Here is a 54,625-nt window from a genome sequence, read left to right on the forward strand (position 1 = left end):
CGACTGGCCCTCGGCGTCCGGTCTGACGGCGGCCGCGCAGGAGGCCGAGCTGATCGCGTACCTCGACGAGGCCGTCGACCGGCGGTTGAACGCCGTGATCCTCCAGGTCCGCCCGACCGCCGACGCACTGTGGCCCTCGCCCTACGAACCGTGGGCCGAGTACCTCACCGGGGTCCAGGGCAAGGACCCCGGCTGGGATCCGCTGGGCACCGCCGTCCGCGAGGCGCACCGGCGCGGCCTCGAACTGCACGCCTGGTTCAACCCGTACCGGGTCGCCAACCACACCGACCCGTCCCGGCTGGTCGCCACCCACCCCGCCAGGCTGCACCCCGACTGGGTCCTGCCGTACGGCGGGAAGCTCTACTACAACCCCGGAATCCCCGAGGTCCGCCGCTTCGTCCAGGACGCGATGCTGGACGCGGTCCGTCGCTACGACATCGACGCCGTGCACTGGGACGACTACTTCTACCCGTACCCGGTGGCCGGGCAGGTCTTCGACGACGACGCCACGTACGCGAAATACGGTGCGGGCTTCCCGGACAAGGCCGCCTGGCGGCGCGACAACACCGACAAGCTGGTACGCGAGACCGCCGAGCGGATCAAGCAGATCAAGAAGAACGTCCAGTTCGGGATCAGCCCGTTCGGTGTGTGGCGCAACGCCGCGACCGACCCGCTCGGCTCCGACACGAAGGCGGGTGTGCAGACCTATGACGATCTGCACGCCGACACCCGCGGCTGGGTCGAGAAGGGCTGGATCGACTACATCTGCCCGCAGATCTACTGGAACATCGGCTTCGCCGCCGCCGACTACGCCAAACTGCTGCCCTGGTGGGACGAGGTCGTACGGGGCACGGGCGTCGATCTGTTCGTGGGCGAGGCGCTCTACAAGGCCGGTGACCCCGCCCAGCCCGCCGCCTGGCAGGACCCGGCCGAACTCTCCCGCCACCTCGACTTCGCCGCCGCCTACGACCAGGTGCGCGGCCACGTCTACTTCTCCGGCAAGGACGTGGTCACGGACCGGATCGGAACCATGGCCCGGGTGGTGGGCGACCACTATCGCAACAGGGTGCGCCCACCCCGCTGACAGAAGAAGCGGAGTGGACGCACCGGGTGTTGTGGGCGGGCTGCCGGGAACCGACCGGCCCGCCCGGGGCCCGGGGTGAAGAGCAGTGCCGTCCGCCGGAGGCCGCTACAGAGTCTCCGGTGCCTGCTTACGGCCTTTGTGCTGTACGACGCTGTCGGGACCGGGCGAAATCAGGTGTTCGTGTCCGTCCTCGGAGCGGACGCGGTACGGGGGAGTGCCCCCGGCCCCGAGCACTTCGAGGATCTCTGCGACCTGGTCGTGCTGTCCCACGGTCCTGCCGTGCGTCAGCAGCCGGTCGCCCGCGTGTGCCTCCATCTGGAGTGACCTCCTCACGGGTGGCGGTCCTTGTCGACAAGTCTATGACCGAAGTGTGACTTCGCCCGGTGGGAGGTACGTGGTTCTCACCCCGGACGCCGGGCGTTCCCCGTCCGCTGGGTGGCCGCGATGCAGACGAGCACCGCGACTGCCGCCACCGGCGCCGCCGTCGAGACCTCCTCGCCGAGCAGGAAGAACGACCACACCAGAGTCAGCAACGGCTGCGCGAGCTGAAGCTGGCTGGCCCGCGGTACCCCGATCTCCGCCATCCCGCGGTACCAGACGTACAGGCCGAAGAAGGTGGACCCGGCCGCCACCCAGACCAGTCCGATCACTCCGTGCGCGGTCAGCCGCACCGGCTCCAGCGGCAACGCGATGGCCGCCCCCGCCACCGCGAGCGGCAGGGAGAGGATCAGCGCCCAGCCGACCACCTGCCAGCCCGGCATGATCCCGGCGAGCCTGCCGCCCTCGGTGTACCCCGCCGCGCACACCAGCAGCGCACCGAACAGATACAGATCACCGCCGGACAGCTCACCACCGCTCTGCTGCACGGTGAACGCGATCACCACGGCCGCCCCGGCGAGCGCCGCGATCCAGAAGGCGCGGGGCGGCCGCGCCCCGGTCCGCAGCGAGGAGAACACTGCGGTGGTCAGCGGCAGCAGCCCCACCACGACGGCCGCGTGCGAAGTCGTCGACGTCTGCAGCGCCAGCGTGGTCAGCAGCGGGAAGCCGACCACCACACCCGCGGCGACGACGACGAGCCCGGCCCGGTGCCGACGGTCCGGCACCGGGACACGCCCCGCCAGCAGCACACTGCCCGCGATCGCCGCGGCGACCAGCGTGCGCAGGGCCACCAGCGACCAGGGGCCGAAGCTCTCCAGGCCCCAGGCCGTGGACGGGAAGGTCAGCGAGAAGGCGACGACACCGAGCCCGGCGAGAACCACGCCACCGCGGTTCGCCGTACCGGCCGCCGATGAACCAACCGCTATCGCGCTGGTGCGAGTAGCGCTATCCTTTACTTTCATGCAAGAGCGTAGCAGCGTCGCTGAACTCGTCGAATCCCTTCGCGGCGAATTGAACCGCTACTCACCAGGTGGAAAGCTGTCGTCGAGTCGGGCCCTCGTGGAGCGGTTCCGGGTCAGCCCCGTCACCGTCTCCCGGGCGATTGCCCAGCTCGCCGCCGAGGGCCTCGTCGTCACCAGGCCCGGATCCGGCGCCTTCCGGGCTCAGCCCCGTGCCGATGTGCCCCCGCCGGGCGACACCTCCTGGCAGGAGGTCTCGCTCAGCGGCGACGGCGGCCCCGAAGCGGTGCCGCGTACCGTCGACGCCTCCGGTGTCCTGGTCACGCTGACCGCACCGCCGCCCGGCGTCATCGAGCTCAACGGCGGCTACCTCCACTCCTCGCTCCAGCCGGAGCGGGCGCTCGCCGCCGCCCTCGCCCGGGCCGGCCGCCGCCCCGGCGCCTGGGGCCGCCCGCCCACCGACGGCCTGACCGAACTGCGGGCCTGGTTCGCCCGGGAGATCGGGCCCGCACTCACCGCCGCCGACGTGCTGATCACCGCGGGCGGCCAGAGCGCCCTGGCCACCGCACTGCGCGCCCTCGCCCCGCCCGGCGCCCCGGTCCTGGTCGAATCGCCCACCTACCCGGGCATGCTGGCCGCCGCCCGCGCCACCGGACTGCGGCCCGTGCCGGTACCCGTCGACGCCGACGGCGTACGGCCGGAACTGCTCGCCGCCGCCTTCCGGGCCACCGGCGCCCGCGTATTCGTCTGCCAGCCGCTCTTCCAGAACCCCACCGGCGCGGTCCTCGCCCCCGAACGGCGCGGCGAGGTTGTCCGGATCGCCCGTGCGGCGGGAGCCTTCGTCGTCGAGGACGACTTCGCCCGCCGCCTGGTCCATGACGACGCCGGGCCCCTGCCCGCACCCCTGGCCGCCGACGACCCCGACGGTGTGGTCGTCCATGTCTGCTCCCTGACCAAGGTCACCTCGCCCAGCCTGCGGGTGGGCGCGCTCGCCGCCCGCGGTCCGGTGCTGGGCCGGCTGCGGGCCATCCAGATCGTCGACAACTTCTTCGTCCCCCGACCGCTCCAGGAGACCGCGCTGGAACTGGTCGGCTCCCCGGCATGGGGCCGCCATCTGCGCTCCGTATCGGCCGAGCTGAGAAACCGGCGCACCGCCATGACGGCGGCCCTGCGGCAGGAGCTGCCCGCCCTCACGCTCCCGCACATCCCCGCGGGCGGCGGCAGCCTGTGGCTGCGCCTGCCCGACGCGGAAGCCGGCACGGACGAGTCCGCGGTGGTCTCGGCGGCCCTGCGCGCGGGCGTGGCCATCGCACCGGGCCGCCCCTACTTCTGCGCCGAACCCCCGTCCCCGCAGGTCCGGTTGAGCTTCGCCGCGGTCGCCGGGGCGGCCGAGATCGCCGAGGGAGTCCGCCGCCTGCGCACCGCCTGCAACGAAGTCCTGACCGGCTTCGGGGGATATCCTCCGGCCGTGAACGATGACATGCCCCAGTAGCGTTACGAGATATCGTCCGACCCGTCCCGCCTGGACGCGGCCCGTATCCATCACTGGCTCTCCACCGACGCCTACTGGTGCTCTCGGCCGCACCCGCGAGCACCAGGACCGGGCCATCGCCGGATCGCTCAACTTCGGCGCCCACGACGTCATCTCGGGTGAGCAGGTCGGCTTCGCCCGGGTGGTGACCGACCTCGCCACCTTCGCCTGGCTCTGCGATGTGTATGCCGACCGCTCGGCCCGCGGCCACGGCGTCGCCACGCGGATCGCCACCGCCGCGCGCGACCATCCGGCCCCCACCGGCATCCGCAGGTTCATGCTCGCCACCGAGGACGCACACGGGGTCTACGAGAAGGTCGGCTTCAAGCCACTGGGGGACGCGCACAAGTGGATGTGCAACCGGCCCGGCTGAGCCGGAAGCGCTTGCGAAGGCCCTCTTGACCCGCGTGGCGCTGGGATCCACGATCACCGCCATGACTGTTCGAGTCTCGCTCGTCGCCGCCGCGCGCAGCTCCGCCCTGCTCGCCGAGCGCTTCGACGACGACCGGCCGCTCGACCACGCCGGGTGGCACGAGGTGCAGCTCGCCGCGCACGCCCTGGTGCCCCTGGGCGCCGCCGAGTTGCGCTACTGCTCACCGACCCCACGCAGCCGTGCCACCGGCGAGGCGCTCGGCTATGCCCCGCTCGTCCAGCCCGCCCTGCGCGACTGCGACATGGGCCGCTGGCGCGGCTGCACCCTCGCCGATGTCACGGCACGCGAGCCCGCGGCCGTCGACGCCTGGCTCGCGGACCCGCGCTCCGCCCCGCACGGCGGTGAACCGCTGCTTGCCTTCATCTCACGCGTAGGGGGCTGGCTGGACACCCGCCCCGCATGCGACGGCGCCATCGTCGCCGTCGCCGAACCCGCAGTCGTCCGGGCCGCCCTCGTCTATGCGCTCAAGGCCCCGCCGTCGACGTACTGGAATGTCGACGTCCGACCGCTGTCCACGATCACGCTCAGCGGTATGCCGGGCCGCTGGAGCCTCAGACTCGAAGCGGGAGCCCGCTGACCGGCGGCCTTTCGTAGGCGCATGAAGTCTTCCCGCCAGTCCGACCAGTCGGTACGTTGCATACCCACCGAGTCCCACCGGCAGGTCCCAGGCGAGGGAGGCCACCGTGCCGCAGATCCATGGCCACTGCGACGACCGATTCTCCGCGGTACGCACCGCGTTCGAAGCGAACTTCCGGGAGCGCGACGAACTGGGCGCGGCCGTGACCGTACTGATCGGCGGGGAGCCGGTGGTCGACCTCTGGGGCGGCTGGGCCGACGCCGCCCGCACCCGCCCCTGGGAGCGGGAGACCCTGGTCAACGTCTGGTCCACGACCAAGGGCCCGACCGCCCTCTGCGCCCATGTCCTCGCCGACCGGGGGCTGCTCGACCTCGACGCCCCGGTCGCCGCGTACTGGCCGGAATTCGCTGCGGCGGGCAAGGAAGCCGTGCTCGTACGGCATCTGCTCTCGCACCGCGCGGGGCTGGCCGGACTGCGCGAGCCGCACACCCTGGCCGAGCTCTACGACTGGGACCTGACCACCGCCCGGCTCGCGGCGACCGAGCCCTGGTGGGAGCCCGGCACACGGTCCGGCTACCACGCCCTCACGTACGGCTTCCTGGTCGGCGAGGTGGTCCGGCGGATCACCGGTCTGCTGCCGGGGGAGTTCCTCCAGCAGGAGGTGACCGGCCCGCTCGGCATCGACTTCACCATCGGACTTCCCGAGAAGGAGACGGGCCGCGTCGCCGAACTCGTCGTCCCGATGGCCGACGCACGTCAACAGGCGGCGCTCTTCGCGCAGATGGAGCCCTTGGCCGTCGCCACGCTGCTCAACCCGCCCACGGGTGCTGCCGCCGCCAACACCCCGCAGTGGCGGGCGGCGGAGATTCCCGCAGCCAACGGCCACGGCACCGCCCGCGCCGTTGCCGCGCTGTACGGGATCTTCGCCGGGCGCGGCAGGTCGGGCGACCGGCGGATCCTCTCCGAGGAGGCCGTCGAGCGCGCCCGTGAGGGACAGGGCTCCTGCCGTGACCTGGTGCTCGGCACGGGCATCGGCCATGACACGGAGATCGCGCTCGGGCTGTGGCTGAGCGGCCCCGAGGGCTCGTACGGTCCCAACCCGCGGGCCCTCGGCCATGACGGCGCGGGCGGCTCCTGCGGTCTCGCCGACCCGGAGGCCGGTCTCGCCCTGGGGTACGTGATGAACCGGATGGGCCCCCGGATCTCCGACGACCCGCGCAAGTCGGCCCTGATCGAGGCGGTGTACGGGGCACTGTGACCGGCCGGCGTGCGAAGGCCGGCACCGGATTACCGGCACCGGCCGTCGGCCGGCTCGCCCCCGGACGGGCCGCTTCGGTCAGGCCTTCTTGTCCAGGGAGGCGGCGATGAGCGTGAGGGCCTCGGCGATGCCCGTCTCGGCGGTCGCCTTGTCGATGCCGAGCCCCGTCAGCACACCCGCGCCGTCCTCCTGCTCCAGCAGGGCGAGCAGGATGTGCTCGGTGCCGATGTAGTTGTGGCCCATCCGCAGGGCCTCCCGGAACGTCAGCTCCAGCGCCTTGCGTGCCCCGGCGTCGTACGGGATGAGGTCGGGCACCTCGTCGGCCGCGGCCGGCAGCGCCTCGGTCGCGGCCTGCCGGACGGCCTCCGCCATGACGCCCTGGGCCGTGATGAACGCGAAGCCAAGCCCCTCCGGCTCGCTGAGCAGCCCCAGCACCAGGTGCTCGGTGCGCACCTCGTCGTTGCCTGCCGCGCGGGCCTCGTTCTGCGCGGCCATCACGACGTTCCTGGCCCGCTCGGTGAAGCGGCCGAACCCCTGGCTGGGGTCGAGGTCCGAGGCCCCGCCGGGGTCCTTGGCGACGAACCGCTTCTGGGCCGCCTGCCTGGTCACCCCCATGCTCTTCCCGATCTCCGTCCAGGAAGCGCCCGAGCGCCGGGCCTGGTCCACGAAGTGCCCGATCAGATGGTCGGCCACATCGCCGAGGTGGTCCGCGGCGATGACCGCGTCGGAGAGCTGTTCGAGGGCGTCGGTGTGGACCTTCTTGATGGCCTCGATCAGGTCGTCGAGGCGTACGGGATTGGTTGGGCGTACAGGATTCACCATGCGTCAACCGTAGGTTGACACGCATGGAGTGTCAACCGTCAGTTGACAGCGAGAGCTGCGAAAGCCGTGCCGCCGCATCGGCGGTGCGCTGTCACCGGAGCCCCGTACAGAAGACGCATCCCTCCCAGTGGACCGGCGCGCACAGGACGCGATGCCGTACGCACGAGGCCGTGGCAGCCTCCTCCGGGCCGGGAAACGGGAAGCCACCGCTTCGCCGCTCGGCGTCGGCCGGATCGAATGCCTCGACCATCTCCCGGTACTGCCGCAGGCAACCCTCGGCAAAGGGCGGCTCGTAGCCCAGCTCATCCCACCGGTGCCTGCGCAGGGCGAGATCCAGCACCCGCAGGACGAAGTCCTTCGCCGCGGCCCGCTCGCGCGGGGAGCGGCCCCAGTCGACGTCCTCCAGATCGAAGCCCACCGCCCCGCGCCCCATGACGCTCTGGTCCTGCAAGGTCAGCAGGGTGGCGAAGCGGTGCTCCCAGGCGCTGTCGGCGAGATCGGACACGGCCAGCATGAGCACGTCGACGAAGACGTCCGTGCCCCCGTTGGACATGGACAGACTGCGGCCCCCGCCGTGAAACACGTTCCCCATCCCGACACCGTACCGAGCGGATTCGCGCCGCCGCCCCGTCGGCCGCGGCCGTCCCTCCGACCGCCCGGTACGACGGAGCGCGCCGTCCGACGGAGTCCGTCGGACGGCGCGCTCGTTCAGCGGTTGCCTACGCGGGTCAGAGAACGCCGCTGTCCGCGATGGTGACCTTCGCCGAGGGCCGGCCGCTCTGCGAGCCGAGGGCCTCGATCTTCTTGACCAGGTCCATGCTCTCCTGGTTGTCGACCTCGCCGAACACCACGTGCTTGCCGTCCAGCCACGACGTCACGATGGTCGTGATGAAGAACTGGGAGCCGTTGGAGTTGGGACCGCTGTTGGCCATGGACAGCAGGCCCGGCTTGGTGTGCGCGAGCTTGAAGTTCTCGTCCGCGAACTTCGCCCCGTAGATGCTCTTGCCGCCCGTGCCGTCGCCCCGGGTGAAGTCGCCGCCCTGCAGCATGAAGTCGGGGATGATCCGGTGGAAGGACGATCCCTTGTAGCCGAAGCCCTTCTCGCCGGTCGCCAGCGCGCGGAAGTTCTCCGCGGTCTCGGGAACGACGTCGTCGAACAGATTGAACGTGATCCGCCCAGCGGGCTCGTCATTGATGGTGATGTCGAAGTAAACCTTGCTCGTCATGGAACCATCCTGACATCGATGCGCTCGGCGCCGACGGGCGGGCACGGTGCCGGGCCCGTCGGCAGGGTCACGGGAGTGGGCGTCAGTGGGCGCCGCGGCGTCCGCTCCCGCTGTCCCGCACGTCGAGGACTGGTTAGCCTGAAAGGTGGGTGCGGCGGCTCAGGGAGGTTCGATGTGACTGCAGAGGCCAACGCGAGCGCCGGGGTGTTCAGTGCTTTCGACCTGTCCCCGGACGTCGGCGCGACCCGTTATCTGCCCATCGCCCATCACGGCCTGATCGGCGATCTGCGCAGCGCGGCGCTGGTGGACACCAACGGCACCATTGACTGGTACTGCTGCCCGCGCTTCGACGCGCCCAGTATCTTCGCCTCGATCCTCGACGCGGACCGGGGCGGATCCTTCGAACTCGCCGCGGATGCCCCGACACGCACCAAGCAGTTCTACTTCCCCGACACCAATGTGCTGATCACCCGCTTCTTCGCGGACGACGGCGTCGGCGAGGTGCAGGACTTCATGCCGGTGCTCGACGATTCGCGCGAGGCCGACCGGCACCGGCTGATCCGCCGCGTGGTCTGCGTTCGCGGATCGCTGCCGTTCCGCGCCCGTGTGGCCCCCCGTTTCGAGTACGGGGCGCAGCCGCACACCGTGCACGTACAGCATGGCCAGGCGGTCTTCGAATCGCCGTCGCTCACTCTCGCACTGACGTCGAGTGTGCCGATCGAGGTCGCCGGCCAGGACATATGGTCGTTGTTCAAGCTGCACGAGGGCGAGTCCGCAGTCTTCGCCCTCGACCGGGTCGGCGGCGGCGTGGCACCCCGCTTCTGCCCGCTGTCCGAGGCGGAGCAGCAGTTCAACGCCACCGTCGGGTACTGGCGGCGGTGGCTGTCCCGGTCGCGGTACCGCGGTCGCTGGCGGGAGATGGTGCACCGCTCCGCCCTCACCCTGAAGCTGCTCACCTACGCCCCGACCGGCGCCATCATCGCCGCGCCGACCACCAGCCTGCCCGAACGCATCGGAGGCGAGCGCAACTGGGACTACCGCTACGTGTGGATCCGTGACGCGGCGTTCTGTGTGTACGCGCTGCTCAGACTCGGTTTCACCGAGGAGGCCGAGGCCTTCATGAGCTTCCTTTCCGAGCATGTCCGTCTCGAAGCCACCGAGGCGACCGGCTCCACCGGCCCGCTGCAGATCATGTACGGCATAGACGGGCGCCGTGAGCTGCCCGAACGCAAGCTGACCCATCTCGAGGGCTACCGGGGCTCGGCTCCCGTACGCGTCGGCAACGGCGCCGTCAACCAGTTGCAGCTGGACATCTACGGGGCGCTCATCGACGCCCTCTATCTCTACGACAAGTGGGGACAGCCCATCTCCAGTGCGCACTGGGACAGCATCAGTGAACTGGTCGACTGGGTGTGCGACCACTGGGACCAGCCCGACCAGGGGATCTGGGAGACCCGCAGCGGGCGCAAGAACTTCCTCTACTCGCGATTGATGTGCTGGGTGGCCATCGAGCGCGCCATGCGGCTGGCCCAGCATCGCGGCCTGCCCGTCGACATCGTGCGGTGGGGGCGGGCCCGGGACGCGATCTATCGCCGGATCATGCGTCATGGCTGGTCCGACGAGCGGCACGCCTTCGTCCAGTACGAGGACGGCCATGTCCTCGACGCGTCCATGCTGATGATGCCCCTGGCGAAGTTCATCTCCCCCACCGACCCGAAGTGGCTCGCCACGCTGGACGCGCTGGGCGAGGACCTGGTGTCCGACTCGCTGGTCTACCGCTACGACCCGCAGGCCAGCCCGGACGGATTGCGGGGCGATGAGGGCACGTTCTCGATCTGCTCGTTCTGGTACGTCGAGGCGCTGACCCGCGCCGGCCGCCTGGACGAGGCCCGACTCGCGTTCGAGAAGATGCTCACATACGCCAACCACCTCGGTCTGTACGCCGAGGAGATCGGCCACACCGGGGAGCAGAGCGGGAACTTCCCTCAGGCCTTCACCCACCTGGGGCTGATCAGCGCGGCCTTCAATCTCGACCGCGCGCTCGGTTAGGGCGTGAGTTCAGGCCCCCGTGCAGAACCCGGTGGTCGCTGCCGTCGTCGCCTCCACGACGTCCGCGTCCGCGCCCGAGGCGGCATACGCGGCGCCCCACTCCTTGCCCGACCGCGTCATGAACTCCATCACCTCCGGCGAGGTCTGCCAGGCGGTGGCATCCTCCTTGCCGATCTCGCCATATATAAGACAACTCTTAAACAAAGAGGTCTTTGCATAAAAGTGCATTGCTGCGTATAGTCATGCCATCGACAAGGAGGATTTCGATGGTGGTACGTGCAGCAGTGGCAGGGGCGAGCGGATACGCCGGTGGGGAGCTGCTCCGTCTCCTGCTGGTCCACCCCGAGGTCGAGATCGGGGCCCTCACCGCCAACTCCAACGCGGGGCAGAAGCTCGGTGCGCTGCAGCCGCATCTGCGGCCGCTCGCCGACCGGGTGCTTCAGCCGACCACGCCCGAGGTCCTCGCCGGGCACGATGTCGTCTTCCTCGCCCTTCCGCACGGGCAGTCCGCCGCCGTCGCCGAGCAGCTCGGTGACGAGGTGCTCGTCGTCGACATGGGCGCCGACTTCCGGCTCAGGGGCGCGGCGGACTGGGAGAAGTTCTACGGGTCGCCGCACGCCGGGACCTGGCCCTACGGTCTGCCCGAACTGCCGGGCGGGCGCTCGGCGTTGGCGGGGTCCAAGCGCATCGCCGTGCCCGGCTGCTACCCGACCGCCGTCTCTCTCGCGCTCTTCCCGGCGTACGCGGCCCACCTGGCCGAGCCCGAGGCCGTGATCGTCGCCGCGTCCGGTACCTCCGGAGCGGGCAAGGCGGCCAAGCCGCATCTGCTCGGCTCCGAGGTGATGGGCAACATGTCCCCGTACGGCGTCGGCGGGGTCCACCGGCACACCCCCGAGATGATCCAGAACCTCAGCGCCGCGGCCGGCGAGCCCGTCACGGTCTCCTTCACGCCGACCCTGGCACCGATGCCCCGCGGCATCCTCGCCACATGCAGCGCGAAGGCGAAGCCGGGCGTGAGCGCCGAGTCCGTCCGTGCCGCGTACGAGAAGGCGTTCGCCGACGAGCCGTTCGTCGACCTGCTCCCCGAGGGACAGTGGCCCGCCACAGCGTCCGTCTACGGTTCCAACGCCGTACAGATCCAGGTCGCCTACGACGAGGCGGCAGGCCGGATCATCGTCATCAGCGCCATCGACAACCTCGCCAAGGGCACCGCCGGCGGCGCCCTGCAGAGCATGAACATCGCCCTCGGACTTCCCGAGGACACAGGTCTTTCCACGATCGGAGTCGCACCGTGAGCGTCACGGCAGCACAGGGGTTCTCGGCGGCGGGCATCGCCGCGGGAATCAAGGAGAGCGGTAACCCGGACCTGGCCCTCGTGGTCAACCACGGTCCGCGTCGCGCCGCCGCGGGCGTCTTCACCTCCAACCGCGTCAAGGCCGCACCCGTCCTCTGGTCGGAGCAGGTGCTCAAGGGTGGCGAGGTCAGTGCCGTCGTTCTCAACTCCGGTGGTGCCAACGCCTGTACGGGCCCACAGGGCTTCCAGGACACCCACGCCACCGCCGAGAAGGCCGCCGAGGTCCTCACCGGTCACAGCGCGGGCGAGATCGCGGTCGCCTCGACCGGGCTGATCGGCACGCTGCTTCCGATGGACAAGCTGCTGCCCGGCATCGAGAAGGCAGCCGCCGCCCTCAGCGAGCACGGCGGCGAGAAGGCCGCCATCGCGATCAAGACCACCGACACCGTCCACAAGACCGCCGTCGCGGGCGGCGAGGGCTGGACCGTCGGCGGTATGGCCAAGGGTGCGGGCATGCTCGCCCCGGGCCTCGCCACCATGCTGGTCGTCCTCACCACCGACGCCGATGTGGACGCCCCGGCACTGGACACCGCGCTGCGCGCCGCCACCCGCACCACCTTCGACCGGGTCGACTCCGACGGCTGCATGTCGACCAACGACACCGTGCTGCTGCTGGCCTCCGGTGCGAGTGGCATCACCCCGGAGCAGGGCGAGTTCGCGGAAGCGGTACGCACCGTCTGCGCCGACCTGGCCCGGCAGCTCATCGGGGACGCCGAGGGCGCCTCCAAGGACATCCGGATCGAGGTCATCAACGCCGCGACCGAGGACGACGCCGTCGAGGTGGGCCGCTCCATCGCGCGTAACAACCTGCTCAAGTGCGCCATCCACGGCGAGGACCCCAACTGGGGCCGGGTCCTCTCCGCGATCGGCACGACGAAGGCGGCCTTCGAGCCCGACCAGCTGAATGTCGCCATCAACGGCGTCTGGGTCTGCAAGAACGGCGGCGTCGGCGAGGACCGCGACCTCGTCGACATGCGCTACCGGGAAGTCGAGATCACCGCCGACCTGGCCACCGGGACCGAGTCCGCCGTCATCTGGGCCAACGACCTCACCGCGGACTACGTCCACGAGAACAGCGCGTACAGCTCATGAGTGCGGCGCGGAAACACACCGCACTCCCGAAGGCGGAGATCCTCATCGAGGCGCTGCCCTGGCTGACCCGGCACAACGGCAAGACCGTCGTCATCAAGTTCGGCGGCAACGCCATGATCGACGAGGAGCTGAAGGCGGCCTTCGCCCAGGACGTCGTCTTCCTGCGCCAGGCCGGCCTCAAGCCCGTCGTCGTGCACGGCGGCGGCCCGCAGATCAGTGCCCAGCTCGACAAGCAGGGCCTGGTCAGCGAGTTCAAGGCCGGGCTGCGCGTCACCACGCCCGAGGCGATGGACGTCGTACGGATGGTGCTCGCCGGACAGGTCCAGCGCGAGCTCGTCGGCCTGCTCAACCAGCACGGCCCGCTCGCCGTCGGCATGACCGGCGAGGACGCCCACACGATCACCGCCACCCAGCACAGGCCGACCATCGACGGCGAACTCGTCGACATCGGCCGGGTCGGCGAGATCACCGCCATCGACACCGGGGCGATCCAGGCGCTGCTGGACGACGGCCGGATCCCGGTCGTCTCCTCCATCGCACGCTCCGCCGACGACAACCACGTCTACAACGTCAACGCCGACACCGCGGCCGCCGCACTCGCCGCCGCGCTGAACGCCGAGACGCTGATGGTCCTCACCGATGTCGAGGGCCTCTACGAGGACTGGCCCAACAGCGACGACGTGATCAGCCGCCTCACCGCCACCGAGCTGGAGAAGCTGCTGCCCGAGCTGTCCAGCGGCATGGTGCCGAAGATGCAGGGCTGCCTGCACGCCGTACGCAACGGCGTCGAGACCGCCCGCGTCATCGACGGCCGGGTCCAGCACTCGATCCTGCTGGAGATCTTCACCGACGAAGGAATCGGCACGATGGTCGTGCCCGACGCACAGGGGGAGTCATGACCAACCAGGAGCTCTCGCAGCGCTGGAGCCACGCGCTGATGGACAACTACGGCACCCCCCAGCTGTCCCTCGTCCGCGGCGAAGGCGCCCATGTGTGGGACGCCGACGGCACCGAGTACCTCGACTTCGTCGGCGGTATCGCCGTGAACGCACTGGGCCACGCCCACCCCGCCGTCGTCGACGCCGTCTCCACCCAGATCGCCTCCCTCGGCCATGTCTCCAACCTCTTCATCGCACTGCCGCCCGTCGCCCTCGCCGAACGGCTGCTGCAGCTCTTCGGCCGCGACGGCCGCGTCTACTTCGCCAACTCGGGCGCCGAGGCCAACGAGGCGGCCTTCAAGATCGGCCGGCTGACCGGGCGGACGCACATGGTCGCCACCGACGGCAGCTTCCACGGCCGGACCATGGGCGCACTCGCGCTGACCGGCCAGCCCAGGAAGCGCGAGCCCTTCGAGCCGCTGCCCGGCGATGTCACCCATGTCCCGTACGGGGACGCCGAGGCGCTGCGGGCCGCCGTGACCACCGACACCGCACTGGTGATCATCGAGCCCATCCAGGGCGAGAACGGCGTGGTCGTGCCGCCCAAGGGCTACCTGGAGGCCGTCCGGGAGATCACCCGGGCCACCGGCACCCTGCTCGTCCTCGACGAGGTGCAGACCGGTATCGGCCGCTGCGGCCAGTGGTTCGAGCACCAGGCCCACCAGGGCGTCGAGCCCGACATCGTCACCCTCGCCAAGGGCCTCGGCGGCGGACTGCCGATCGGCGCGGCCGTCGCGTTCGGACCGGCGGCCGACCTGCTGAAGCCGGGCCAGCACGGCACGACGTTCGGCGGCAACCCGATCGCGTGCGCCGCCGGTCTCGCCGTCCTGGACACCCTGGCGGCCCATGGCGCCCTGGACCAGGTGAAGCGGCTCGGCGAGAAGATCCGGGACGGTGTGGAAGGTCTTGGGCACCCTCTGGTCTCCCATGTCCGCGGCTCCGGGCTGCTGCTGGGTATCGTGCTCACCGAGCCCCTCGCACCTCAGGTGCAACAGGCGGCTCAGGGAGCCGGAATCCTGGTGAACGCACCCGCCCCCGATGTCCTGCGGCTCATGCCGCCGCTGATCATCGGTGACACGGAGGTGGACGCGTTCCTCCAGGCGCTGCCCGGCGCTCTCGACGCGGCAAACGGGGACGGACGATCCGGAGAATGAGGCGACGACGATGACCGAGGCGCAGGAAACCGAGCACGGCGGGCCGTCCGTGCCGCAGACCCGCACCGCACGCCACCGCCGGATCGTGGACATCCTGAACCGGCAGCCGGTGCGCTCGCAGAGCCAGTTGGCCAAGCTCCTCGCCGACGACGGGCTGAGCGTCACCCAGGCGACGCTCTCCCGCGATCTGGACGAGCTGGGTGCGGTGAAGATCCGCAACACCGGCGGCGAGCTGATCTACGCGGTGCCGAGCGAGGGCGGTTTCCGTACCCCGCAGGCACCGCTGGGCGGGTCCGCGAAGGAGGAGCGGATGCGGCGTCTCTCCGCCGAACTGCTCATCTCGGCGGAGGCCTCGGCCAACCTCGTGGTGCTGCGTACGCCTCCGGGCGCGGCCCAGTTCCTCGCCTCGGCCATCGACCAGGCCGAACTGCAGGACGTCCTCGGCACCATCGCGGGTGACGACACACTGATGCTGATCAGCCGTGACCCGGCGGGCGGCCAGGCGCTCGCCGACCACCTGCTGCGACTGGCCCAGAACGAGCGCTGAACGGCCGGTGTTCCCCGGATCCGTCAGTAGCGCGTGATCGCGATCGGGCCCGAGCGGGTGCCGATGGCGATGTGCGGATGGCGGGCCGGGTCCACCCAGTCGAGAATCCGGTCCATCGCGGCCGCCGGTACGGAGACACAGCCGGCGGTCGCACCAAGCCCGTTGACGTGAAGGAAGATCCCGGCGCCGCGACCCCGTACCGGCCGTTCGTAGTTGAAGCCGACGACGAGCGCGCGGGCGTACTGCGTCGGATACGCCGCCAGGCGCTCCGACTCACCCGCCCGGCAGTCCGCGGGCCGCGGCTCCACCCAGCGGTTGTAGGCCCGCGCCCCGGTGTCCTCGCACCACCACGACCGGCTGTTGACCCGGCGGTACGGGTACACCGTGCCGGCCGGTGCCGCCTTGATCCCGAAGGCGTACGGCAGGTCGTACAGACCGGTGGGTGTGGTGTTGGTGCCCTGCTTGCGCGACGCCCCTTCGGCCAGGCCCTTCGCACCGAACCGGGCCGGCGTGGACCCGCCCTTCACCCAGATGCCCCGGCGCAGATTCCACCAGGTGACGGTGCCCGTGGTGGAGCCCTTGGCCGGGGCCTCGGCCGTGATCAACTGGGTACCGCCGCCGGTGTCGGCCATCCGCGCCGGGAGAGCCGGCGCCGCGGCGGGCCGGGCCGCGACCGAGCCCGCCAGGGCGAGCAGTACCGAACCGATCACCAGAGATCTGCGCATGCCCCGGAGGTTAGACCGTCCGGCGGGGTGTCACCCCCGGACCTGCTCCGTACGGCTCGATCTCATTCCGCGCGCGGCATGGCCGGCAGCGGGAGCGGCAGCCCCGGCAGCCCGTCGATACTCGTCGCGATGTGTTCCTTCTTCTCGAAGTAGACACTGAGCGACGCGTCGTCCTCGCGGGCGAAGCGCTGGGCGTGCAGGGGCCGGTCCTCGTCGTACGACATGAAGGGCACGGCGAACCCGCAGGTGTCCCGGATCAGCTCGGCCTTCACCACGATGATGGCGCGCAGCCCGTGCAGGCCGGGGTCCACATCGGGGAAGTGGGAGAGCAGCGCACGGAACCGCGGATCGTCACGGAAGACCGGCTCACCGCGCCCGTGCACCCGCACGATGTCCGGCGGCCCCTGGAGGCGCACCACATCAGTGTGATGCGGCCGTTCTCGCGGAGATGGGCGACGGTCTCGGCATTGCTGCCTGCGAAGTCCAGATAGGCCACGGTCAGTTCGTCGATGACGGCGAAGGAGCCGCTGACGCCCTTGGGAGAGAGGTTGACCGTGCCCTCTCCGTCCAGGGGCGCGGTCGCCGTGAAGAAGATGTGCTGCTCTTCGATGAAGGTCCTGATCCGCCCGTCGATACGTTCGTACGTTTTTCCCATGGCGGCCATTATCGTCGCCAACTCCGTTGACGGCGGGGTGATTTCAGCTGGTGGGACGCCTGTGCGGGCCCTGTGGCACGCCGCCCTCACCTGCACCTTTGACAAATAATACGGAGGACTGCATAATTATGCCTACCAGTGATTGCACCGTAAGGAGAAACCCGTGACCGAGCGCGTCGTACTCGCCTACTCGGGCGGTCTGGACACCTCCGTCGCCATCGGCTGGATCGCCGAGGAGACGGGCGCCGAGGTCATCGCCGTTGCCGTGGATGTCGGCCAGGGCGGCGAGGACCTGGACGTCATCCGTAAGCGCGCGCTCGCCTGCGGTGCCGTCGAGGCCGAGGTCGCGGACGCCAAGGACGAGTTCGCCGAGGAGTACTGCCTCCCGGCGATCAAGGCCAACGCCCTCTACATGGACCGCTACCCGCTGGTCTCGGCCCTCTCCCGGCCGACCATCGTCAAGCACCTAGTCGCCGCCGCCAACAAGCACAACGCCGGCATCGTCGCCCACGGCTGCACCGGCAAGGGCAACGACCAGGTCCGCTTCGAGGCCGGTATCTCCGCGCTCGGCCCCGACCTGAAGTGCATCGCCCCGGTCCGTGACTACGCGATGACCCGGGACAAGGCGATCGCCTTCTGCGAGGAGAAGAACCTCCCGATCGCGACCACCAAGAAGTCCCCGTACTCCATCGACCAGAACGTCTTCGGGCGCGCGGTCGAGACGGGCTTCCTGGAGGACATCTGGAACGCGCCGATCGAGGACATCTACGAGTACACCGAGAACCCCGCCACCCCGCGCGAGGCCGACGAGGTCGTCATCTCCTTCAAGGAGGGCGTGCCCGTGGCGATCGACGGCAGGCCCGTCACCGTCCTCCAGGCGATCCAGCAGCTCAACCAGCGGGCCGGCGCCCAGGGCATCGGCCGGATCGACATGGTCGAGGACCGTCTCGTCGGCATCAAGTCCCGCGAGGTGTACGAGGCCCCGGGCGCGATCGCGCTGATCACCGCCCACCAGGAGCTGGAGAACGTCACCGTCGAGCGCGAGCTGGCCCGCTACAAGCGGCAGGTCGAGCAGCGCTGGGGCGAGCTGGTCTACGACGGCCTGTGGTTCTCGCCGCTCAAGCGCGCCCTGGACGGCTTCATCAACGAGGCCAACCAGCACGTCACTGGTGACATCCGGATGACGATGCACGCGGGCCGCGCCGTCGTCACCGGCCGGAAGTCCGAGCAGTCGCTCTACGACTTCAACCTCGCCACCTACGACTCGGGCGACACGTTCGACCAGTCCAAGGCGCAGGGCTTCATCGAGATCTTCGGCCTCTCGTCGAAGATCGCCGCCAAGCGTGACCTGTCCTGACATTTACAGCCCCTCCGGCGTTTGAGGAGCGGGGGTCTGAGGGCAGAGCCCCCGATTCGGGAAGGGGCGGGGTGGGGAAAGAAACCCCGCCCCGCCCAACCGCACACCTAGGAGCAACCGTGAGCAGCAACACCGGCGATGTCCGCCTCTGGGGCGGCCGGTTCGCCGACGGCCCCGCCGAGGCCCTGGCAAATCTCTCCGCCTCGGTCCATTTCGACTGGCGTCTGGCCCCGTACGACATCGCGGGCTCCCGCGCCCACGCGCGCGCGCTGCACAAGGCGGGACTGCTCACCGAGGACGAGCTGACCCGCATGCTCGCGGGCCTGGACCAGCTCGAACAGGACGTGGCGTCGGGCGACCTCGTCGGCACCATCGCCGACGAGGACGTGCACTCCGCGCTGGAGCGCGGCCTGCTGGCGCGCCTCGGCCCGGACCTCGGCGGCAAGCTGCGGGCCGGCCGGTCCCGCAACGACCAGATCGCCACGCTCTTCCGGATGTACCTGCGCGACCACGCCCGCACCATCGGCGGTCTGATCGCCGAGCTGCAGGGCGCCCTGGTCGGCCTCGCCGAGGCGCACCCGGACGTCGCGATGCCCGGTCGTACGCATCTGCAGCACGCCCAGCCGGTGCTCTTCGCCCACCACGTCCTGGCCCATGTGCAGTCTCTCTCCCGGGACGCCGAGCGGCTGCGCCAGTGGGACGAGCGGACCGCCGTCTCCCCGTACGGCTCCGGCGCACTGGCCGGGTCGTCCCTCGGGCTCGACCCGGAGGCGGTCGCCGCCGATCTGGGCTTCGAGCACGGGTCCGTCGGCAACTCGATCGACGGCACGGCCTCCCGCGACTTCGCCGCCGAGTTCGCGTTCATCACCGCGATGATCGGCGTCAACCTCTCCCGGATCGCCGAGGAGGTCATCATCTGGAACACGAAGGAGTTCTCCTTCGTCACCCTGCACGACGCCTTCTCCACCGGCTCCTCGATCATGCCGCAGAAGAAGAACCCGGACATCGCCGAGCTGGCCCGAGGCAAGTCCGGGCGTCTGATCGGCAATCTGACGGGCCTGATGGCCACGCTGAAGGCCCTCCCGCTCGCGTACAACCGCGACCTCCAGGAGGACAAGGAGCCGGTCTTCGACTCCTGCGACCAGCTCGAAGTCCTCCTGCCCGCCTTCACCGGAATGATGGCCACGCTCACCGTCAACCGCGAGCGCATGGAGGAGCTGGCCCCGGCCGGGTTCTCGCTGGCCACCGACATCGCCGAGTGGCTGGTCAAGCAGGGCGTGCCGTTCCGCGTCGCGCACGAGGTCGCGGGCGAGTGCGTCAAGGAGTGCGAGCAGCAGGGCATCGAACTCGACGAGCTGACCGACGAGCAGTTCGCGAAGATCTCCGAGCACCTCACCCCCGAGGTCCGCACGGTCCTCAATGTGGCCGGTGCGCTCGCGTCCCGCAGTGGCCGTGGCGGTACGGCCCCGTCGGCCGTGGCCGTCCAGCTCGCCGAGGTCAAGGCCGACCTCGCCGTCCAGCAGGCGTGGGCCACCGCGAAGAACTGACGGCGGCAAGGGCGACTTCGAGGCGGGGAGCGGTCGTACGCTCCCCGCCTTCCGGTTTCCCCGAGCTGAGTTACGTTGACGGGGAGCGCACCCGATCGACGAGGAGGCCACGATGCCTTTCGCCCGGCTGGCCACAGCGACGACTCCGACCGCCCACATCGGGCTCGGCCTGGCAGCGGTCGGCAGGCCCGGCTACATCAATCTCCACCGCGACCGCGATCTGCCCGGTGACCGCAGCGTCGAGGCGCTGCGCGAGCGCACCCACGAGCTGCTGGACGCCGCCTACGCACAGGGCGTCCGCTACTTCGACGCTGCCCGCTCCTACGGCCGTTCCGAGGAGTTCCTGGCCGAGTGGCTGACGGCACGCCCGGACGTGCGCGATGTCGTCATCGGCAGCAAGTGGGGTTACACCTACACCGCCGACTGGAGCGTCGAAGCCGAGGCGCACGAGGTCAAGGACCACAGCCTCGCCACGTTCGAACGCCAGCGCGCCGAGACCGACGCGCTGCTCGGCGACCGGCTCGACCTCTACCAGATCCACTCGGTCACGGCCGACAGCCCTGCCCTCACCGACAAGGAGCTGCATGCACGGCTCGCCGCACTCGCCTCGGAGGGAGTCAGCGTCGGCATCTCCACCAGCGGACCCGCCCAGGCCGACGCCATCCGGGCCGCCCTGGCCGTCACGGTCGACGGCGAGCCGCTCTTCCGTACGGTCCAGGCCACCTACAACGCCCTGGAGACCTCGGCCGGAGCGGCGCTCGCCGAGGCCCATGAGGCCGGGCTCACCGTGATCGTCAAGGAAGCCATGGCCAACGGCCGGCTCGCCGGATCGGAAGCCCCCGCCGTGGTCCAGGAGATCGCCGCCGAGGCCGGTCTGGGCAGCGACGCGGTCGCCCTGGCGCTGGCACTGCACCAGCCGTGGGCCGGTGTGGTGCTCTCCGGCGCGGCGACCGTCGCCCAGCTCGCCGGAAACCTGCACGCGGCCGTCGTCGACCTCGACGAGGAGCGGCGCGCCCGGCTCGACGCGCTCGTGGAGGAGCCGGAGGCATACTGGCGGCACCGCGCCGGGCTGCCGTGGAGCTGACCGGTCCGTCGGATACACCTGTCACATCGCTCACGTTCGATCCGTCATCGCGTTGACGGAACGCTACGGAGGAATGTGACTGTGGACGGAAACGAGTTCCTGGCAGAACGCTTCGAGGAGAACCGGACTCAGCTGAAGGCTGTGGCCTACCGGATGCTCGGCTCGACGAGCGAGGCGGAGGACGCCGTCCAGGAAGCCTGGATCCGGCTCAGCCGTTCCGACGGCCGGGCGATCGAGAACCTGGGCGGCTGGCTGACCACGGTCGTCGGGCGGGTGTGCCTGGACATGCTCCGCTCACGCCGCTCCCGCCGCGAGGAGCCCCTCGACACAGGGGCACCCGAGGCACAGGCCCCCGAACCGGTGCTCGGCGCCCAGCCGGATGCCGACCCCGAGCAGCAGGTGCTGATGGCCGACTCGGTCGGTCTCGCGATGCTCGTCGTCCTCGAAACGCTCGACCCCGCCGAGCGGCTCGCGTTCGTACTGCACGACATGTTCGCCGTGCCCTTCGACGAGATCGCCCGCATCGTGGACCGCACCCCGGCCGCGGCCCGGCAGCTCGCCAGCCGGGCCCGTCGCCGGGTGCAGGGAGTGGACCCGGATCCGGACCCCGATCTCACCCGTAAGCGCGAGGTCGTCGACGCCTTCCTGGCCGCCGCCCGCGGCGGTGACTTCGAGGCGCTGGTCGCCGTGCTCGACCCGGACGTGGTGGTGCGGTCCGACATCGGCGCCGGTGGTGAGGGTGCGCCGTCCCTGGTGCGGGGTGCCGCGGCCGTGGCCCGTCAGGCGATGATGTTCGCGCCGTTCGCCCAGTCGTCGCAGCCGGCACTGGTCGACGGGGACCTGGCCGTCATCTCGACGCGCGAGGGCCGGCGGTTCTCGGTCATGATCTTCACGATCGCGCGGGGGAGGGTCGTCGAGATGTACGTGATCAACGACCCGGGCCGCCTCCCCGGCCTCGATCTGACCGTCCTCAGCGACTGACCCGGGGCGGGCGGCAGCGATTGACCCGGGGCGGTCGCCCGCACGGCGGGCTCAGTGTCCGCCGCTCCCGCGGCCGTCCGCCCACGCTGCCAGCTCCTCGAAATCGGCCGGCAGCAGTCCGATCCGCGGGTCGATCCACAGCAGCAGCGTCTCGGCCGCCCCCTGCTCAAGGAGCCACTCCCGGTCCTGTTCGGCGATCTCGTCGTCGACCCAGGCGAACGGCCGGCCGGCCGCGTACTCCACGATGTACTGCGTCTTCCAGTACGTGCCGTCCGGCGCGCTGCCGTGCATGGACGGCCAGTCGATGTACGGCAGCGGGGGCAGCCCGAGATGCGGCCCGATCCATTCGTTGGCCTCGTCCTTCCAGGTCGTCGCCCAGACCAGTTCGTAACGGCCTGCGAGGGCCAGCAGCGCCTGCCCGTGTTCCGGGTTGAGCAGGACGGGCAGCGGCGGCCCGTAGTCCCACCCCGTCGGCCGCATCAGATGCATCGCATAGCCGTCCGGGACCCGGCGGCGCATCAGTGCCGCGTACGGATTGAGCGGACCGTCGATGTCGATCAGCAGCAGCGGCTTCATGCCGACATCGTCCTCTCTCTTCCACGGGGGGCGGCGGCCTATTGATGAGACATTCTTGTCTCATGTGGTTTATTGTCGTCTCATGACTCTCGACCGTGAGCAGGTGCTGCGCAGTGCCGCCGCCCTGCTGACCCGTAAATCGACCGCCACCATGGACGAGGTCGCCAAAGCCGCAGGCATCGGACGCGCCACCCTGCACCGGCACTTCGCCGGACGGGACGCTCTGGTCAAGGCGCTGGAGAACCTGGGGATCCAGGAGTTCGAAGCGGCCCTGGACGCCGCCGCACTCGACGAGGGGAGCTGTGAGGAGGCGCTGCGCCGATTCGTCGCGGCCGTCGAGCCGAGCGCCGGACTGCTCTCCTTCCTCGTCACCGAGAACCAGCTCTTCGAGGGCGATGAGGTGAACGAAGGCTGGGACCGGCTCGACGTCCAGGTCTCCGCCTTCTTCCGGCGCGGCCAGGAACGCGGCGAGTTCCGGATCGACCTCACCCCCGCCTGGCTGACCGAGGCCCTCTACGGGCTCGTTTCGACCGGTGCCTGGGCCGTCCAGGTGGGCCGGGTCGCCGGGCAGGACTTCCAGTACATGATCGTCGAGTTGCTGCTCGGCGGCGCACGCCGGAGCGTGGAGCAATGAGCAGTCTCGAACAGCACGCGGAAACCTCTCAAGAGCTGCGCCGTCCGGGGCGGTGGGTCGCCCTGGCCGTCCTCGTCCTCGCCGTGCTGCTCGTGGCCGTGGACGCCACAGTCCTCGGCCTCGCCACCCCCTTCCTCACAGAGGACCTCAAGCCGTCCGGCACCCAGCTGCTCTGGATCGGCGACGTCTACTCCTTCGTCATCGCCGGGCTCCTCGTCTCCATGGGCAGCCTCGGTGACCGCATCGGCCGCAAGAAGCTGCTCCTGACCGGTGCCGTCGCCTTCGGCGCGGTCTCCGTGCTCAACGCGTACGCGAGCACGCCCGAGATGATGATCCTGGCGCGGGCGCTGCTCGGTGTCGCCGGTGCCACTCTCATGCCGTCCACGCTCGCCCTGATCCGCAACCTCTTCCATGATCCGCGCGAGCGCAGCCTCGCGATCGGTATCTGGGGAGCCATGGCCTCCGCGGGCGCGGCTGTCGGCCCCGTCGTCGGCGGGTTTCTCCTGGAGCACTTCTGGTGGGGCTCGGTCTTCCTGATCAACCTGCCGGTCATGGCCGTCCTCGTGGTCGTCGGCATCAAAATGATCCCCGAGTCGAAGAATCCGGCACCGGGCCCCTGGGACCTGGTCAGCGTGGCGCTCTCCTTCATCGGCATGATCGGAGTCGTATACGCCGTCAAGGAGCTGGCCGCGCACGGCGTGAGCTGGGGGGTGGCCCTCGCGGGCATCGGCGGCCTGGCCGCGCTCTGCTGGTTCGTACGCAGACAACTCACGCTCCCCGCACCCCTGCTGGACATGCGGCTCTTCCACCACCGGGGCTTCTCGGGTGCGGTCCTCGCCGACCTGTTGACCATCCTCGGCCTGTCCGGGCTCGTCTTCTTCCTCTCCCAGTTCCTGCAACTGGTTCAGGAACGCGGGCCGCTGGAGGCCGGGCTCGCCGAACTGCCCGCCGCCGTAGGCGCGGTCACCGCGGGTCTGATCGCCGGCATGGCAGCCCGGCGCCACTCGGTACGGTCGGTGGTGTCCGGCGGTCTCGGAGCGATCGGCCTGGCGCTCGCCGCGGTCACCCTGATCCACAAGGAGACCGCCTATCCGCTGATCGGCGCGGTGCTGCTGGTCGTCGGCGTCGGTGCGGGCTTCGCCTTCACCGTCACCTCCGATGTGATCCTCTCCAGCGTCCCGAAGGAACAGGCGGGCTCCGCGGGCGCGGTATCCGAGACGGCGTACGAACTCGGCGCGGCCCTCGGCATCGCCCTGCTCGGCTCCATCGTCACCGGCGTCTACCAGGACTTCGCCACCCCGAAGGGAGTCCCGTCCGCCACCGCCGCCGCGGCCCATGAATCACTGGGCGGCGCAGTCGAAGCGGCCCACGGCCTTCCGGCGCAGCAGGCGAGCGCGCTGGTCTCCGCCGCACAGGAGTCCTTCGTCGACGGGCTGCGGCTCGCCGCGGGTATCGGCGCTGCGGTCCTGCTGGCGACGGCCGTCGCGGCCTGGTTCCTGTTGCGCGGCCAGAAGCTGGAGGACGGCATCGTTCATCAGTAGCCGCCCGTGCCTTGGGCCGTACGAGTGGTGACGACATACGGAAGGGCCCGTACCACCAACCGGGGTACGGGCCCTTCCGTATGTCCTGCGCCGCGCGTCAGCTCACGCGGCCTTGGCCTTCGTCGCATACATGTCGACGTACTCCTGACCGGACAGCCGCATCACCTCGGCCATCACGGAGTCGGTCACCGCCCGCAGCACATAGCGGTCGCGGTCCATGCCCTCGTAGCGGGAGAACTCCATCGGCGCACCGAAACGGACCGTCACCTTGCCGGGGCGGGGCAGACCGGCACCACCGGGCTGCAGCTTGTCCGTACCGATCATCGCGAACGGCACCACCGGCGCGCCCGTCATCAGCGTCAGCCGGGCGATGCCCGTACGGCCCCGGTAGAGGCGGCCGTCGGGGGAGCGGGTGCCCTCCGGGTAGATGGCGAACGCCTTGCCCTCCTCCAGCACCCGACGGCCCGTCATCAGCGCCGCGACACCGCCGCGGCCGCCGTCCCGGTCCACCGGGATCATGCCGCAGCCCGTGAAGAACCAGGCCATCGCCCGGCCCTTGAGCCCCTTGCCGGTCACGTACTCGTCCTTGCCGATGTAGGAAACCTGCCGGTCGCAGCAGATCGGCATGATCATCGAGTCGATGAACGTCAGATGGTTGCCCGCGAGGATCACCGGACCGTCCCCGGGAATGTTCTCCACACCCTCCACCTGAGGGCGGAACATCAGACGCAAGATCGGTCCGAGCACTGCCTTGATGAGTGCGTGTCGGGACAACGGTTCCTCCGGTGTAGTGGCCGGCCGGCCGAGGCGCGGGATCGTGACGTTCCATGCAGGTGAGGACGATACTCGCGGGTACTCGCTCATCGCACATCGGGTTCATCGAGCGGATACGCAGTGTTGACGTGAGTTTCCGCCATGTTCGTCCAGGCGCTGCTCCTGCGACGGTACGACTCCCTACGCTCGGGCCTCGCCCGACAGGTGCCAGACATCACACGCGAGGAGCATTCATGACAGAGCGCGCGCAGGCAGGTCCCGGCCGCAGAACCCTGCTGGGAGCGGGGGCCGCCGTACTGGGCACGGCCGCCATCGGACTGGCCGGCGGCCCGGCCGACGCCTCCGGGAACGCCTCCGAACGGTCCGGCGGACACGGCGGCGGACACGGCTTCCGCCTCGACCTGCCGGTGCCCACCGTCATCGGACACCGCGGCACCAGCGGCTACCGGCCCGAGCACACCCTCGGCTCCTACCAGCTGGCCCTCGACATGGGCGCGCACATCATCGAGCAGGACCTGGTGCCGACCAAGGACGGCCATCTCGTCTGCCGTCACGAGAACGACATCACCGCCACCACCGATGTCTCCGCCCACCCCGAGTTCGCGAGCCGCAAGACCACGAAGAAGGTCGACGGGGTCTCCCTCACCGGCTGGTTCACCGAGGACTTCACCCTCGCCGAACTGAAGACGTTGCGGGCCAAGGAGCGCATCCCCGGCAACCGCCAGAAGAACACGCTCTACGACGGCCGCTGGGAGATCCCCACCTTCGAGGAGGTGCTGCGCTGGGCCGACCGCGAGGGACGCAGGCGCGGAAAGCCGGTCTGGCTGTACGTCGAGACCAAGCACCCCACCTACTTCCGCGGCCTCGGCCTCGGACTCGAAGAGCCCCTCGCCAAGCTGCTGCGCCGCTACAACCGCCACCGCAAGCAGTCGCCGCTCATCCTCCAGTCCTTCGAGCCCGGCAGCATCCAGCGGCTGGCCGAACTCGTCGCCACCCCGCGCGTCGTCCTGCTCTCCGGCGCGGGCGAGCGGCCCTGGGATTTCGTGACGTCCGGCGATCCGCGTACCGTCGCCGACCTGGTGAAGCCCGAGGGCCTGAAGTGGATGGTGTCCTTCGCCCAGGGCATCGGACCCACCCTGGACCTCATCATTCCCAAGGACGCCTCGGGCCGGCTCACCACGCCGACCACCCTGGTGAAGGACGCGCACGCCCAGGGCCTGGTCCTGCACCCGTACACCATGCGCAACGAGAACACCTTCCTGCCCGCCGACTTCCGGCGCGGCACGGACCCCAACGCCTACGGTGACGCATTCGGCGCGTTCCAGGCGTACTTCGCGACGGGTATCGACGGGATCTTCTCCGACAACCCGGACACCGCTCTCCTTGCTGCGGCGGATTTCGCCGCGAAGTGACACCGGCGTCAGCACCCGGCCGGGCATGCCCTGGTCGGGTGGTGCTCGCCGGGCGAGGCAACCGGCCGTCGGCGCAGGTGCGTCGGCCGGGGCATGACGCTTCTCGATCCTGCCCCCGCGGGCGCCGCCGTCGCCCCCGCGGCCTTCGTCCATGCCCTGTACCCGCTGGTGAGCGCCGAGGCCACGGCCGAGGCGGCCGCCTCGGCAACGGGCGCGGCGATCGAACCCGCCGATCTCGAACAGGCCGTCTGGCTGCGGCTGCTGGAGCGGCTCGCGCAGGACGGGCCGCCGGTGGACACGGCGCGCTGGGTGCGGGACGCCGTACGGGCGGAGGCCCGCCGGGCCCGCCGTACCGCCCGGCATGAACGCCCCTACCGTGACGAGACCTCCGCGGATCCGGCCGGCTGCCCGGAGCGGATCGCTGTCGGCGCCGACGAACGCCGGGCGTTGCACGCCGCGGTGGACCGGCTGCCCGGCCGGTGCGCCCGGCTGCTGGCGGCGATGCTCGCGCCCGGTGATCCCACCTACCGGGAAATCGCAGGGAAGTTGGGTATGTCACAGGGGAGTTTGGGTCCGATCCGTTCCCGATGCCTTGGATGTCTGCGCAGAATGCTCGCGGCGGAGGTTGTCGCTCCTGAACTGCGGGGAAAGGAGCGTTAGACAACCGATGGATCAGGTGGGCGGAGGCATGCGCACATGGGCATGAGCGTGATCATCTCGGCGGCGACGGCACAGGACGCCGAACAGATCTTGAAACTTCAGTACCTCTGTTTCCAGAGCGAGGCGGAGCTGTGCGGGAACTACCGGATCGACCCGCTCGTCCAGACCCTCGATTCGGTGCGCGCGGAGATCGCCACGAATCTGGTGTTCGTGGCACGGCTGGGTGACGAAGTCGTCGGTTCGGTCCGTGGATCCACCGATCAGGACGGCACCGGGCAGATCGGGAGGCTCTGCGTCCACCCGCGGCTCCAGGGGCACGGGCTCGGCGCCCGGCTGCTGCGGGCCGCCGAGTCGGGACTCGTCGACGAGCGGTCGGCCACCCGCTTCCGGCTGCACACCGGGCATCGCAGCGAGAGCAATCTGCGGCTCTACCAGCGGGCGGGTTACGCCCCCGTGGGCAACGAGACCGGTCAGGACGGCGTCCGGATGATCCTGCTGGAAAAGGACGCGACCGCACCCGCTTACGTGGCCAGCGCGTAGATCAGGCCCGTCCGGCGAATGAGGACACGGCGCGGCCGCAGGCCGCGCAATCAACGGTCGGTCGTCCGTGACCGGCCCCACCGGAGACCCGCAGGACGGGAGTTACGCGCTCTTCGCGCGGCGCAGCCACATCATCCCGGTGATCGGCAGGATCACCGGGATGAACAGATAGCCCATGCCGAAGTCGGACCAGACGGTGGCGTCCGCGAACGCCGAGGGCTCCACCATCGTCCAGGTCCCCACGACCAGCACACCCAGGAGCTCGGCGGCGCAGCACGCCAGCGCCGTCCTGCGCGCCTTCTCGCCGCCGCGCACCAGCGAGTACGTGATGAATCCGTACACGACAGCGGCGACGGCCGACAGCGCGTAGGCGAGCGGCGCCCTGTCGAAGTCCAGGATGATCTGGACGATCGAGCGTGAGGCCGCCGCGACGGTGAACACCCCGTAGAACCAGACCAGTACCCGGCCGGGTCCGGTGCCGAGGTCGAAGGGCTGCTTCTCGCCGGTGGCCGCTGCGGGGGTGCGATCGGTGTCGGTCACGGTCAGTTTCCCCAGATGTCGTAGAGCCGTACTTCGAGGACGGCCAGCACGACCGCGCCCGCCGCCACCGTCACCGAACCCCATCGGGTCCGCTCGGTGAGCGAGAGGAAACCGGCCGCGGGCACGGCGAGGAAGGCCCCGATCAGATACGCGATGAAGATCGTCATGCCCTGCTCGGGCCGTTCGCCCCGGGACAACTGCACGATGCCCACCACCAGCTGGGCCAGCGCCAGCAGCGAGACCACGGCCATCCCGATGAAATGCCAGTCCTTGGTCGGCTGGTCCCGGTATGCGGCGAATCCGCACCAGGCGGCGAGGGCGAGCGCGGTCACGGCGACCGCGACCGTCAGGGCGTCAAGCATGAGGTGAGGGTATTACGGAGCAAAAGGCCCCCTGCGCGCGCCCCCGTACCCGGCGGACTCCGCCCGAGGGCAAGGCCCTGGTGTCGACGGACATGAAGATCCATGCCGAAGCCCTGCTGTTCGACAACGACGGAACACTGCTCTCCTCGATCGAGTCGGTGTACCGCTGCTGGACCCGGTGGGCCCAGGAGTACGGGATCACGGCGGAGGACTTCCAGGACGTCGAACTGCGCGGCAGGACGGCCGGCGAGATCATCGCCGAGCTGCTGCCCGCCGACCGGGTCGACGGAGCCCTGGCCCGGACAGAACAGCTGGAGGTCGAGGACGCACCCGGCGGAGTCGTGATCCTGCCCGGCACCAAGGAGCTGCTCGGTGCGCTGCCCGCGCACCGCTGGGCCGTCGTCACCTCCGCCACCCGGCCGCTCGGCGAGGCCCGGCTGCGCGAGGTGGAGATCGACTTCCCCGTGATGATCGCCACCGAGGACATCACCCGGGGCAGGCCCGACCCCGGGCCCTACCTCCTGGCCGCCGAGCGCCTCGGCGTCGACCCGGCCCGCTGTGTGGTCTTCGAGGACGCCCCCGCCGGGCTGCGGGCCGGACGGGCAGCAGGCATGAAGACCGTGGCCTTGGCCACAACGCACGACCGTTCCGAGCTGGACGCGGATGTCGTGATCGATGACCTCTCCACCGTATCGGTGCAGGTCACAGCCCGGGGAGTGGAAATCACGACGGCCGGCTGAACCGGCTCGCACCGCCATCCACGCCTGTCCGCTATTCGGACAGGCGGCTCGGGCGGAACGTTACGTCTGTTTTACTTGGCCCATGACCACGACGAGCAACCGCATCCTTGCGACCGAGGCGATCACGACGCCCGGTGCTCGTTGTATGTGTCGAATGCGCGCCTTCTGAGGGCCCCAGCCTGAGCCTCGCGCCCCGAAGCGAGACCGAGCCCGAGCCGTCCGCACCCGGCGGAACGAGCCTGCCCGAGCACCGCTGCCCCGGCCATCCGCCGCACCCAGCTGTGCCGAGACCCCCGCTTGGAACGTCCGATCGAAACGTCCAAACAGTCTCATCAGACGAATGCCCCGTGCCCGGCGGACACCGCGCCGCGCACTCGACAGTGACGGAAACCCCTGTGATCACCACTTCGGGCCTCACGAAGGTCTACCAGTCGCGCGGCCGCGAGGTCACCGCCCTGGACGGCGTCGACCTGCACGTCCGCGAGGGCGAGGTGTACGGCGTCATCGGACAGAGCGGCGCCGGAAAATCCTCCCTGATCCGCTGCATCAACCTCCTGGAACGTCCCACCTCCGGCACCGTGACCGTGGCCGGCCAGGACCTCACCGCCCTCGCGGGCCGGGGCCGCCGGGCCGGCAAGGAGCTGCGCGAGGCGCGCAGCCGTATCGGCATGGTCTTCCAGCACTTCAACCTGCTGGCGTCGCGCAACGTCCAGGACAACGTCGAACTCCCGCTGGAGATCCTCGGCGTCTCCGGCAGGGACCGCTCCCGCAAGGCCCTCGAACTCCTCGACCTGGTCGGCCTCGCCGACAAGGCCAAGGCATACCCGGGCCAGCTCTCCGGCGGTCAGAAGCAGCGCGTCGGCATCGCCCGCGCGCTCGCCGGCGACCCCGAGGTGCTGCTCTCCGACGAGGCGACCTCCGCCCTCGACCCCGAGACCACCCGCTCCATCCTCCAGCTGCTGCGCGACCTCAACCAGCAGCTCGGCCTGACCGTCCTGCTCATCACGCACGAGATGGACGTCGTCAAGACGATCTGCGACTCCGCCGCGCTGATGCAGAAGGGGCGCATCGTCGAGTCGGGCACCGTCGGCGAACTGCTCGCCACCCCCGGCTCCGAACTGGCCCACGAGCTGTTCCCCGTCGGCGGTACGGCCTCCGGCCCCGACCGCACGGTCGTCGACGTCACCTTCCACGGCGAGGCCGCCACCCAGCCGGTGATCTCCCAGCTCTCCCGTACGTACAACATCGACATCTCGATCCTGGGCGCCGCGATGGACACCGTCGGCGGCAACCAGATCGGCCGGATGCGCATCGAGCTGCCCGGCCGCTTCGAGGAGAACGTCGTCCCGATCGGCTTCCTGCGCGAGCAGGGCCTCCAGGCCGAGGTCGTGGAACACGACGCCGCCTCCATTCCCGTACAGACCCCCGCCCCGCTCACCAAGGAGGTGGCGAAGTGACCTGGTCCGAAATGCAGCCGCTGCTCACCCAGGGAACCATCGACACCCTTTACATGGTGCTCTGGTCCGCGGTCGTCACCGTTCTCGTGGGGCTGCCGCTCGGCGTCCTGCTGGTCCTCACCGACAAGGGCGGACTGCTCCAGAACACCCCGGTGAACAAGGTCATCGGCGTGATCGTGAACATCGGCCGCTCGCTGCCGTTCATCATCCTGCTGATCGCCCTGATCCCCTTCACCACCTGGGTCGTCGGCACCTTCATCGGCCCGACCGCGATGATCGTGCCGCTCGCCGTCGGCGCCATCCCGTTCTTCGCCCGGCTCGTCGAGACGGCCGTCCGCGAGGTCGACCACGGGCTCGTCGAGGCCGTCCAGTCGATGGGCGGATCCATCCCGACGATCGTCCGCAAGGTGTTGCTGCCGCAGGCACTGCCTTCGCTCATCTCCGGCGTCACCACCACCGTCATCGTGCTCATCGGCTACTCCGCGATGGCCGGCGCGGTCGGCGGCGAAGGGCTCGGCTCCAAGGCCGTCACCTACGGATTCCAGCGCTTCGACAACCAGTTCATGCTCATCACCGTCGCGCTGCTGATCGTCATCGTGACCGTGATCCAGCTGATCGGTGACGGAGCCGTACGCCTGCTGGCCCGCCGGGGCCGCACCACCTCCTGAGACTTCTCTTCCGCTCACAAGCCCGAACTCCTTGTCCGGGCGCACCACCCTCACCATCAGAAAGAGGCACTTTTCGTGCGTAAGAACATCAAGATCACTGCAGCTGCCGCCGCCACCGCCGCCCTCGCTTTCGGCCTCACCGCCTGCGGCACGTCGTCCGACCCGGCCTCCAAGAGCGAGACCGGCGCCAAGGCCGACACCTCCAAGGCGCTCGTCGTCGCCGCGTCCCCGACGCCGCACGCCGACATCCTGAACTTCGTCAAGAAGAACCTGGCGGCCAAGGCGGGCCTCAAGCTGGAGGTCAAGGAGTTCACGGACTACGTCCTGCCGAACACCGCCACCGAGACCGGCCAGGTCGACGCCAACTTCTTCCAGCACGTGCCGTACCTCGACGACTTCAACAAGAAGAACAACACCCACCTCGTCTCCGTCGGCACCGTCCACCTGGAGCCTCTCGGCCTCTACTCCAAGAAGGTCAAGGCCCTCGGCGACATCAAGTCCGGCCAGACCATCGCGGTGCCCAACGACACCACGAACGAGGGCCGCGCCCTCCAGCTGCTCGCCGAGAACGGTCTGATCACCCTCAAGCCCGGCGTCGGCACCTCCGCCAAGCTGAGCGACATCACCGACAAGAAGGGCCTGGAGTTCAAGGAGCTTGAGGCCGCAACCGTGCCCCGCGCCCTGAACGATGTCGACGCCGCCGTCATCAACGGCAACTACGCCATCGAGGCCAAGCTCAAGCCCTCCAAGGACGCCCTGGTGCTGGAGAAGGCCGAAGGCAACCCGTACGCCAACATCATCGCCGTGAAGAAGGGCAACGAGCAGGACCCCCGCGTCCAGAAGCTCCTGAAGCTCCTCCACTCCGACGAGGTCAAGAAGTTCATCGAGGACACCTACCAGGGCTCGGTCGTCCCGGCCTTCGGTACCGCCGCCAAGTCCTGACACCCGCACGGCACTTGTCCGACGAGCCCCGCGCACCCCATCAGGGGGCGCGGGGCTCCGTCGTACGGACCCGCCCATGCACAACGCCGGCCCGATGCTGCATGCTGTGCCTTTACACGGTCTTCGGCATGGAGCTGCGCATGACTTCCACCTTTCCGGACATCTCCATCAGCACGGATCGGTTGGTGCTGCGCCCCTTCGACATGGCGGACGTCCCCGCGTACATCGAGATGATGAACGACGAACTCGTCACCGCCTGGACCGAGGCCCCGTACCCCTACACCCAGGTCGACGCCGAACGCTGGGTCCGCAGGATCGCTCCCGCACAGCGCACCACGGGCGACGGGATCGTCTTCGCCGTCACCGAATTCCTCACCCAGCGACTCGTCGGCTCGGTCCGCCTGCGCAACACCGACTGGCGCACCCTCGCCACCGAGGCCGCCTACATCACCGCTCCCTGGGCACGCGGCGAGGGATACGCCACCGAGTCCGTACTGGCACTGGCGCAGTGGCTCTTCCGCGACCAGGGCTTCGAGCGCATCGAACTGCGCACCGCCGCCGACAACACCGCCTCCCAGCAGGTCGCCCAGAAGCTCGGCTGCATCAGCGAGGGCGTCCTGCGCAACGCCCGCATAGCGCGCACCCGGACCGAGAACGGCACGGACGGCGGCTGGACCGACATCAGGACCGACCTGATCGTCTGGGGCCTGCTCCCCGAGGACCTCGAAGGCGTGGCCGAGCAGCTCGCCGACGCGGGCGGCTACGGCGCCTACAACGACTGGAACTGACCCCGGGAAGGGGTCCTGGCACCCTGCTGGTACGGACCGGGTACTCTCACCCTGCCCGCCCCTCACGGGCATTCCTACCTGCGACAACTCCAGGAGACTGACGACAGATGGCCGATCGGGTCACCGTGATCGGCTGGGACGGCTCGCCACTGACCGGAGCGGCCACGGCCGCCCTCTCGGCCGCCACGCTCGTCGCCGGAGCCGCCCACCACCTCGCACTCCCCGAAGTCCCGGCGAACGCCGAACGGATCCGCCTGGGCTCCATCGACCTGGCCGCCCGCCGGATCGCCGGACACCGCGGCAGCGCCGTGGTCCTCGCCGACGGAGACCCCGGCTTCTTCGGAGTCGTACGCAATCTCCGCGCACCCGAGCACGGCCTCGAAGTCGAAGTGGTGCCCGCAGTCTCCTCCGTCGCCACCGCGTTCGCCCGGGCCGGAATGCCGTGGGAGGACGCCCAGATCGTCGTCGCCCACCCCCGCACCCTGCGCCGCGCCGTCAACGTCTGCCGCGCCCACCACAAGGTCGCCGTCCTCACCTCGCCCGGCGCCGGCCCCGCCGAACTCGCCCTGCTCCTCGAAGGCGTCCACCGCACCTTCGTCATCTGCGAGGAACTCGGCACCGCACGCGAGCAGGTCAGCGTCGTCACCTCCGAAAAGGCCGCCGACCACGTCTGGCGCGACCCCAACGTGGTGATCGTCATCGGCGGCGGCCCCGAACCGCAGGCCACCGGCGCCTGGATCGCCGGCCGCCACCCCGCCTACCCCCGTGGCGTACGCGGCTGGGCACTGCCCGCTCAGGCCTACCCGGGCGGCGCCACGGACGCCGGGGGCGAGAGCGGCGAGGGCGAGTCCCCGGGGCTGCGCGCCGCTCAACTGGCCCGCCTGGGTCCCCGTACCGGAGACCTTCTGTGGGACATCGGCTCCGGCAGCGGGGCCCTGGCGGTGGAGGCCGCCCGATTCGGGGCGGCGGTCCTGGCGGTCGACAGCGACCCGGCGGCCTGCGCCCGCACCGCGGCGGCCGCCCGGTCCTTCGGAGTCCAGCTCCAGGTCGTCGAGGGCCGGGCACCCCATGTGCTGGAACGGCTGCCGGAGCCCGATGTCGTACGGATCGGAGGCGGGGGAGTCCCCGTCGTCACCGCCGTCGCCGAGCGTCGGCCGGAGCGCATCGTGACCCATGCGTCGACGCGCGACGAGGCCGAGGCACTCGGCGCGGCACTCACCGGGAACGGGTACACCGTCCGGTGTTCGCTCCTCCAGTCCGTCGAACTCGACACGGCCGCATGGTCGGAGCGCGAACGCTCGGTCGTGTTCCTCCTCTCGGCGCTGCGTTCGGACCTCGCCCCCTGACCCGGTCGGCGTACAGCGCGAGGTAGGCTGGCCGATCGTTGCACCGCGGCTGGACGTTCGTCGCTTCGTTCGTCAATGTCCGGAAAAGGGGACCGTTTTGGCCCCCGTTGTGGTACGGCAGAACCGGGGAATGCGCAACGTGGCGCAGTCCACAGCGGGCCGTGGCGAAATGACCTGCAGCGGCGGCGAACGGCCGCGAGAATGCAGTACGTCCGCGACCGTTTCGTGCCGCGCGGCGCGCCCGCTCGTTCTTGTTGACGAGCGCCGGCGTGCCGTGGTCGGGCGTCCCGGGCGAAGGGCCGAAGGAGCACTGACGATGGGCGAGGGGTACGCATGAGTGACACCGGCCAGATCCCGGGTGAGGGACTGCCGGAGAACGCAGGCATGGTGGAGCAGCCGGGCATCGCCGCCCCGGATGCCTACACCTTCCTCGCTCCCTCCGAGCATGTGTCCGAGGACGACGATCTCCTGCTGATGCCGAGCCCCCAGGGCGCCTGGGGCGACCCACAGGCGGTACCGGCCCCCGGTCAGTACCCCGAGGGTGTCGCCGCGCACGCACTGCTGCCCGAACAGGGCGCCTACCAGGCCCAGCCCTCGGCCCACGCGGCCTACCCCCAGCCGGTCGGTGAGGCTCCCGCGCAGCCCCAGGGGCCCGTGCAGGTACAGGTGCAGGAGCCCGTCCTGGCGCAGGAACCCGCCCAGGTCCAGGTCGCGGACGCGTACGCCTACGCCGCACAGCAGCCGGTGGCCGAAACCCTCCCCGGGACCGGCCAGGGGACACACGAGTCCGGTGGCCGCGACTCCGGTTCGGTGGACCTCAGAGGCGTACGCATCCCGTCGCCCACCCCGGCTCCCGCTTTGGCAGCGCAGCCCCAGACCCCGGTGCGCCGGCCGCTGCATCGAGGCCCGGTCGTGGCGGACGGCGGACCGTCCTACGGCGGAACGCCGACCGGCGGTGTGGTCCGCTCGCTCGCCGACCGCGGACCCGCGGGCGCGCCCCAGGCGCAGGCCCAGCCCCAGGCCGCCGCACGGCACGCCGGACCGCCGACCACCGGGCCCGAGTACTTCGAGATGCCGGCCGACGAGGCGTCCGCACTGCCGGGTCCGCAGCTCGGTGAGATCCTGCCGCAGGGCGGGAGCCCGTGGGCGGCCGAGGCGCCGCAGCCGGTCGTTCCCCCGGTGGCGGCAGAAACGGTCGTGCCGGAGCCGGTCGCCGAGCCGGCACAGCCGGTGCAGGTCGCTCCGGTTGCGGTGCCGGAGGCCGTGAGCGCTCCCGAGACCCCCGCCGAGGTCCGGGTGGAGGTTTCTGCAGAGACAGGCGCAGAAGCAGAGGCTGTGGCTGAGGTCCCTGCCGAAGTCGCTGTCGTCGCATCGGAAGACGGGGCGGAAGCCGCTCCCGCGGGCCAGTTCGTGCCCGTGGAGGGTTCGGTGCCGACGACCCCGCACCTGGCCCCGACGCCCGTTGTGGAGCAGGCCGTGGAAGCCGAGCCCGAACCCGAACCCCAGCGCGTGGCGTTCGCGATGGAGCCGGTCCAGCCCGCTCAGCCCGAGGCCGCCGAGGTCGCGGAAGTCGTCGAGACCGTTGAGTCCGTCGAGAACGCCGCGCCCGCCGAAGCCCCTGAGCCGTTCCCCGCGCCCGTTGCCGTCCCCGAGGCCGAGGTTCTGACGGTGGCTGAGCCGGAGCCCGAACCGGGCCCGGAGGTCATCGAGACCCCGGACGTCACGGCCCCCACGGACAGTGCAGAGGCCACGGAGACCGCGCACGTGGAGTCCGTACAGCCCGAGGTCCAGCCCGAGCCCCAGCTCCTGCCCGACGCCGAGGAAGCGGAAGGTCCCGAGGCGTCCGAGCCCGACGAGACCGAGGCTCCCGCCTCCGCGCCCGCCCCCGGCTACGACGACGCGGAGCGCGAGGCAGTACTGCGGGTCATGCGCGAGCGCCGCGACATCCGCAACGGCTTCCGCAGCGACCCGATTCCGCACGAGGTGCTGCTCCGCGTCCTCGAAGCCGCGCACACGGCGCCCAGCGTCGGCCACTCGCAGCCCTGGGACTTCGTCGTCATCCGCTCGGCGGAGACCCGTCGTTCCATGCACGAACTGGCACAGCGCCAACGCGAGGCCTACGCCAAGTCGCTTCCCAAGGGCAGGGCCAAGCAGTTCAAGGAACTGAAGATCGAGGCCATCCTCGACACCCCGGTCAACATCGTCGTCACCGCCGACCCCACCCGCGGCGGCCGCCACACCCTCGGCCGGCACACCCAGCCGCAGATGGCCCCGTACTCCTCGGCGCTCGCCGTCGAGAACCTGTGGCTCGCCGCCCGCGCCGAAGGCCTCGGCGTCGGCTGGGTCAGCTTCTTCGACGAGCGCGAGATGGTGCGGGCCCTGGGCCTGCCCGAGCACCTCGAAGTCGTCGCGTACCTCTGTGTCGGTTACGTCGACGAGTTCCCCGAGGAGCCCGAGCTGATGCAGGCGGGCTGGTCCAAGCGCCGCCCGCTGTCCTGGGTCGTCCACGAGGAGACGTACGGCCGCCGCGCCCTGCCCGGCGAGGAACCGCACGACCTGCTGCAGGAGACCATCTCCAGCATCCGCCCGCTGGACGCCAAGGCACTCGGCGAGGCGTGGGAGCGCCAGAAGCGGATGACCAAGCCCGCCGGTGCGCTCGGCATGCTGGAGATCATCTCCGCGCAGCTGTCGGGACTCTCCCGGATGTGCCCGCCGCCGATCCCGGAGCCCGCGGCCGTCGCGATCTTCGCGGGCGACCACGGGGTGCACGCCCAGGGCGTCACCGCCTGGCCGCAGGAGGTCACCGGCCAGATGGTCGCCAACTTCCTCGGCGGCGGCGCGGTCTGCAACGCGTTCGCGGCCCAGGTCGGCGCCGAGGTGTGTGTGGTCGACGTCGGCGTGGCCATGGAGCTGCCCGCGACGCCCGGCCTCCTTCCCCGCAAGGTGCGCGCCGGAACGGCCGACTTCACGACCGGCCCCGCCCTCACCCGTGAAGAGGTCCTCGCGGCCATCGAGGTCGGCATCGAGACCGCCCGCGATCTGGTGGCAGCGGGCAACAAGGGCCTGCTCACCGGTGAGATGGGCATCGCCAACACCACCGCGTCCGCCGCGCTGATCTGCGTGTACACGGGCATGGACCCGGCGGAGGTGACCGGTCGCGGTACCGGCATCAACGACGAGATGCACGCCCGCAAGGTCGATGTGGTCCGTCGGGCCCTCGAACTCCACCAGCCGGACCCGGCCGACCCGATCGGTGTCCTGGCATCGGTCGGCGGCCTCGAACACGCGGCGATGGCCGGCTTCCTGCTGGGCGGTGCCTCGCTCCGTACGCCGGTCATCCTCGACGGCGTGAGCGCGGGCGCCGCGGCCCTGGTCGCCCGGGCGATCGCCCCCGAGGCCCTCGCCGCCTGCATCGCCGGCCACCGCAGCGCCGAGCCCGGCCACGTCGCCGCGCTCAACAAGCTGGGCCTGCGCCCGCTGGTCGACCTCGACCTCCGCCTCGGCGAAGGCACGGGTGCGCTGCTGGCACTGCCGATCGTGCAGAGTGCGGCGCGGGCGATGCATGAGGTGGCGACGTTCGACTCGGCAGGCGTCACGGAGAAGTAGCGGCTGCACCGGACCCCCAGCCCTCCGCCGGGCCTCCTTCCAGCCCCTCCGGCGTTCGAGGGCGGGGGTCCCGGCGGCGGAGCCCTCGGTTACGGGAAGGGACGGGTAGGGGAACAAGCCCGCCGCAGGCGCCCCTGCCCACCGCACCCCGCACGCTCCGCGCCCCACCCCGTATCGTGGATCCCGCCCCACAAACCCGCACGTCACAGCCGCTCCACCGCCGCAGCGGCCCGCACCCCGCACCGTACGAGGAGCCCGCACCGCCATGGCCGAGCACGCAGATCACACCGATCACCCTGCGTACCCCGTCGGACTGCGTCTCAGCGGCCGCCGAGTCGTCGTGGTCGGCGGCGGCCAGGTCGCCCAGCGCCGCCTCCCCGCGCTCATCGCGGCGGGCGCCGACATCGTCCTCGTATCGCCGGCCGCGACCCCGTCCGTCGAGGCGATGGCCGACGCCGGTGAGATCCGCTGGGAGCGCCGCCCGTACGCCGACGGGGACCTGGCCGACACCTGGTACGCCCTCATCGCGTCCGACGACACCGCGGCGAACGACGCCGCCTCCGCCGAGGCCGAGCGCACCCGCACCTGGTGCGTCCGCAGCGACAACGCCGACGCCGCCACCGCCTGGACCCCGGCCACCGGCCGCAGCGAGGGCGTGACCGTCGCCGTCCTCACCACCGACACCCACGGCCGCGACCCGCGCCACTCCGCCGCCGTCCGCGACGCGATCGTCGAGGGCCTGCGCGACGGCACCCTCGCCGCACCCCACCACCGCACCCGGACCCCCGGTGTCGCCCTGGTCGGCGGCGGTCCCGGCGACCCGGACCTGATCACGGTCCGCGGCCGCCGCCTCCTCGCCGAGGCCGACGTCGTCATCGCGGACCGCCTCGGCCCGCGCGACCTGCTCGACGAGCTCCCGCCGCATGTCGAGGTGATCGACGCCGCGAAGATCCCGTACGGCCGCTACATGGCCCAGGAGGCGATCAACCAGGCGCTCATCGAGCACGCCAAGGCGGGCAAGGCCGTCGTGCGGCTCAAGGGCGGCGACCCGTTCGTCTTCGGCCGTGGCATGGAGGAGGCCCAGGCGCTCGCTGCCGAAGGCATCGCCTGCACCGTCGTCCCCGGCATCTCCAGCTCGATCTCCGTGCCCGGCGCGGCCGGCATCCCCGTCACCCACCGCGGTGTGGCCCATGAGTTCACCGTCGTGAGCGGCCATGTCGCCCCCGACGACGAGCGCTCGCTGGTCGACTGGCCGGCCCTCGCCGAACTGCGCGGCACCCTCGTGCTCCTGATGGCCGTCGACAAGATCGGCGCCATCGCCCGTACCCTCATCGCCCACGGCAAGGCACCCGAGACCCCGGTCGCCCTGGTCCAGGAGGGCACCATGGCAGCCCAGCGGCGGGTTGACGCAACGCTCGCGACCGTCGCCGAACGGGCCGTCGCCGAAGACGTACGTCCCCCGGCCGTCATCGTCATCGGAGACGTCGTAGCGGTCGGCACGAGTGCCACACCGCTGCCCGCCGAATAGCCGGCACGAGCGCCGCCCGCACCCCGCCGAGTAACCAGCGGTAACGGAACTTCTCCCAAGCCGTTGGCACCACACACCGGACAAGGCAGTATCAAACCCGTGGCTGATCTCATCACCGTCGACGACCCCGACGACCCCCGCCTGCACGACTACACCGGACTGACCGATGTCGAACTCCGGCGCAGGCGAGAGCCCGCCGAGGGCCTCTTCATCGCCGAGGGCGAGAAGGTGATCAGACGCGCCAGGCACGCCGGGTACGAGATGCGGTCGATGCTGCTCTCGGCGAAGTGGGTCGATCTGATGCGCGACGTCATCGACGAGGTCCCGGCCCCGGTGTACGCGGTCACCCCCGAGCTCGCCGAACGTGTCACCGGCTACCACGTCCACCGCGGCGCCCTCGCCTCGATGCAGCGCAAACCGCTGCCGACCGCCGACGAACTGCTGGCGACGACCCGCCGGGTGGTCGTCATGGAGGCCGTCAACGACCACACCAACATCGGGGCGATCTTCCGCAGCGCCGCAGCCCTCGGCATGGACGCCGTACTGCTCTCCCCGGACTGTGCCGATCCGCTCTACCGGCGCTCCGTCAAGGTCTCCATGGGTGCGGTCTTCTCCGTCCCCTACGCCCGTCTGGACTCCTGGCCCAAGGCCCTGGAGACCGTACGGGAAGCGGGCTTCAAACTTCTCGCGCTGACCCCGGACGAAAAGGCCAGCAGCATCGACGAGGCGGCACCGCACCGGATGGACAAGGTGGCGCTGATGCTCGGCGCCGAGGGTGACGGACTGTCCACCCAGGCCCTGGTCGCCGCCGACGAATGGGTGCGCATCCCGATGGCGCACGGCGTGGACTCGCTGAACGTGGGAGCGGCCGCCGCAGTCGCGTTCTACGCCGTGGCATCGGGCCGCCCGCAGAACTGACCGCCTACTGAAGCTGCGAACTCCGGCCCTGGCCTTGATCCTGCGCCTGGCCCTGTGTCTGCTTCTGGATCCCGCTCGTGCCCAGCCCGCGGGCCGGACCCTGGCAGCCCTGCGCCGCCGCGATGCCCAGCGCCACCAGCAGCGTGACCACGACGAAGACGACGAGCCGCTGCCGCAGCAGCCGCGGATTGGCCGGACGCCGCCCCGTCGAAGTCTTACGGGCCCCGGGCCGCGTTCCCGGCCGGCCGTTCGTCCCGTTCGTGCCCTGCGGGCGCTTGCCGGACCGTGTTGTGTTGCGCGGCGGCTGATGCTGCTGAGGGCGCGAACCACCGGTACGGGGCGACCCCGCCCGCGACGACGTGGCCTGCCGGCCGCTCTGCGGTTGCTTCTGCTGACGGGGCGCCGGAGGAGCCGTACGCCGGGTCTGCTGCTCGGTGTACGGGCCGTCGATACGGCCGGTCGGCCGGTCCAGCTCCTGTGCCGAACGCTGAACGGGCGGACGGCTCTCGTGCAGACCCTGCGCCTCGCGCGCCGCGATCTCCTTGAGCCGCATGGAGAGTTGAAGCGTGCTCGGCCGCTCCTCGGGGTCCTTCGCCAGGCAGGCGCTCACCAGCGGCGCGAGCGCGTCGTGAACGTCGTACAACTGCGGTTCCTCGTGCACCACGCGGTACAGCATCACCTCTGAACTGCCGTGCCCGAAAGGCGAGTCGGCCATCGCCGCGTACGCCAGCGTGGCACCGAGCGAGAACACGTCCGTCGCGGGCGTCACCGCCGCGCCGCGCACCTGCTCGGGCGCCAGGAATCCCGGCGATCCCACCGCCGTACCGACATGCGTGAGCGTGCTCGCACCGGTTGCCCAGGCGATCCCGAAGTCGATGATCCGGGGGCCTTTGGGGGAGAGGAGGATGTTCGACGGCTTGAGGTCACGGTGCACGACACCGGCCTCGTGCACCGCCACCAGGCCCTCGGAGAGCGCCGCCCCGATCGAGGCCACCTCGGCCGCCGACAGCGGACCCTCCTCGGCCACCTTGTCGTGCAGCGAGGGCCCCGGTACGTACTGCGTGGCGAACCACGGGCGGTCCGCCTCCAGATCGGCGGCCACCAGGCGCGCCGTACAGCCGCCGCGGATCCGTCGCGCGGCGGACACCTCGCGCGCGAACCGCGAGCGGAACTCCTGGTCCTCGGCGAGATCCGGGCGGATCACCTTGAGCGCCACCCGCTGGCCGCGCCGGTCCGAGCCGAGATAGACGACCCCCATGCCGCCCGCCCCGAGCCGCCGGTGCAGCCTGAACGAGCCGACGACACGCGGGTCCTCGCGCCGGAGCCGCATCATCGCCATGTCTGCCCATCCCCGCTGCCTGGTACGCCTGACGAGGCACAGCTTACGTACCCGGCGCCCGGGGCGCTCAGAGGCCGCGCCCTCGCCCGCCCATCGATTGTCAGTGCGCGGCACGGTCCATGACGGGGAGTGGGGCCGCAGCCGGCCGGGCACCGGACGGTGCCGGGTCATCAAAGTGGTTGTGGCGACGAGGGGTTGGAGCAGTGAGGGCTGCGGACCCGACGAGTGGGGCGCACGGCACGGATCCCGCGGGGATGCGGCCGCGGCGACTTTGGTGACGTACCGACGGCCCACGGCCGGGAGCCGGGGCGCGGGCGAGTGAGTGATGTCACGGTCCTCGTCCGGCCCGCCGCCGCATCCGTCCGCCCACGTGATCCACAACATTCCGGGCAACCCTCCGGGATGACCCCGGGATCAGGCGCCCGATCTCCACCCAGGGGAGTACATCGACTACCCGGGGCTCATCCTCCGGGAGGCCCGGAACTCGGTACGCGGGCATGACGCCGTACGCCTTCCGCGTCCTTAATGTTGAAGTCAAGCGGCGGGCGCAGTACTCGTCCCCCGAGGTCACACGCCCGCCGCTCCACATCCAGTCAGGAGAGGAACCATGGCGGACACGGCAACGCGGACCATGATCCGCACGCGGGGACGCAGGGTCCATGCCTCGTTCGGCAGCCGCCCGTCGTCCGGTACGCGCCACCCGCTGGTGGCGACGGCGATGGTTCTTCCTCTGGCGGCCCTGCTCGTAGTCGTCTTCGGCGGCTGGGACGCAGTGGTCACACAGGCGTCGTCCGTGGGCGTGATGCTGGGGCGCTGAGCGGCGCCCCGGGTCCGGAAGAGCGGTCCGGACCGGGACATCCGGCCAACAACCCCGTGGGGACGGGGGTGCGGCGGACGGCAGCGTTTGTCCGGTCAGCTGGGGAGCTGACCGGACATCGCGCTGTCCGGGGCCTTTTCACGACGCGCGTACGCTCATCGGCGGGCCCGGCGCGGACCGGGCCACCCGTACCTGTCCGCCACCGGGGGAGACCGTGACCACCGCAGTCGTACGCGCGCTGGGCGCCCTTGCCCACCGGGCCGCCCATGCCCATCCCGAGGACACCTGCGCCTGCCCGCCACCGGCAGTGCTCGCCGACCGAGCGGACGGCACGGTGGTCCGCAGCGGGCCCGTCGTCGCCAAGGCCCACGCCCCCGGCACGGACACCCCCGACCTGCTGACCCGACTGACCCTCGCGAACGACCCCCGCCTGACCGGCATCCTTCTCGCCCCCTTGCAGCCCCGGCCCTCCGCACCCTCCGCCACCCTCCGGGGCCGCCCGATCACCCTGTGGCCCCACGGCGAACCCGTCGACCCCGGCGACCCCGACGCCGCACCCTGGGAGGAGGCCGCCGTTCTGCTGGCCAGGCTGCACCTGACTCCGACCCCGGCCTCCCTCGTGCTCCCGCCCATGCGGGGCCCCGCAAAGGCCGCGCTCGCCGTTGCCCGGATGCGCGCCGCCCGGCCCGGCGACCCGGCCACCACCCCCGTACTCGAAGCCTGGCACCGCCTGCCCGCCTGGGCCCGTGACGAAGCCGCCGCGCCCCCGCACCGCTCACGTTTCCTCTGCCACGGCGATCTGCACCTCGGGCAACTCGTCCGCCACCCCGCACCGCACGGCCCCTGGCTGCTCATCGATGTCGACGACGCCGGCCTCGGCGACCCCGCATGGGACCTCGCCCGCCCCGCGGCCTGGTACGCGGCCGGGCTGCTGCCCCCCGAGGTCTGGCTCCGCTTCCTGGACGCCTACCGGGCAGCCGGCGGACCTGCCGTACGCGCCGAGGGCGACCCCTGGCCCGAACTGGACGTCCCGGCCCGGGCCCTGACCGTTCAGACCGCGGCGCTGGCATTCGCCAAGTGCGCGGCGGAGGGCCGAACTCCGGATGAGGTGGAGCAGACAATGATCGATGCCTGTGCCCGAATTGCCTCCCTCCCGCCCGAGTTGGCCGCCGAGCACTCGTCGTAGGGTGAACCGACCGTCGGCGGGCATGAATTCCGGCGACGGCGACCCGACGGCGAGGAGTGAGCCGAACCATGCAGTGTCCCAAGTGCCACGCACAGATGCAGACGTACAACCGCAATGGCATACAGATCGAGCAGTGCAGCGGCTGCCGGGGGATCTTCCTCGACTACGGCGAGCTGGAGTCCCTGACCCGCATCGAGGCGCAGTGGACGCAGCAGGCCCCGCCCGCGCCGCCCGCCCCGCAGGCCTACCCGGCCGCCCCGGCGCCCGCCTGGGGCGCCCCGCAGCACCACGGCGGCCACCACGGCGGTCACTACCGGCACAAGAGCTTCGGCCACATGCTCTTCTCGTCCTGAGCGGGCCGACACCGGTGAGCGCCTGACCGCGGGCCCGGACGCCTTCCGTCCGGGCCCGCGGTGCGTTTCGCCGCCCGGCCGCTCACCGGTACCCACCGCTGCTCATCGCGGAAACGACAAAGCCCCGGTCGTCGAGACGACCGGGGCTCTTGCTGGTGCGCGATACTGGGATTGAACCAGTGACCTCTTCCGTGTCAGGGAAGCGCTCTCCCGCTGAGCTAATCGCGCAGGGTGAACCTGCGTGTACTGCGTGCGCGATACTGGGATTGAACCAGTGACCTCTTCCGTGTCAGGGAAGCGCTCTCCCGCTGAGCTAATCGCGCGGGGATCCTTGCGGATCAGTGGACGATACTGGGATTGAACCAGTGACCTCTTCCGTGTCAGGGAAGCGCTCTCCCGCTGAGCTAATCGTCCGTGGAGGTGGAGACGGGATTTGAACCCGTGTAGACGGCTTTGCAGGCCGTTGCCTCGCCTCTCGGCCACTCCACCAGGAGTGAGGGTTCGAGAAGATCCCCCACTTTCTGCGAGCGGACGACCAGGTTCGAACTGGCGACCTCAACCTTGGCAAGGTTGCGCTCTACCAACTGAGCTACGTCCGCTTGTCTTTCCCGGCCCGCTTGCGCGTCCCGGCGACGTGTTGAACTCTAGCGGATTCCCGGGCCAGTACAAAAACGCGTTTGTGCAGCGTGCTGAGGTGCGTTCGCCCCGGCGCAGGTCATCGCGCGCCGTCCTAGACTCAACGGCGTGCACGACCTCGCTCCAATGGCCCGCTTCGGCGGCCTCATCGCGTCCGATCTGCAGGACGTGACCAGTGATCCCGCGGCCCTCGACTCGTCCGGCTTCTGGGCCGTATCCGCCGATTTCGAGGGTCGCCTCGTCTGCGCGCGCTTCGCCGCCGTACGTACCGAGGCGGTGCCCGCCCCGGTACGTGGCGCCTGGCGCGGGCCCGCGGCCGGTGACTGGAACTCGTCCCTTGACCGTGCCGCGTACACCGCGGGCGTACGGCGGATCCGCGAGTACATCGCGGCGGGCGAGGTCTACCAGGCCAACCTCTGCCGGGTGATGACCGCGGCACTGCCCGACCCGGCCGCCGCGGACGTGGACGCGCTGACCGCGCTGCTGGCGCGCGGCAACCCCGCCCCGTATGCAGGAACGATCAGGCTGCCCGCGCACGGCGTGGAGATCGCCACGGCGTCCCCCGAACTCTTCCTGAAGCGGGACGGCCGGACCGTCGAGTCGGGCCCGATCAAGGGCACCGGACGGACCGAGGACGATCTGCTGGAGAAGGACCACGCCGAGAACGTGATGATCGTCGACCTGGTCCGCAACGACCTCGGCAGGGTCTGCGCCACCGGATCGGTCACGGTCCCCGACCTGTGCGTGGTGGAGAAGCACCCCGGCCTCGTCCACCTCGTCTCCACCGTGCGCGGAGAGCTCGCCGAGGGCGCCGGCTGGCCCGAGCTCCTCGACGCCGCGTTTGCGCCCGGCTCCGTCACCGGGGCACCCAAGTCCAGCGCCCTCAGGATCATCGAGGAACTGGAGACCGCACCGCGCGGGCCCTACTGCGGCGGCATCGGCTGGGTCGACGCCGACCGCCGCACCGCCTCCCTGGCCGTCGGTATACGGACCTTCTGGATCGACCGGACCGGGACCGCCCCGGTGCTCCGCTTCGGCACCGGGGCCGGCATCACCTGGGGCTCCGACCCGGAGCGCGAATGGGACGAGACCGAACTCAAGGCCTCCCGGCTGCTGGCTGTAGCGTCGGGCGCTTACGAAGCGACTGGAAGGACCGCGTCATGAGGATTTGGGTCAACGGCGAACTGCGGGACGCCGACGACGCCAGGGTGTCCGTGCTCGACCACGGACTCACCGTGGGGGACGGCATCTTCGAGACGGTCAAGACTGTCGACGGCAGGCCCTTCGCCCTCACCCGCCACCTCGACCGGCTGACCCGCTCCGCCCGGGGCCTCGGCCTCCCCGACCCCGACCTCGATGAGGTGCGCCGCGCCTGCACCGCCGTCATCGACGCCAATGCGATGGCGCTCGGCCGGCTTCGCATCACCTACACCGGAGGACTCTCCCCACTCGGCTCCGACCGCGGCAACGCCGGCCCCGGCCTCGTCGTTGCCCTGGGGGAGGCGGGGCGCCGCCCCGACACCACCGCCGTGATCACCGTCCCCTGGACGCGCAACGAACGCAGCGCGGTCGCCGGCCTCAAGACCACCTCGTACGCCGAGAACGTCGTCGCCCTCGCCCGCGCCCATGAGCACGGCGCGTCGGAGGCACTCTTCGCCAACACGGTCGGACAGCTCTGCGAAGGCACCGGGTCCAATGTCTTCGTCGTCATCGACGGGCAGGTGCACACCCCGCCGGTCGCCTCCGGCTGCCTTGCCGGGATCACCCGCGCACTGGCCGTGGAGTGGACGGGGGCCGAGGAGACCGACCTGCCGTTCGATGTCCTGGAGCGGGCCGAGGAGATCTTCCTGACCTCCACCCTGCGTGATGTGCAGGCCGTCCACCGGGTGGACGGCCGGGAGCTGCCCGGCGGGCCCGGACCGGTGACCGTCAAGGCCATGCGGATCTTCGACGAGCGGGCCGGGAACGACCTCGACCCGTAGAACCCGCACCTCGAACCCGCAAAACAGGGTGACGGGCCGGGGCTCAGCGGATAGAACGTCTCCGATGACCACGACCCTCCGGCCGACCGGGCCGATCCAGCAAGGCGCCGACGGCGCGAAGAGCCGTGCGTACGACGTGTGCGACAACGGGCGGCCCGTCGGCGCCGTCGAGATCGGCACGGACCCGGGGTTCGGCACGTCGGCCGGTGTGCTGCGTTCCCTGAGCGTCCACGAGCCGAGCCGGCGGCGGGGCCGTGGCACCATCGCCGTGCTCGCCGCCGAAGAGGTGCTGCGGGGCTGGGGATGCAACCAGGTGCGCCTTACGGCACCTGCGGGCAACGAGGGAGCCCAGCGGCTGGCCGCCGCACTCGGCTACACCGAACGCAGCCGGAACATGCTCAAGGACCTCGACCGGACGGCTCCGGCGCCCCCGGACGGTGCCATCGCCCGGCGGATGAACGCCGAGGAGTTCGCACGCTGGCAGCGCACCAGCGTCGATACGTATGCGCAGTCCTGGACCGACCAGGGCGTCCCGGCCGAGCAGGCCGTGCAGAAGTCCCGGTCCGACCATGCCCGTAACCTGCCGAACGGCATCGACACCGCGGGTATGTATTTCCACGTCCTTGTTCACGAGGGCGCGGTCGTCGGTCATGTATGGGTTTCGGTGCGCGAAGATGATTCGGGCGAAATAACTGGATTCGTCTTCGATGTCGAGGTGGGCGAGGAGCACCGGGGCCGCGGCTACGGGCGTGCCCTGATGCGGCAGGCCGAGCACATCACCCTGGACGCGGGTGCCCACCGCCTCGGGCTGCACGTCTTTGCCGCCAACACGACGGCCCTGCGGCTGTACGAGTCGCTCGGTTACCGGACGACTCGGTACAACCTGGCCAAGACGCTCTAGCGGCCCCGCCGGTTCAGCCCTGCTCGGTGAGCAGCCGGTCGGCGATCTCCTCGATCCGTTCGCGCAGCCCGTCCTGGCCCTTGCCGCCGTCCAGCCGCTCGTCACCGATCACATACGTCGGCGTGCCGGTGACCCCGATCGCCTTGCCCTCGGCCTGGTCGGCGTCGACGATCAGCATGTGGCGTCCGTCGATCAGGGCGGTGTCCATTTCCTCGGCGTCCAGGCCGAGTTCCCGCGCCACCTCGATCAGCAGCGGCTCGCCGGTGCGGCCGAGGTCGGCGCTGCGGGCGAGAACCGCCTCGACGTACGGCCAGTCCTTACCCTGGGCCGCCGCCTCCTCCGCGGCCTGCGCGGCGGCGTAGGCGTGCTTGTGCTTCTCCAGCGGGAAGTGCCGCAGCCGCACCTCAAGGCGGTCGCCGTACTTGGCCCGCAGGGCGTGCACATCGGTGAGGGCCTGGTGACAGTCGGGGCACTGGAGCTCGCACCAGACGTCGAGGACGACGGGCGCTGCGGGGGTGGAATCGCTCATGCGCCCAGTCTCCCAGGGCCCGCGCGAGCGTCCCAATCGGCACCCGGTCCGCGCCGGCTCCGTACGGCCGGATCGCTTCCGATCGGCACCTGGGGAGGATCCCGGCCCTGAAATGTCCCTGATGTGGTCCCGGATCGTGGCCGCCCGGGCGGTGACCGGTGCAGGATGGAAGGGACGTTTCCCCTTGCGCCTGGAGGCCCCGATGCTTGCCGAGACCATCTGTTCCGCGGCGTCCGCGGCGGGCCTGGGCATCGCCGCCGTCACCGCGTACCGGAAGCGCTTCCTCACCGCGGCCCGGATCGCCGCCTACTCGCTGGTCCCGATCGGCCTGGTGCTGACCGGGGTCGTGGACTGGGTGGCCTCAATCGCCTTCAAGCCGAGCGTCTGGATCGGCTTCGGTCTGCTCGCCGTGGCCTGGCTGCTGTTCATGACCACTCGTGCGACCGAGCGCCGCGGCGTCGGTACCCGTAAGGAACGCAAGGCCGCCGCGCGGGCGGCGCAGAGCGAGGCCATCGCTCCCGCGGCTTCCGCGCCCTCCTTGGGGTCCGGGCTCCCGGCGACACAGACGCAGGCGCGTCCGAAGGCGAAGCCGAAGCAGCAGTCCGCCTCGTCGGGCGAGGACTTCAGTGACATCGAGGCCATCCTGAAGAAGCACGGCATCTGACCCCTACCCCTGCCCTGTTCCGGCGGGGGCGTGTGCACCCATAGCGAGTGAATCGATTCATGGATCACCTTGACGGTGTGCGGGGATGGAGCTAGCGTCCCGGTCGGATTGAAACAATTCATTCCGCAGCGGGTGATCCCCGGGAAGCCGGCCCGGGACGGCGGAGTACCTCGCAAACGGCGTCCGTACGATGGGGCGACGCCGCGGACCGGTGCGGCCGAGGGCATCAGTGGGGCAGGGCAAGTGGCGCGTGTGGCAGGGATCAAGGATGTGGCCCGGCAGGCCGGAGTCTCCGTGGGCACCGTGTCCAATGTGATCAACCGGCCCGAGGCGGTGCTCCCGGAGACCCGTGCCCGGGTGCTGGCCGCCATCGAGGAGCTCGGGTACGTGCGCAGCGAGTCGGCCCGCCAGCTGAGGGCGGGCCGCAGCCGGATCATGGCACTGCTCGTCCTCGACATGGGCAATCCGTTCTTCGTCGACGTGGCCCGTGGCGCCGAGCGCGCCGCCCGTGCGGCCGGTCTCGGTGTCATGGTCTGCAACAGCGGCCAGAGCCCGACGGAGGAGGCCGAGTATCTCGGGCTCTTCGCCGAGCAGCGGGTGTGTGGCGTCCTGGTCACCCCGGCCGACGCGACCGGCCGCAACCTGGAGGCTTTCAGCCGTCACCGGATTCCCTTCGTGCTGGTGGACCGGGTGGCGTCCGGCTCAGGAACCTGTGCGGTCTCCGTCGACGACGTCCGCGGCGGCGCTCTCGCCGTCGGCCATCTGGTCTCGGCCGGGCACCGCTCGGTGGCGTACGTCAGCGGCCCCGGCGACCTCCATCAGATCAGGGACCGACGCGAAGGCGCCCTGTCGGCCCTCGCCGACGCCGGACTGCCGCCCGAGGCGCTCGTCGAGATCCCCTCCGACCGTCTGGACGTGACGGCGGGCCGCGATGCCGGGGCCCGGTTGCTCGGTCTTGTGCCGCGGCCGACCGCGGTGTTCTGCGCCAACGATCTGCTTGCCCTCGGTGTGCTTCAGGCGCTGTACGCGGCGGGTGTGCGGGTGCCGCACGACATCGCCATCGTCGGCTACGACGACATCGAATTCGCCGCCGCCGCTGCCGTACCGCTCACCTCGGTCCGCCAACCCGCGGTCGTGATGGGCAGGATGGCCGCGGAGCTCCTGCTGGAGGAGGCGGACGACGAGGACGGTACCCACGAGCACCGCAGCGTGGTGCTCCAGCCGGAACTCGTGGTGCGCGCCTCCAGCGCGACACCACGCTGAGACCGCGGACCTGTCCGCTCCCGCCTCTTCGCGCCGCTCCCGGCCCAACTCTGCGACTGTCGACCGGAGTCCGGCGAACGGGCGGCTTCGACGTCTTGTGGCGGCGCACCCCCGACCAGCCGGCCGCCTGGTCGCCGGGCCTCGAATTCGGTGTGTGCGACGCGGTGTTGAGCGTCATCGACGTCCACGACGTGTCGCGTGCGGCGGAGGGGCGCACCGGTCGTCGTACCGAAAATATGATGGCCGATCGGACGCCGGAGCGAATCATGTCCGGCCCCGGGGTGGGTGAACTCCCCGCGCAAAAAGGCGTGTTGATCGCCAACAGGACCCGGACTGAGTCATGATCGTCCCGAGATGGTGGACACCTCCCGGGGCGATGCCCCCGCAACCCCTGCCGAAGAGCCGCGCGGCTGCCTCTTCGCGCTTTCCCAGCCCCCCTTGATGATCTTCCTCGCGGTGGTCGGCAGTCTGCTGCTGATGGCCGCGGTGCATGATCTCTTCATGCTGTGAACGGTCAGCCGGCCGCTTCCTTGCGGCGTGCCCGGTACGCGGCCACATGCAGACGGTTACCGCAGGTCCGGCTGGAACAGTAGCGGCGGGAGCGGTTGCGGGAGAGGTCGACGAAGGCGTGCCGGCAGTCCGGCGCCTCGCAGCGCCGCAGCCGCTCCTGCTCGCCCGCCACCACGATGAAGGCCAGCGCCATGCCGCAGTCGGCCGCGAGATGGTCGGCGATCGAGGCGTCCGGTGCGAAGTAGTGCACATGCCAGTCGTAGCCGTCGTGATTGCTGAGCTGCGGTGTGGTGCCGGCGGCGGCGATGAGGGCGTTGACGAGCGAGGCGGCGATCTGTGAGTCGTCCGTCGCGAAGATCTCGGCGAAGCGCGTCCGTACGTCCTGTACGGCGCGTAGGTCCTTCTCGTGGAGCTCGCCCACGCCGCTGATGCGATGGCGCTGCGCGAAGTCGTACAGCGCTTCGATGCCGGCGAGCCCGTCGGCCGGCTCGCCTTCCGGCTGTCCGCTCCCCGGGGGCTCGCTCTCCGGTGCGGTGTTCAGCAGATCGACCACCGTGTCGAGGGCGATCCGGGTGTCGTGGGGGATCAGCACGCTTTCGCTCCCTGGCCTCCGGCGGGCGGGTGCCCGCCGATGCCGGCTGACTCTACTGGCTCGGCGACTGCGCACAGAGGCCCGAGACGGCCCATGAGGGGTGCGGGGAACGCTTACCGGCCACCTGTGGGTATCCGTGGCCGGTGGCCGCTCGTACGGGCCGTGGGCGGCCGCTCCGGGCCCGCGGGGCGCGTACCGGTGCGCGGGGCGTGCGGGAACGGCTGCGGTGGAACGCGCGCCGACGCCGTCACCACGGTGGATTCCGTGATGACGGCGTCGGTGTCAGCCCTATGAGGTTTTCCGCGCGGCGCCGCCTCCCCGAGTCGGACGGCGCCGTGCAGCTCTCGGCCTGGCTCAGCTCTCGGCCAGGATGTGCGAGAGCTCCGTATCGAGGTCGAAGTGACGATGCTCGGTGCCTGGCGGAACCGCGGCGTCGGTCCTTTTCAGGAACGACTCCAGGGCCCTCGCCGGGGCTTCGAGCAGGGCTTCGCCCTCTGGGGAGCTCAGCGCGATGCAGACGACGCCCTGACCGTGACTACGAGATGGCCAGACGCGGACGTCTCCGGTGCCGGTGGGCCGATGAAGCCCCTCGGCAAGGAGGTCGCGGGCGAAAACCCACTCGACCGTCTCCTCCGCTCCGGTGTGGAAGGTGGCGTGCACGGCATAAGGATCGGCCGTGTCATACCGCAGGCCCGCAGGTACAGGCAGTGAGGACTCGCTCGACACAACGAGGCGCAGGTGCAGCTCGCAGCTGACCGTGGTGTTCATAAGCGCCAGGGCCTTTCGCTCAGTGTGCGCTCGGGGATTCGCACGTCGGCGAAATCGACATGCCACCTACGGTGGCGTTGTAAACCCCTCTGACCTTTTTGTGTTCCTTCAGGTAGCTCGTACGGCGGTGTGTAACTTTGGGTTATGCGGCCATTCCGGTGACGAAGGCCGTTCCGGTAGATTGGCTGCCATGAATGCGGAGAGTGACGAGCGGGACGGGGGCGCCGTACCGGCGAAACCGGTGTCCGCCACGGGGGATGTGACGGAAAGCGTGACGGGAGATGTCACGGAGGGTGTGACGAAGGAGGACCGAGAGCTCGGCTCCCGGGCGCCCGGGTTCATCAAGGCGTCCAGGGCGCTGCATCTGAGCTGGCAGGTCGGTGTCTTCGTGGCCGGCCTCGCGGTGGTCGTGGCGGGCATCATCATGCTGCCGCTGCCCGGCCCCGGCTGGCTGGTGATCTTCGGCGGCATGGCGATCTGGGCGACCGAGTTCGTCTGGGCGCAGCTGGTGCTGCGCTGGACGCGGCGGAAGGTCACCGAGGCCGCTCAGCGGGCGCTCGACCCCAAGGTTCGGCGGCGCAACATCATCCTCACCGTGATCGGTCTGGTGATCATTGCGGTGCTGGTGGGGATCTACGTCTGGAAGTTCGGCGTCACCATGCCGTGGAAGATCCACGAGTGACCCGGGGACGGTCATGGGGCGCCGTTGACATGGGGTAATGTTTGGCCTGCGCCCGGGCGATTAGCTCAGTGGGAGAGCGCTTCGTTCACACCGAAGAGGTCACTGGTTCGAACCCAGTATCGCCCACCCCGGACAGAGGGCCCGTGAGACCGCAGAGTCTCACGGGCCCTCTGCATTTCCCGCATCCACTCGTTGCGACGCCCTCGCGAACGACCCGATCGATCGTGGCGGCGCGTATCGCCGGGATTCGCTCTTCGAGAAGAAGTATCCGGATATCAAGGCCGGGACGGACTGTCGCGACTGCCTTCCAGGACTGCCTTCCGGGACTATGAGAATTTCTGGAAAGAGTTCAACACCCGAGCCCCCGTGGGCAATGCGTCTCCCGATGCCTTCCGGAACTCCGTCGTATTTCTGTGCACGTACGACGAGAAACGCGTACTGCCCGACTCCGAGGGGCAGTTCGGCTGCGACAACTGCCTTGTCCGGTACGCCTGCGACGGCGACCTGATGACCACGAGCCGGCCCGAGGCCCATGAGGGCGCCCCGGGCCGGCCGCGTGGCACACCGTCAGCGCATGCGGCCCAGAGCGTCCTTCAGCCGTCGGGCGTCGCGCAGTCGCTGCTCGTACGTTGCCCCGACCGCCAGCAGCAACACCCCGGCCAGAGCGGGCGGCAGCCAGCGCGGCAGGGTGCCGACGACCTGGACCACATACGGCGCGAGTTCGTGCAGCGCGTCCAGAGCCAGCACCGCACCACCGAGCAGCAGCAGCGCCTGCAGCCGCAGCCGCGCGCCCGACAGAGTGATCACCAGCGCTGCCACACCGAGCAGCAGCGGCCGCACCCAGTGCGGATCGGCCCATGCCGTGAAGAGGCTCGGCACCAGCGTCGCCGCGAGACCCGCCCCGTACGCCGTCCACGATGACGCCTGCGGATCACGGCGCCTGCGCAGCACACCGACTGCCAGAGCGGGCACCGTCACCGGCAGGGTGTACGCCTCCGGGGCCGACACCCCCGAAGCCGACAGCCGCAGCCAGGCCGCCAGGACGAACAGCGCCATCGCCAGATACCCGGCCACCGGCCGCCGCTCGGCACGTACGGCCGTACCCGCCGCCAGTACCCCGCACAGTGCCAGCACCAACGCCAGGAACGGCCGGTCCGTCACCGCCATGCCCACCGCCACCACACCCGCCACGGCCCCGGTCAGCTCGACCGGCAGAGCCGACGGGAGACCCCGCAGCCGCACCCCGAGCCACACCGTCACCCCGGGGACGACCAGCATGACCGGCGCCGCCTGATACGCGGCAAGGCCCATCGACGCCCCGACCGCACGGGCGAGCACCATCCCGCACACCACCGCACCGCACGCCGGCACCGCCTGCACGACCTGCAACGCCCGTACGGCCCGCGCCGCCTGAACGGACGGTGTCGGCGGCAACGCCCGCGCCGCCGACACCGCGGCACCACCGAACATCACCGCGGCCACGCCGAACACCACCAGCAGCGCCGCGAACACCGCGTACGTGGCAGCCTCCGTCGCGAGCGACAGCATCCCCGCGCTCACCGCGCCGACCAGACCGCACACCAGCGCAGTCAGCCCCACGCCATCCATCCCGCGGCGCAG

General features: G+C 70.5%; 56 protein-coding genes, 6 tRNA genes and 1 pseudogene (2 of these 63 running past the window's edge). 40 read left to right on the plus strand and 23 right to left on the minus strand.

Going from position 1 to position 54,625, the window contains the following annotated elements; genetic code table 11:
- Positions 1-1,084 carry the 3' portion of a glycoside hydrolase family 10 protein gene (locus ACGFU7_RS13710; protein ID WP_393695347.1) on the plus strand. The gene continues 182 nt to the left of window position 1, outside the view, so only the last 1,084 of its 1,266 coding nucleotides appear in the window; its start codon lies off the left edge, out of view; the stop codon is at positions 1,082-1,084.
- A gap of 105 nt (positions 1,085-1,189) precedes the next feature.
- Here the strand turns inward: ACGFU7_RS13710 and ACGFU7_RS13715 are convergent, their stop codons facing one another.
- Positions 1,190-1,399 carry a DUF1918 domain-containing protein gene (locus tag ACGFU7_RS13715; RefSeq protein WP_393695349.1) on the minus strand — a complete coding sequence of 70 codons (210 nt, stop codon included), beginning with the start codon at positions 1,397-1,399 and terminating at the stop codon, positions 1,190-1,192.
- An 86-nt stretch (positions 1,400-1,485) separates the two neighbouring features.
- Positions 1,486-2,424: a DMT family transporter gene (locus tag ACGFU7_RS13720; RefSeq protein WP_393695350.1), complete on the minus strand. Its 939-nt coding sequence runs from the start codon at positions 2,422-2,424 to the stop codon at positions 1,486-1,488.
- On the opposite strand from ACGFU7_RS13720, the gene ACGFU7_RS13725 reads away from it, so the two are divergent.
- The 4 genes and pseudogenes from ACGFU7_RS13725 (at position 2,423) to ACGFU7_RS13740 (ending at position 6,220) form a co-directional block, all read left to right on the plus strand.
- A complete protein-coding gene (locus ACGFU7_RS13725) occupies positions 2,423-3,913 on the plus strand; it encodes a PLP-dependent aminotransferase family protein (protein ID WP_393695352.1) in 1,491 nt (496 codons plus the stop codon). The two genes, ACGFU7_RS13720 and ACGFU7_RS13725, sit on opposite strands and share 2 nt — an antisense overlap.
- Positions 3,914-3,922: 9 nt before the next feature.
- Positions 3,923-4,325: pseudogene (locus ACGFU7_RS13730) on the plus strand (GNAT family N-acetyltransferase).
- Positions 4,326-4,386: 61 nt separating this feature from the next.
- Complete coding sequence (locus ACGFU7_RS13735; protein ID WP_393695354.1) at positions 4,387-4,962, plus strand: histidine phosphatase family protein; 576 nt, start codon at positions 4,387-4,389, stop codon at positions 4,960-4,962.
- Between the two features lie 106 nt (positions 4,963-5,068).
- Positions 5,069-6,220 (plus strand): serine hydrolase domain-containing protein, encoded by a 1,152-nt coding sequence (locus ACGFU7_RS13740; RefSeq protein ID WP_393695356.1) that lies wholly within the window; start codon positions 5,069-5,071, stop codon positions 6,218-6,220.
- 78 nt (positions 6,221-6,298) lie between these two features.
- On the opposite strand, the gene ACGFU7_RS13745 is transcribed toward ACGFU7_RS13740, so the two are convergent.
- The 3 genes from ACGFU7_RS13745 to ACGFU7_RS13755 form a co-directional block, all read right to left on the minus strand.
- Positions 6,299-7,042 carry a Clp protease N-terminal domain-containing protein gene (locus ACGFU7_RS13745; RefSeq protein ID WP_393695358.1) on the minus strand — a complete coding sequence of 248 codons (744 nt, stop codon included), beginning with the start codon at positions 7,040-7,042 and terminating at the stop codon, positions 6,299-6,301.
- Positions 7,043-7,133: 91 nt separating this feature from the next.
- The gene (locus ACGFU7_RS13750; RefSeq protein WP_393695360.1) at positions 7,134-7,634 is read right to left on the minus strand and encodes a hypothetical protein; all 501 of its coding nucleotides are present in this window, start codon (positions 7,632-7,634) and stop codon (positions 7,134-7,136) included.
- A 136-nt stretch (positions 7,635-7,770) separates the two neighbouring features.
- Positions 7,771-8,268 (minus strand): peptidylprolyl isomerase, encoded by a 498-nt coding sequence (locus ACGFU7_RS13755; protein ID WP_393695362.1) that lies wholly within the window; start codon positions 8,266-8,268, stop codon positions 7,771-7,773.
- 204 nt (positions 8,269-8,472) lie between these two features.
- Here ACGFU7_RS13755 and ACGFU7_RS13760 point away from each other — a divergent pair, with 204 nt between their 5' ends.
- Positions 8,473-10,317, plus strand: a complete 1,845-nt coding sequence (locus tag ACGFU7_RS13760) for a glycoside hydrolase family 15 protein (RefSeq protein WP_393695617.1) — start codon at positions 8,473-8,475, stop codon at positions 10,315-10,317.
- 9 nt (positions 10,318-10,326) lie between these two features.
- On the opposite strand, the gene ACGFU7_RS13765 is transcribed toward ACGFU7_RS13760, so the two are convergent.
- Entirely contained in the window at positions 10,327-10,521 is a 195-nt protein-coding gene (locus ACGFU7_RS13765) for a hypothetical protein (protein ID WP_393695363.1), read from the minus strand.
- A gap of 62 nt (positions 10,522-10,583) precedes the next feature.
- Here ACGFU7_RS13765 and argC point away from each other — a divergent pair, with 62 nt between their 5' ends.
- The 5 genes from argC to ACGFU7_RS13790 are packed head-to-tail and all read left to right on the plus strand — an operon-like array spanning position 10,584 to position 15,402.
- Positions 10,584-11,612, plus strand: a complete 1,029-nt coding sequence (argC, locus tag ACGFU7_RS13770) for an N-acetyl-gamma-glutamyl-phosphate reductase (RefSeq protein ID WP_393695365.1) — start codon at positions 10,584-10,586, stop codon at positions 11,610-11,612.
- Entirely contained in the window at positions 11,609-12,763 is a 1,155-nt protein-coding gene (gene argJ / locus ACGFU7_RS13775; RefSeq protein WP_393695367.1) for a bifunctional glutamate N-acetyltransferase/amino-acid acetyltransferase ArgJ, read from the plus strand. Before argC ends, argJ begins: the two co-directional genes overlap by 4 nt.
- Positions 12,760-13,662: an acetylglutamate kinase gene (gene argB / locus ACGFU7_RS13780; protein ID WP_393695369.1), complete on the plus strand. Its 903-nt coding sequence runs from the start codon at positions 12,760-12,762 to the stop codon at positions 13,660-13,662. The genes argJ and argB overlap by 4 nt, the downstream gene beginning before the upstream one ends.
- Positions 13,659-14,855 (plus strand): acetylornithine transaminase, encoded by a 1,197-nt coding sequence (locus ACGFU7_RS13785; protein ID WP_393695371.1) that lies wholly within the window; start codon positions 13,659-13,661, stop codon positions 14,853-14,855. Before argB ends, ACGFU7_RS13785 begins: the two co-directional genes overlap by 4 nt.
- A 10-nt stretch (positions 14,856-14,865) precedes the next feature.
- Complete coding sequence (locus ACGFU7_RS13790) at positions 14,866-15,402, plus strand: arginine repressor (RefSeq protein WP_393695373.1); 537 nt, start codon at positions 14,866-14,868, stop codon at positions 15,400-15,402.
- Between the two features lie 23 nt (positions 15,403-15,425).
- On the opposite strand, the gene ACGFU7_RS13795 is transcribed toward ACGFU7_RS13790, so the two are convergent.
- The 3 genes from ACGFU7_RS13795 to ACGFU7_RS13805 all read right to left on the minus strand — a co-directional run bounded on the left by ACGFU7_RS13795 (position 15,426) and on the right by ACGFU7_RS13805 (position 16,791).
- Positions 15,426-16,127 carry a L,D-transpeptidase gene (locus ACGFU7_RS13795; RefSeq protein ID WP_393695375.1) on the minus strand — a complete coding sequence of 234 codons (702 nt, stop codon included), beginning with the start codon at positions 16,125-16,127 and terminating at the stop codon, positions 15,426-15,428.
- Positions 16,128-16,189: 62 nt separating this feature from the next.
- On the minus strand, positions 16,190-16,399 hold the full coding sequence (locus ACGFU7_RS13800; RefSeq protein ID WP_393695376.1) for a hypothetical protein: 210 nt from the start codon (positions 16,397-16,399) through the stop codon (positions 16,190-16,192).
- On the minus strand, positions 16,396-16,791 hold the full coding sequence (locus ACGFU7_RS13805; protein ID WP_393695378.1) for a pyridoxamine 5'-phosphate oxidase family protein: 396 nt from the start codon (positions 16,789-16,791) through the stop codon (positions 16,396-16,398). Before ACGFU7_RS13805 ends, ACGFU7_RS13800 begins: the two co-directional genes overlap by 4 nt.
- A 154-nt stretch (positions 16,792-16,945) precedes the next feature.
- Between ACGFU7_RS13805 and ACGFU7_RS13810 the strand changes: the two genes are divergently transcribed.
- The 4 genes from ACGFU7_RS13810 (at position 16,946) to sigJ (ending at position 21,751) form a co-directional block, all read left to right on the plus strand.
- Positions 16,946-18,139 (plus strand): argininosuccinate synthase, encoded by a 1,194-nt coding sequence (locus tag ACGFU7_RS13810; RefSeq protein WP_393695380.1) that lies wholly within the window; start codon positions 16,946-16,948, stop codon positions 18,137-18,139.
- A gap of 119 nt (positions 18,140-18,258) precedes the next feature.
- On the plus strand, positions 18,259-19,686 hold the full coding sequence (gene argH, locus ACGFU7_RS13815) for an argininosuccinate lyase (RefSeq protein WP_393695382.1): 1,428 nt from the start codon (positions 18,259-18,261) through the stop codon (positions 19,684-19,686).
- A gap of 112 nt (positions 19,687-19,798) precedes the next feature.
- On the plus strand, positions 19,799-20,770 hold the full coding sequence (locus tag ACGFU7_RS13820) for an aldo/keto reductase (RefSeq protein ID WP_393695384.1): 972 nt from the start codon (positions 19,799-19,801) through the stop codon (positions 20,768-20,770).
- 81 nt (positions 20,771-20,851) lie between these two features.
- On the plus strand, positions 20,852-21,751 hold the full coding sequence (gene sigJ, locus ACGFU7_RS13825) for an RNA polymerase sigma factor SigJ (RefSeq protein WP_393695386.1): 900 nt from the start codon (positions 20,852-20,854) through the stop codon (positions 21,749-21,751).
- A 51-nt stretch (positions 21,752-21,802) separates the two neighbouring features.
- On the opposite strand, the gene ACGFU7_RS13830 is transcribed toward sigJ, so the two are convergent.
- Positions 21,803-22,327 (minus strand): hypothetical protein, encoded by a 525-nt coding sequence (locus ACGFU7_RS13830; RefSeq protein WP_393695388.1) that lies wholly within the window; start codon positions 22,325-22,327, stop codon positions 21,803-21,805.
- Positions 22,328-22,409: 82 nt separating this feature from the next.
- Between ACGFU7_RS13830 and ACGFU7_RS13835 the strand changes: the two genes are divergently transcribed.
- Together ACGFU7_RS13835 and ACGFU7_RS13840 are read left to right on the plus strand one after the other, a co-directional pair.
- Complete coding sequence (locus tag ACGFU7_RS13835; RefSeq protein WP_393695390.1) at positions 22,410-22,961, plus strand: TetR/AcrR family transcriptional regulator; 552 nt, start codon at positions 22,410-22,412, stop codon at positions 22,959-22,961.
- On the plus strand, positions 22,958-24,502 hold the full coding sequence (locus tag ACGFU7_RS13840; RefSeq protein WP_393695392.1) for an MFS transporter: 1,545 nt from the start codon (positions 22,958-22,960) through the stop codon (positions 24,500-24,502). Before ACGFU7_RS13835 ends, ACGFU7_RS13840 begins: the two co-directional genes overlap by 4 nt.
- A gap of 102 nt (positions 24,503-24,604) precedes the next feature.
- Here the strand turns inward: ACGFU7_RS13840 and ACGFU7_RS13845 are convergent, their stop codons facing one another.
- Complete coding sequence (locus tag ACGFU7_RS13845; protein WP_266363024.1) at positions 24,605-25,276, minus strand: 1-acyl-sn-glycerol-3-phosphate acyltransferase; 672 nt, start codon at positions 25,274-25,276, stop codon at positions 24,605-24,607.
- A gap of 233 nt (positions 25,277-25,509) precedes the next feature.
- On the opposite strand from ACGFU7_RS13845, the gene ACGFU7_RS13850 reads away from it, so the two are divergent.
- The 3 genes from ACGFU7_RS13850 (at position 25,510) to ACGFU7_RS13860 (ending at position 27,888) form a co-directional block, all read left to right on the plus strand.
- The gene (locus tag ACGFU7_RS13850; RefSeq protein WP_393695394.1) at positions 25,510-26,688 is read left to right on the plus strand and encodes a glycerophosphodiester phosphodiesterase; all 1,179 of its coding nucleotides are present in this window, start codon (positions 25,510-25,512) and stop codon (positions 26,686-26,688) included.
- Positions 26,689-26,781: 93 nt separating this feature from the next.
- The gene (locus tag ACGFU7_RS13855) at positions 26,782-27,348 is read left to right on the plus strand and encodes a sigma-70 family RNA polymerase sigma factor (RefSeq protein ID WP_393695396.1); all 567 of its coding nucleotides are present in this window, start codon (positions 26,782-26,784) and stop codon (positions 27,346-27,348) included.
- 36 nt (positions 27,349-27,384) lie between these two features.
- Positions 27,385-27,888, plus strand: coding sequence for a GNAT family N-acetyltransferase (locus tag ACGFU7_RS13860; RefSeq protein WP_393695398.1), 504 nt, complete (start codon positions 27,385-27,387; stop codon positions 27,886-27,888).
- 102 nt (positions 27,889-27,990) lie between these two features.
- On the opposite strand, the gene ACGFU7_RS13865 is transcribed toward ACGFU7_RS13860, so the two are convergent.
- Positions 27,991-28,428 (minus strand): hypothetical protein, encoded by a 438-nt coding sequence (locus tag ACGFU7_RS13865; protein ID WP_393695399.1) that lies wholly within the window; start codon positions 28,426-28,428, stop codon positions 27,991-27,993.
- Between the two features lie 2 nt (positions 28,429-28,430).
- Positions 28,431-28,790 carry a hypothetical protein gene (locus ACGFU7_RS13870; protein WP_072484474.1) on the minus strand — a complete coding sequence of 120 codons (360 nt, stop codon included), beginning with the start codon at positions 28,788-28,790 and terminating at the stop codon, positions 28,431-28,433.
- A gap of 92 nt (positions 28,791-28,882) precedes the next feature.
- On the opposite strand from ACGFU7_RS13870, the gene ACGFU7_RS13875 reads away from it, so the two are divergent.
- The 9 genes from ACGFU7_RS13875 (at position 28,883) to ACGFU7_RS13915 (ending at position 40,783) form a co-directional block, all read left to right on the plus strand.
- Entirely contained in the window at positions 28,883-29,530 is a 648-nt protein-coding gene (locus ACGFU7_RS13875) for an HAD-IA family hydrolase (RefSeq protein ID WP_393695400.1), read from the plus strand.
- Between the two features lie 395 nt (positions 29,531-29,925).
- On the plus strand, positions 29,926-30,987 hold the full coding sequence (locus ACGFU7_RS13880; protein WP_393695402.1) for a methionine ABC transporter ATP-binding protein: 1,062 nt from the start codon (positions 29,926-29,928) through the stop codon (positions 30,985-30,987).
- Positions 30,984-31,655: a methionine ABC transporter permease gene (locus tag ACGFU7_RS13885; RefSeq protein WP_393695404.1), complete on the plus strand. Its 672-nt coding sequence runs from the start codon at positions 30,984-30,986 to the stop codon at positions 31,653-31,655. The genes ACGFU7_RS13880 and ACGFU7_RS13885 overlap by 4 nt, the downstream gene beginning before the upstream one ends.
- A 75-nt stretch (positions 31,656-31,730) precedes the next feature.
- Complete coding sequence (locus ACGFU7_RS13890) at positions 31,731-32,597, plus strand: MetQ/NlpA family ABC transporter substrate-binding protein (RefSeq protein ID WP_393695406.1); 867 nt, start codon at positions 31,731-31,733, stop codon at positions 32,595-32,597.
- 101 nt (positions 32,598-32,698) lie between these two features.
- A complete protein-coding gene (locus ACGFU7_RS13895) occupies positions 32,699-33,385 on the plus strand; it encodes a GNAT family N-acetyltransferase (RefSeq protein WP_393695408.1) in 687 nt (228 codons plus the stop codon).
- A 107-nt stretch (positions 33,386-33,492) separates the two neighbouring features.
- Positions 33,493-34,731, plus strand: coding sequence for a precorrin-6y C5,15-methyltransferase (decarboxylating) subunit CbiE (cbiE, locus tag ACGFU7_RS13900; protein WP_393695410.1), 1,239 nt, complete (start codon positions 33,493-33,495; stop codon positions 34,729-34,731).
- Between the two features lie 333 nt (positions 34,732-35,064).
- Positions 35,065-38,337: a nicotinate-nucleotide--dimethylbenzimidazole phosphoribosyltransferase gene (cobT, locus tag ACGFU7_RS13905; protein ID WP_393695412.1), complete on the plus strand. Its 3,273-nt coding sequence runs from the start codon at positions 35,065-35,067 to the stop codon at positions 38,335-38,337.
- 265 nt (positions 38,338-38,602) lie between these two features.
- Complete coding sequence (cobA, locus tag ACGFU7_RS13910) at positions 38,603-39,865, plus strand: uroporphyrinogen-III C-methyltransferase (RefSeq protein WP_393695414.1); 1,263 nt, start codon at positions 38,603-38,605, stop codon at positions 39,863-39,865.
- A gap of 99 nt (positions 39,866-39,964) precedes the next feature.
- The gene (locus tag ACGFU7_RS13915) at positions 39,965-40,783 is read left to right on the plus strand and encodes a TrmH family RNA methyltransferase (RefSeq protein WP_393695416.1); all 819 of its coding nucleotides are present in this window, start codon (positions 39,965-39,967) and stop codon (positions 40,781-40,783) included.
- A 4-nt stretch (positions 40,784-40,787) separates the two neighbouring features.
- Here ACGFU7_RS13915 and ACGFU7_RS13920 read toward each other — a convergent pair whose 3' ends face one another.
- On the minus strand, positions 40,788-42,122 hold the full coding sequence (locus ACGFU7_RS13920) for a protein kinase (protein ID WP_393695418.1): 1,335 nt from the start codon (positions 42,120-42,122) through the stop codon (positions 40,788-40,790).
- A 607-nt stretch (positions 42,123-42,729) separates the two neighbouring features.
- Between ACGFU7_RS13920 and ACGFU7_RS13925 the strand changes: the two genes are divergently transcribed.
- The 3 genes from ACGFU7_RS13925 (at position 42,730) to ACGFU7_RS13935 (ending at position 44,478) form a co-directional block, all read left to right on the plus strand.
- Complete coding sequence (locus ACGFU7_RS13925) at positions 42,730-42,939, plus strand: hypothetical protein (protein ID WP_393695420.1); 210 nt, start codon at positions 42,730-42,732, stop codon at positions 42,937-42,939.
- A gap of 214 nt (positions 42,940-43,153) precedes the next feature.
- Positions 43,154-44,125 (plus strand): aminoglycoside phosphotransferase family protein, encoded by a 972-nt coding sequence (locus ACGFU7_RS13930; RefSeq protein WP_393695422.1) that lies wholly within the window; start codon positions 43,154-43,156, stop codon positions 44,123-44,125.
- Positions 44,126-44,193: 68 nt separating this feature from the next.
- On the plus strand, positions 44,194-44,478 hold the full coding sequence (locus tag ACGFU7_RS13935) for a zf-TFIIB domain-containing protein (RefSeq protein ID WP_093898382.1): 285 nt from the start codon (positions 44,194-44,196) through the stop codon (positions 44,476-44,478).
- 153 nt (positions 44,479-44,631) lie between these two features.
- Here ACGFU7_RS13935 and ACGFU7_RS13940 read toward each other — a convergent pair.
- The 5 genes from ACGFU7_RS13940 to ACGFU7_RS13960 form a co-directional block, all read right to left on the minus strand.
- A tRNA-Val gene (locus ACGFU7_RS13940) sits at positions 44,632-44,706 on the minus strand.
- A 23-nt stretch (positions 44,707-44,729) separates the two neighbouring features.
- Positions 44,730-44,801, minus strand: a tRNA-Val gene (locus ACGFU7_RS13945).
- Positions 44,802-44,820: 19 nt separating this feature from the next.
- A tRNA-Val gene (locus ACGFU7_RS13950) sits at positions 44,821-44,892 on the minus strand.
- Position 44,893: 1 nt separating this feature from the next.
- Positions 44,894-44,967: transfer RNA gene (locus tag ACGFU7_RS13955), tRNA-Cys, on the minus strand.
- Between the two features lie 37 nt (positions 44,968-45,004).
- Positions 45,005-45,077, minus strand: a tRNA-Gly gene (locus ACGFU7_RS13960).
- A 163-nt stretch (positions 45,078-45,240) separates the two neighbouring features.
- On the opposite strand from ACGFU7_RS13960, the gene ACGFU7_RS13965 reads away from it, so the two are divergent.
- The 3 genes from ACGFU7_RS13965 to ACGFU7_RS13975 all read left to right on the plus strand — a co-directional run bounded on the left by ACGFU7_RS13965 (position 45,241) and on the right by ACGFU7_RS13975 (position 47,997).
- Positions 45,241-46,278 carry a chorismate-binding protein gene (locus ACGFU7_RS13965; RefSeq protein ID WP_393695619.1) on the plus strand — a complete coding sequence of 346 codons (1,038 nt, stop codon included), beginning with the start codon at positions 45,241-45,243 and terminating at the stop codon, positions 46,276-46,278.
- A complete protein-coding gene (locus ACGFU7_RS13970; RefSeq protein ID WP_393695424.1) occupies positions 46,275-47,096 on the plus strand; it encodes an aminotransferase class IV in 822 nt (273 codons plus the stop codon). The genes ACGFU7_RS13965 and ACGFU7_RS13970 overlap by 4 nt, the downstream gene beginning before the upstream one ends.
- Positions 47,097-47,160: 64 nt before the next feature.
- Positions 47,161-47,997: a GNAT family N-acetyltransferase gene (locus tag ACGFU7_RS13975; RefSeq protein WP_393695426.1), complete on the plus strand. Its 837-nt coding sequence runs from the start codon at positions 47,161-47,163 to the stop codon at positions 47,995-47,997.
- Positions 47,998-48,010: 13 nt separating this feature from the next.
- Here the strand turns inward: ACGFU7_RS13975 and ACGFU7_RS13980 are convergent, their stop codons facing one another.
- On the minus strand, positions 48,011-48,526 hold the full coding sequence (locus ACGFU7_RS13980) for a DsbA family protein (RefSeq protein ID WP_393695428.1): 516 nt from the start codon (positions 48,524-48,526) through the stop codon (positions 48,011-48,013).
- A 202-nt stretch (positions 48,527-48,728) separates the two neighbouring features.
- Here ACGFU7_RS13980 and ACGFU7_RS13985 point away from each other — a divergent pair, with 202 nt between their 5' ends.
- The 3 genes from ACGFU7_RS13985 to ACGFU7_RS13995 all read left to right on the plus strand — a co-directional run bounded on the left by ACGFU7_RS13985 (position 48,729) and on the right by ACGFU7_RS13995 (position 50,963).
- Entirely contained in the window at positions 48,729-49,190 is a 462-nt protein-coding gene (locus ACGFU7_RS13985) for a hypothetical protein (protein ID WP_393695430.1), read from the plus strand.
- A gap of 243 nt (positions 49,191-49,433) precedes the next feature.
- Complete coding sequence (locus ACGFU7_RS13990; RefSeq protein WP_393695432.1) at positions 49,434-50,453, plus strand: LacI family DNA-binding transcriptional regulator; 1,020 nt, start codon at positions 49,434-49,436, stop codon at positions 50,451-50,453.
- A 354-nt stretch (positions 50,454-50,807) separates the two neighbouring features.
- Entirely contained in the window at positions 50,808-50,963 is a 156-nt protein-coding gene (locus tag ACGFU7_RS13995) for a hypothetical protein (protein WP_393695434.1), read from the plus strand.
- Between the two features lie 4 nt (positions 50,964-50,967).
- On the opposite strand, the gene ACGFU7_RS14000 is transcribed toward ACGFU7_RS13995, so the two are convergent.
- Both ACGFU7_RS14000 and ACGFU7_RS14005 read right to left on the minus strand, forming a co-directional pair.
- Positions 50,968-51,555: a CGNR zinc finger domain-containing protein gene (locus ACGFU7_RS14000; RefSeq protein ID WP_393695436.1), complete on the minus strand. Its 588-nt coding sequence runs from the start codon at positions 51,553-51,555 to the stop codon at positions 50,968-50,970.
- Between the two features lie 354 nt (positions 51,556-51,909).
- A complete protein-coding gene (locus ACGFU7_RS14005) occupies positions 51,910-52,323 on the minus strand; it encodes an SsgA family sporulation/cell division regulator (protein ID WP_003959770.1) in 414 nt (137 codons plus the stop codon).
- 190 nt (positions 52,324-52,513) lie between these two features.
- Between ACGFU7_RS14005 and ACGFU7_RS14010 the strand changes: the two genes are divergently transcribed.
- Positions 52,514-53,005: a TIGR02611 family protein gene (locus tag ACGFU7_RS14010; RefSeq protein ID WP_393695438.1), complete on the plus strand. Its 492-nt coding sequence runs from the start codon at positions 52,514-52,516 to the stop codon at positions 53,003-53,005.
- Positions 53,006-53,059: 54 nt separating this feature from the next.
- Positions 53,060-53,131, plus strand: a tRNA-Val gene (locus tag ACGFU7_RS14015).
- 441 nt (positions 53,132-53,572) lie between these two features.
- On the opposite strand, the gene ACGFU7_RS14020 is transcribed toward ACGFU7_RS14015, so the two are convergent.
- Positions 53,573-54,625, minus strand: partial view of an SCO7613 C-terminal domain-containing membrane protein gene (locus ACGFU7_RS14020; RefSeq protein WP_393695440.1) — the 3' end only. It continues 1,503 nt past the right edge of the window; the window shows 1,053 of its 2,556 coding nt (coding positions 1,504-2,556); its start codon lies off the right edge, out of view — the gene reads right to left on this strand; it ends in the stop codon at positions 53,573-53,575.

The sequence above is a fragment of the Streptomyces sp. NPDC048473 genome (assembly GCF_043200155.1).
In the GTDB taxonomy this organism is placed as follows: Bacteria; Actinomycetota; Actinomycetes; order Streptomycetales; family Streptomycetaceae; genus Streptomyces.

What these genes read in the sequence shown, in the direction of transcription:
- ACGFU7_RS13715 (WP_393695349.1), bottom strand. Translation starts at nt 1,399, where the DNA reads ATGGAGGCACACGCGGGCGACCGGCTGCTGACGCACGGCAGGACCGTG.
- ACGFU7_RS13725 (WP_393695352.1), top strand. Translation starts at nt 2,423, where the DNA reads ATGCAAGAGCGTAGCAGCGTCGCTGAACTCGTCGAATCCCTTCGCGGC.
- ACGFU7_RS13720 (WP_393695350.1), bottom strand. Translation starts at nt 2,424, where the DNA reads ATGAAAGTAAAGGATAGCGCTACTCGCACCAGCGCGATAGCGGTTGGT.
- ACGFU7_RS13735 (WP_393695354.1), top strand. Translation starts at nt 4,387, where the DNA reads ATGACTGTTCGAGTCTCGCTCGTCGCCGCCGCGCGCAGCTCCGCCCTG.
- ACGFU7_RS13745 (WP_393695358.1), bottom strand. Translation starts at nt 7,042, where the DNA reads ATGGTGAATCCTGTACGCCCAACCAATCCCGTACGCCTCGACGACCTG.
- ACGFU7_RS13750 (WP_393695360.1), bottom strand. Translation starts at nt 7,634, where the DNA reads ATGGGGAACGTGTTTCACGGCGGGGGCCGCAGTCTGTCCATGTCCAAC.
- ACGFU7_RS13755 (WP_393695362.1), bottom strand. Translation starts at nt 8,268, where the DNA reads ATGACGAGCAAGGTTTACTTCGACATCACCATCAATGACGAGCCCGCT.
- argC (WP_393695365.1), top strand. Translation starts at nt 10,584, where the DNA reads ATGGTGGTACGTGCAGCAGTGGCAGGGGCGAGCGGATACGCCGGTGGG.
- argB (WP_393695369.1), top strand. Translation starts at nt 12,760, where the DNA reads ATGAGTGCGGCGCGGAAACACACCGCACTCCCGAAGGCGGAGATCCTC.
- ACGFU7_RS13785 (WP_393695371.1), top strand. Translation starts at nt 13,659, where the DNA reads ATGACCAACCAGGAGCTCTCGCAGCGCTGGAGCCACGCGCTGATGGAC.
- ACGFU7_RS13790 (WP_393695373.1), top strand. Translation starts at nt 14,866, where the DNA reads ATGACCGAGGCGCAGGAAACCGAGCACGGCGGGCCGTCCGTGCCGCAG.
- ACGFU7_RS13795 (WP_393695375.1), bottom strand. Translation starts at nt 16,127, where the DNA reads ATGCGCAGATCTCTGGTGATCGGTTCGGTACTGCTCGCCCTGGCGGGC.
- ACGFU7_RS13805 (WP_393695378.1), bottom strand. Translation starts at nt 16,791, where the DNA reads ATGGCCGCCATGGGAAAAACGTACGAACGTATCGACGGGCGGATCAGG.
- ACGFU7_RS13820 (WP_393695384.1), top strand. Translation starts at nt 19,799, where the DNA reads ATGCCTTTCGCCCGGCTGGCCACAGCGACGACTCCGACCGCCCACATC.
- ACGFU7_RS13830 (WP_393695388.1), bottom strand. Translation starts at nt 22,327, where the DNA reads ATGAAGCCGCTGCTGCTGATCGACATCGACGGTCCGCTCAATCCGTAC.
- ACGFU7_RS13835 (WP_393695390.1), top strand. Translation starts at nt 22,410, where the DNA reads ATGACTCTCGACCGTGAGCAGGTGCTGCGCAGTGCCGCCGCCCTGCTG.
- ACGFU7_RS13840 (WP_393695392.1), top strand. Translation starts at nt 22,958, where the DNA reads ATGAGCAGTCTCGAACAGCACGCGGAAACCTCTCAAGAGCTGCGCCGT.
- ACGFU7_RS13850 (WP_393695394.1), top strand. Translation starts at nt 25,510, where the DNA reads ATGACAGAGCGCGCGCAGGCAGGTCCCGGCCGCAGAACCCTGCTGGGA.
- ACGFU7_RS13855 (WP_393695396.1), top strand. Translation starts at nt 26,782, where the DNA reads ATGACGCTTCTCGATCCTGCCCCCGCGGGCGCCGCCGTCGCCCCCGCG.
- ACGFU7_RS13860 (WP_393695398.1), top strand. Translation starts at nt 27,385, where the DNA reads ATGGGCATGAGCGTGATCATCTCGGCGGCGACGGCACAGGACGCCGAA.
- ACGFU7_RS13870 (WP_072484474.1), bottom strand. Translation starts at nt 28,790, where the DNA reads ATGCTTGACGCCCTGACGGTCGCGGTCGCCGTGACCGCGCTCGCCCTC.
- ACGFU7_RS13875 (WP_393695400.1), top strand. Translation starts at nt 28,883, where the DNA reads ATGAAGATCCATGCCGAAGCCCTGCTGTTCGACAACGACGGAACACTG.
- ACGFU7_RS13895 (WP_393695408.1), top strand. Translation starts at nt 32,699, where the DNA reads ATGCTGTGCCTTTACACGGTCTTCGGCATGGAGCTGCGCATGACTTCC.
- cbiE (WP_393695410.1), top strand. Translation starts at nt 33,493, where the DNA reads ATGGCCGATCGGGTCACCGTGATCGGCTGGGACGGCTCGCCACTGACC.
- cobT (WP_393695412.1), top strand. Translation starts at nt 35,065, where the DNA reads ATGAGTGACACCGGCCAGATCCCGGGTGAGGGACTGCCGGAGAACGCA.
- cobA (WP_393695414.1), top strand. Translation starts at nt 38,603, where the DNA reads ATGGCCGAGCACGCAGATCACACCGATCACCCTGCGTACCCCGTCGGA.
- ACGFU7_RS13920 (WP_393695418.1), bottom strand. Translation starts at nt 42,122, where the DNA reads ATGGCGATGATGCGGCTCCGGCGCGAGGACCCGCGTGTCGTCGGCTCG.
- ACGFU7_RS13925 (WP_393695420.1), top strand. Translation starts at nt 42,730, where the DNA reads ATGGCGGACACGGCAACGCGGACCATGATCCGCACGCGGGGACGCAGG.
- ACGFU7_RS13935 (WP_093898382.1), top strand. Translation starts at nt 44,194, where the DNA reads ATGCAGTGTCCCAAGTGCCACGCACAGATGCAGACGTACAACCGCAAT.
- ACGFU7_RS13965 (WP_393695619.1), top strand. Translation starts at nt 45,241, where the DNA reads ATGGCCCGCTTCGGCGGCCTCATCGCGTCCGATCTGCAGGACGTGACC.
- ACGFU7_RS13970 (WP_393695424.1), top strand. Translation starts at nt 46,275, where the DNA reads ATGAGGATTTGGGTCAACGGCGAACTGCGGGACGCCGACGACGCCAGG.
- ACGFU7_RS13975 (WP_393695426.1), top strand. Translation starts at nt 47,161, where the DNA reads ATGACCACGACCCTCCGGCCGACCGGGCCGATCCAGCAAGGCGCCGAC.
- ACGFU7_RS13980 (WP_393695428.1), bottom strand. Translation starts at nt 48,526, where the DNA reads ATGAGCGATTCCACCCCCGCAGCGCCCGTCGTCCTCGACGTCTGGTGC.
- ACGFU7_RS13985 (WP_393695430.1), top strand. Translation starts at nt 48,729, where the DNA reads ATGCTTGCCGAGACCATCTGTTCCGCGGCGTCCGCGGCGGGCCTGGGC.
- ACGFU7_RS13995 (WP_393695434.1), top strand. Translation starts at nt 50,808, where the DNA reads ATGGTGGACACCTCCCGGGGCGATGCCCCCGCAACCCCTGCCGAAGAG.
- ACGFU7_RS14005 (WP_003959770.1), bottom strand. Translation starts at nt 52,323, where the DNA reads ATGAACACCACGGTCAGCTGCGAGCTGCACCTGCGCCTCGTTGTGTCG.
- ACGFU7_RS14010 (WP_393695438.1), top strand. Translation starts at nt 52,514, where the DNA reads ATGAATGCGGAGAGTGACGAGCGGGACGGGGGCGCCGTACCGGCGAAA.